This is a genomic window from Microbacterium sp. CFBP 8801 (assembly GCF_014839455.1).
Lineage (GTDB): Bacteria > Actinomycetota > Actinomycetes > Actinomycetales > Microbacteriaceae > Microbacterium.
Genome location: NZ_JACYNU010000007.1, coordinates 1 through 55,689, shown reverse-complemented (window position 1 = coordinate 55,689; position 55,689 = coordinate 1). Strand labels below are relative to the sequence as shown.

At 70.4% G+C, this 55,689-nt stretch carries 55 protein-coding genes (1 of these 55 only partly in view); 16 read left to right on the top strand and 39 right to left on the bottom strand.

The features are described 5' to 3' along the window. Together IFR11_RS10040 and IFR11_RS10035 are read right to left on the bottom strand one after the other, a co-directional pair. Positions 1-624 carry the start of a cytochrome c oxidase assembly protein gene (locus tag IFR11_RS10040; protein ID WP_191916066.1) on the bottom strand. 1,362 nt of this gene lie to the left of the window's left edge, so 624 of the gene's 1,986 nt are visible here — the first part of the coding sequence; its start codon is at positions 622-624; the stop codon falls past the left edge of the window. A gap of 77 nt (positions 625-701) precedes the next feature. After that, the gene (locus IFR11_RS10035) at positions 702-989 is read right to left on the bottom strand and encodes an HU family DNA-binding protein (RefSeq protein WP_055832516.1); all 288 of its coding nucleotides are present in this window, start codon (positions 987-989) and stop codon (positions 702-704) included. Between the two features lie 203 nt (positions 990-1,192). On the opposite strand from IFR11_RS10035, the gene IFR11_RS10030 reads away from it, so the two are divergent. From IFR11_RS10030 to IFR11_RS16360, 3 genes are all read left to right on the top strand, one after another. Continuing rightward, positions 1,193-1,345 carry a hypothetical protein gene (locus IFR11_RS10030; protein WP_191916065.1) on the top strand — a complete coding sequence of 51 codons (153 nt, stop codon included), beginning with the start codon at positions 1,193-1,195 and terminating at the stop codon, positions 1,343-1,345. Between the two features lie 75 nt (positions 1,346-1,420). Beyond that, a complete protein-coding gene (locus IFR11_RS10025) occupies positions 1,421-2,905 on the top strand; it encodes a helix-turn-helix transcriptional regulator (RefSeq protein ID WP_191916064.1) in 1,485 nt (494 codons plus the stop codon). Further along, positions 2,898-4,373, top strand: coding sequence for a helix-turn-helix transcriptional regulator (locus tag IFR11_RS16360; RefSeq protein ID WP_191916063.1), 1,476 nt, complete (start codon positions 2,898-2,900; stop codon positions 4,371-4,373). The genes IFR11_RS10025 and IFR11_RS16360 overlap by 8 nt, the downstream gene beginning before the upstream one ends. A 105-nt stretch (positions 4,374-4,478) precedes the next feature. Here the strand turns inward: IFR11_RS16360 and rpsN are convergent, their stop codons facing one another. The 11 genes from rpsN to IFR11_RS09965 form a co-directional block, all read right to left on the bottom strand. Continuing rightward, positions 4,479-4,784 carry a 30S ribosomal protein S14 gene (rpsN, locus tag IFR11_RS10015; RefSeq protein ID WP_191916062.1) on the bottom strand — a complete coding sequence of 102 codons (306 nt, stop codon included), beginning with the start codon at positions 4,782-4,784 and terminating at the stop codon, positions 4,479-4,481. A gap of 4 nt (positions 4,785-4,788) precedes the next feature. Then, complete coding sequence (gene rpmG, locus IFR11_RS10010) at positions 4,789-4,959, bottom strand: 50S ribosomal protein L33 (protein WP_013584775.1); 171 nt, start codon at positions 4,957-4,959, stop codon at positions 4,789-4,791. Further along, entirely contained in the window at positions 4,959-5,195 is a 237-nt protein-coding gene (gene rpmB, locus IFR11_RS10005; RefSeq protein ID WP_055832508.1) for a 50S ribosomal protein L28, read from the bottom strand. The genes rpmG and rpmB overlap by 1 nt, the downstream gene beginning before the upstream one ends. Before the next feature lie 191 nt (positions 5,196-5,386). Then, positions 5,387-6,061 carry a DNA-3-methyladenine glycosylase gene (locus IFR11_RS10000; protein ID WP_191916061.1) on the bottom strand — a complete coding sequence of 225 codons (675 nt, stop codon included), beginning with the start codon at positions 6,059-6,061 and terminating at the stop codon, positions 5,387-5,389. Next, positions 6,058-7,482, bottom strand: coding sequence for a hypothetical protein (locus tag IFR11_RS09995; RefSeq protein WP_191916060.1), 1,425 nt, complete (start codon positions 7,480-7,482; stop codon positions 6,058-6,060). Before IFR11_RS09995 ends, IFR11_RS10000 begins: the two co-directional genes overlap by 4 nt. Continuing rightward, complete coding sequence (locus tag IFR11_RS09990; RefSeq protein ID WP_055832500.1) at positions 7,472-8,329, bottom strand: TIGR03943 family putative permease subunit; 858 nt, start codon at positions 8,327-8,329, stop codon at positions 7,472-7,474. The genes IFR11_RS09995 and IFR11_RS09990 overlap by 11 nt, the downstream gene beginning before the upstream one ends. After that, positions 8,322-9,350 (bottom strand): permease, encoded by a 1,029-nt coding sequence (locus tag IFR11_RS09985; protein ID WP_055832498.1) that lies wholly within the window; start codon positions 9,348-9,350, stop codon positions 8,322-8,324. Before IFR11_RS09985 ends, IFR11_RS09990 begins: the two co-directional genes overlap by 8 nt. After that, positions 9,337-9,750, bottom strand: a complete 414-nt coding sequence (locus IFR11_RS09980; protein WP_055832496.1) for a Fur family transcriptional regulator — start codon at positions 9,748-9,750, stop codon at positions 9,337-9,339. Before IFR11_RS09980 ends, IFR11_RS09985 begins: the two co-directional genes overlap by 14 nt. A 43-nt stretch (positions 9,751-9,793) precedes the next feature. Then, positions 9,794-10,654 (bottom strand): metal ABC transporter permease, encoded by an 861-nt coding sequence (locus IFR11_RS09975; protein WP_055832494.1) that lies wholly within the window; start codon positions 10,652-10,654, stop codon positions 9,794-9,796. After that, on the bottom strand, positions 10,651-11,463 hold the full coding sequence (locus tag IFR11_RS09970) for an ATP-binding cassette domain-containing protein (RefSeq protein WP_191916059.1): 813 nt from the start codon (positions 11,461-11,463) through the stop codon (positions 10,651-10,653). Before IFR11_RS09970 ends, IFR11_RS09975 begins: the two co-directional genes overlap by 4 nt. Continuing rightward, positions 11,460-12,470 (bottom strand): metal ABC transporter solute-binding protein, Zn/Mn family, encoded by a 1,011-nt coding sequence (locus tag IFR11_RS09965; protein ID WP_191916058.1) that lies wholly within the window; start codon positions 12,468-12,470, stop codon positions 11,460-11,462. The genes IFR11_RS09970 and IFR11_RS09965 overlap by 4 nt, the downstream gene beginning before the upstream one ends. A 168-nt stretch (positions 12,471-12,638) precedes the next feature. Between IFR11_RS09965 and IFR11_RS09960 the strand changes: the two genes are divergently transcribed. Further along, positions 12,639-14,153, top strand: coding sequence for a CoA-acylating methylmalonate-semialdehyde dehydrogenase (locus IFR11_RS09960; protein WP_191916057.1), 1,515 nt, complete (start codon positions 12,639-12,641; stop codon positions 14,151-14,153). A gap of 84 nt (positions 14,154-14,237) precedes the next feature. Here the strand turns inward: IFR11_RS09960 and IFR11_RS09955 are convergent, their stop codons facing one another. Continuing rightward, complete coding sequence (locus IFR11_RS09955; protein WP_191916056.1) at positions 14,238-15,749, bottom strand: PucR family transcriptional regulator; 1,512 nt, start codon at positions 15,747-15,749, stop codon at positions 14,238-14,240. Positions 15,750-15,834: 85 nt separating this feature from the next. On the opposite strand from IFR11_RS09955, the gene IFR11_RS09950 reads away from it, so the two are divergent. Then, a complete protein-coding gene (locus IFR11_RS09950; RefSeq protein WP_191916055.1) occupies positions 15,835-17,160 on the top strand; it encodes an aspartate aminotransferase family protein in 1,326 nt (441 codons plus the stop codon). Between the two features lie 346 nt (positions 17,161-17,506). On the opposite strand, the gene IFR11_RS09945 is transcribed toward IFR11_RS09950, so the two are convergent. The 9 genes from IFR11_RS09945 to IFR11_RS09905 all read right to left on the bottom strand — a co-directional run bounded on the left by IFR11_RS09945 (position 17,507) and on the right by IFR11_RS09905 (position 27,636). Then, positions 17,507-17,923: a DoxX family protein gene (locus IFR11_RS09945; protein ID WP_055935001.1), complete on the bottom strand. Its 417-nt coding sequence runs from the start codon at positions 17,921-17,923 to the stop codon at positions 17,507-17,509. A 229-nt stretch (positions 17,924-18,152) separates the two neighbouring features. Further along, on the bottom strand, positions 18,153-18,752 hold the full coding sequence (locus IFR11_RS09940; RefSeq protein ID WP_206755303.1) for a methionine ABC transporter permease: 600 nt from the start codon (positions 18,750-18,752) through the stop codon (positions 18,153-18,155). Between the two features lie 53 nt (positions 18,753-18,805). Next, positions 18,806-19,831, bottom strand: a complete 1,026-nt coding sequence (locus tag IFR11_RS09935; protein WP_191916053.1) for a methionine ABC transporter ATP-binding protein — start codon at positions 19,829-19,831, stop codon at positions 18,806-18,808. Beyond that, complete coding sequence (locus tag IFR11_RS09930; protein ID WP_191916052.1) at positions 19,828-20,730, bottom strand: MetQ/NlpA family ABC transporter substrate-binding protein; 903 nt, start codon at positions 20,728-20,730, stop codon at positions 19,828-19,830. The genes IFR11_RS09935 and IFR11_RS09930 overlap by 4 nt, the downstream gene beginning before the upstream one ends. Before the next feature lie 323 nt (positions 20,731-21,053). Further along, entirely contained in the window at positions 21,054-22,487 is a 1,434-nt protein-coding gene (locus IFR11_RS09925; RefSeq protein ID WP_244630707.1) for an SIR2 family protein, read from the bottom strand. A 339-nt stretch (positions 22,488-22,826) separates the two neighbouring features. Continuing rightward, the gene (locus tag IFR11_RS09920) at positions 22,827-23,162 is read right to left on the bottom strand and encodes a helix-turn-helix domain-containing protein (protein ID WP_191916051.1); all 336 of its coding nucleotides are present in this window, start codon (positions 23,160-23,162) and stop codon (positions 22,827-22,829) included. Between the two features lie 716 nt (positions 23,163-23,878). After that, a complete protein-coding gene (locus tag IFR11_RS09915) occupies positions 23,879-25,537 on the bottom strand; it encodes an ADP-ribosylglycohydrolase family protein (protein WP_191916050.1) in 1,659 nt (552 codons plus the stop codon). Between the two features lie 54 nt (positions 25,538-25,591). Continuing rightward, complete coding sequence (locus IFR11_RS09910; RefSeq protein WP_191916049.1) at positions 25,592-26,242, bottom strand: DarT ssDNA thymidine ADP-ribosyltransferase family protein; 651 nt, start codon at positions 26,240-26,242, stop codon at positions 25,592-25,594. Beyond that, a complete protein-coding gene (locus IFR11_RS09905) occupies positions 26,239-27,636 on the bottom strand; it encodes a 3'-5' exonuclease (protein WP_191916048.1) in 1,398 nt (465 codons plus the stop codon). Before IFR11_RS09905 ends, IFR11_RS09910 begins: the two co-directional genes overlap by 4 nt. 578 nt (positions 27,637-28,214) lie before the next feature. On the opposite strand from IFR11_RS09905, the gene IFR11_RS09900 reads away from it, so the two are divergent. Next, entirely contained in the window at positions 28,215-28,430 is a 216-nt protein-coding gene (locus tag IFR11_RS09900; RefSeq protein ID WP_191916047.1) for a hypothetical protein, read from the top strand. A gap of 723 nt (positions 28,431-29,153) precedes the next feature. Here the strand turns inward: IFR11_RS09900 and IFR11_RS09895 are convergent. The 4 genes from IFR11_RS09895 to IFR11_RS09880 all read right to left on the bottom strand — a co-directional run bounded on the left by IFR11_RS09895 (position 29,154) and on the right by IFR11_RS09880 (position 33,824). Beyond that, positions 29,154-30,467, bottom strand: a complete 1,314-nt coding sequence (locus IFR11_RS09895) for a 2-oxo acid dehydrogenase subunit E2 (RefSeq protein WP_191916046.1) — start codon at positions 30,465-30,467, stop codon at positions 29,154-29,156. Between the two features lie 79 nt (positions 30,468-30,546). Next, on the bottom strand, positions 30,547-31,524 hold the full coding sequence (locus IFR11_RS09890; protein ID WP_055935016.1) for an alpha-ketoacid dehydrogenase subunit beta: 978 nt from the start codon (positions 31,522-31,524) through the stop codon (positions 30,547-30,549). After that, the gene (locus IFR11_RS09885; protein ID WP_055832470.1) at positions 31,521-32,651 is read right to left on the bottom strand and encodes a thiamine pyrophosphate-dependent enzyme; all 1,131 of its coding nucleotides are present in this window, start codon (positions 32,649-32,651) and stop codon (positions 31,521-31,523) included. The genes IFR11_RS09890 and IFR11_RS09885 overlap by 4 nt, the downstream gene beginning before the upstream one ends. 96 nt (positions 32,652-32,747) lie before the next feature. Beyond that, positions 32,748-33,824 (bottom strand): histidinol-phosphate transaminase, encoded by a 1,077-nt coding sequence (locus IFR11_RS09880; RefSeq protein WP_191916045.1) that lies wholly within the window; start codon positions 33,822-33,824, stop codon positions 32,748-32,750. A 120-nt stretch (positions 33,825-33,944) separates the two neighbouring features. On the opposite strand from IFR11_RS09880, the gene IFR11_RS09875 reads away from it, so the two are divergent. From IFR11_RS09875 to IFR11_RS09860, 4 genes are all read left to right on the top strand, one after another. After that, on the top strand, positions 33,945-34,349 hold the full coding sequence (locus IFR11_RS09875) for a phage holin family protein (RefSeq protein WP_055832467.1): 405 nt from the start codon (positions 33,945-33,947) through the stop codon (positions 34,347-34,349). A 34-nt stretch (positions 34,350-34,383) separates the two neighbouring features. Beyond that, a complete protein-coding gene (locus IFR11_RS09870; RefSeq protein WP_055832465.1) occupies positions 34,384-34,890 on the top strand; it encodes a low molecular weight protein-tyrosine-phosphatase in 507 nt (168 codons plus the stop codon). A 27-nt stretch (positions 34,891-34,917) separates the two neighbouring features. After that, the gene (purB, locus tag IFR11_RS09865) at positions 34,918-36,297 is read left to right on the top strand and encodes an adenylosuccinate lyase (protein WP_191916044.1); all 1,380 of its coding nucleotides are present in this window, start codon (positions 34,918-34,920) and stop codon (positions 36,295-36,297) included. Positions 36,298-36,709: 412 nt separating this feature from the next. Then, positions 36,710-37,750 carry a zinc-dependent alcohol dehydrogenase family protein gene (locus tag IFR11_RS09860; RefSeq protein ID WP_191916133.1) on the top strand — a complete coding sequence of 347 codons (1,041 nt, stop codon included), beginning with the start codon at positions 36,710-36,712 and terminating at the stop codon, positions 37,748-37,750. A gap of 143 nt (positions 37,751-37,893) precedes the next feature. Here IFR11_RS09860 and IFR11_RS16355 read toward each other — a convergent pair whose 3' ends face one another. Both IFR11_RS16355 and IFR11_RS09850 read right to left on the bottom strand, forming a co-directional pair. Then, positions 37,894-38,322, bottom strand: coding sequence for an amino acid transporter (locus IFR11_RS16355; RefSeq protein ID WP_244630705.1), 429 nt, complete (start codon positions 38,320-38,322; stop codon positions 37,894-37,896). Further along, positions 38,319-38,951, bottom strand: a complete 633-nt coding sequence (locus tag IFR11_RS09850) for a hypothetical protein (protein ID WP_055832461.1) — start codon at positions 38,949-38,951, stop codon at positions 38,319-38,321. Before IFR11_RS09850 ends, IFR11_RS16355 begins: the two co-directional genes overlap by 4 nt. A 250-nt stretch (positions 38,952-39,201) precedes the next feature. Here IFR11_RS09850 and IFR11_RS09845 point away from each other — a divergent pair, with 250 nt between their 5' ends. The 3 genes from IFR11_RS09845 (at position 39,202) to IFR11_RS09835 (ending at position 41,958) form a co-directional block, all read left to right on the top strand. Continuing rightward, positions 39,202-39,975 (top strand): ABC transporter ATP-binding protein, encoded by a 774-nt coding sequence (locus IFR11_RS09845; protein WP_191916043.1) that lies wholly within the window; start codon positions 39,202-39,204, stop codon positions 39,973-39,975. Next, positions 39,972-41,300 carry an FtsX-like permease family protein gene (locus tag IFR11_RS09840; RefSeq protein WP_191916042.1) on the top strand — a complete coding sequence of 443 codons (1,329 nt, stop codon included), beginning with the start codon at positions 39,972-39,974 and terminating at the stop codon, positions 41,298-41,300. The genes IFR11_RS09845 and IFR11_RS09840 overlap by 4 nt, the downstream gene beginning before the upstream one ends. Before the next feature lie 250 nt (positions 41,301-41,550). Then, a complete protein-coding gene (locus tag IFR11_RS09835; RefSeq protein ID WP_191916041.1) occupies positions 41,551-41,958 on the top strand; it encodes an NUDIX domain-containing protein in 408 nt (135 codons plus the stop codon). A 501-nt stretch (positions 41,959-42,459) separates the two neighbouring features. Here IFR11_RS09835 and IFR11_RS09830 read toward each other — a convergent pair. The 3 genes from IFR11_RS09830 to IFR11_RS09820 form a co-directional block, all read right to left on the bottom strand. After that, positions 42,460-44,019 carry an SDR family NAD(P)-dependent oxidoreductase gene (locus tag IFR11_RS09830; RefSeq protein ID WP_441005398.1) on the bottom strand — a complete coding sequence of 520 codons (1,560 nt, stop codon included), beginning with the start codon at positions 44,017-44,019 and terminating at the stop codon, positions 42,460-42,462. Between the two features lie 82 nt (positions 44,020-44,101). Next, entirely contained in the window at positions 44,102-44,260 is a 159-nt protein-coding gene (locus IFR11_RS09825; protein ID WP_156459327.1) for a hypothetical protein, read from the bottom strand. Between the two features lie 9 nt (positions 44,261-44,269). Then, a complete protein-coding gene (locus tag IFR11_RS09820) occupies positions 44,270-45,454 on the bottom strand; it encodes an acyltransferase family protein (protein WP_191916040.1) in 1,185 nt (394 codons plus the stop codon). 260 nt (positions 45,455-45,714) lie between these two features. Here IFR11_RS09820 and IFR11_RS09815 point away from each other — a divergent pair, with 260 nt between their 5' ends. Together IFR11_RS09815 and IFR11_RS09810 are read left to right on the top strand one after the other, a co-directional pair. Next, complete coding sequence (locus tag IFR11_RS09815) at positions 45,715-47,556, top strand: AMP-dependent synthetase/ligase (protein WP_191916039.1); 1,842 nt, start codon at positions 45,715-45,717, stop codon at positions 47,554-47,556. Continuing rightward, positions 47,553-48,491 (top strand): DUF1295 domain-containing protein, encoded by a 939-nt coding sequence (locus tag IFR11_RS09810; RefSeq protein ID WP_191916038.1) that lies wholly within the window; start codon positions 47,553-47,555, stop codon positions 48,489-48,491. The genes IFR11_RS09815 and IFR11_RS09810 overlap by 4 nt, the downstream gene beginning before the upstream one ends. Positions 48,492-48,548: 57 nt before the next feature. Here IFR11_RS09810 and IFR11_RS09805 read toward each other — a convergent pair whose 3' ends face one another. The 5 genes from IFR11_RS09805 to IFR11_RS09785 form a co-directional block, all read right to left on the bottom strand. Then, a complete protein-coding gene (locus IFR11_RS09805) occupies positions 48,549-49,208 on the bottom strand; it encodes a HEAT repeat domain-containing protein (protein WP_191916037.1) in 660 nt (219 codons plus the stop codon). A 188-nt stretch (positions 49,209-49,396) separates the two neighbouring features. After that, on the bottom strand, positions 49,397-50,554 hold the full coding sequence (locus tag IFR11_RS09800; RefSeq protein ID WP_191916036.1) for a GTPase family protein: 1,158 nt from the start codon (positions 50,552-50,554) through the stop codon (positions 49,397-49,399). Between the two features lie 123 nt (positions 50,555-50,677). Next, entirely contained in the window at positions 50,678-51,382 is a 705-nt protein-coding gene (locus tag IFR11_RS09795; RefSeq protein ID WP_342030284.1) for an MBL fold metallo-hydrolase, read from the bottom strand. Between the two features lie 59 nt (positions 51,383-51,441). Continuing rightward, the gene (pdxH, locus tag IFR11_RS09790; protein ID WP_191916034.1) at positions 51,442-52,089 is read right to left on the bottom strand and encodes a pyridoxamine 5'-phosphate oxidase; all 648 of its coding nucleotides are present in this window, start codon (positions 52,087-52,089) and stop codon (positions 51,442-51,444) included. A 111-nt stretch (positions 52,090-52,200) separates the two neighbouring features. After that, positions 52,201-52,353, bottom strand: coding sequence for a PLDc N-terminal domain-containing protein (locus tag IFR11_RS09785; protein ID WP_191916033.1), 153 nt, complete (start codon positions 52,351-52,353; stop codon positions 52,201-52,203). A 394-nt stretch (positions 52,354-52,747) separates the two neighbouring features. Here IFR11_RS09785 and IFR11_RS09780 point away from each other — a divergent pair, with 394 nt between their 5' ends. Continuing rightward, on the top strand, positions 52,748-53,824 hold the full coding sequence (locus IFR11_RS09780) for an alkene reductase (protein WP_191916032.1): 1,077 nt from the start codon (positions 52,748-52,750) through the stop codon (positions 53,822-53,824). An 87-nt stretch (positions 53,825-53,911) separates the two neighbouring features. Here the strand turns inward: IFR11_RS09780 and IFR11_RS09775 are convergent, their stop codons facing one another. Both IFR11_RS09775 and IFR11_RS09770 read right to left on the bottom strand, forming a co-directional pair. After that, the gene (locus IFR11_RS09775) at positions 53,912-54,538 is read right to left on the bottom strand and encodes an RraA family protein (RefSeq protein WP_191916031.1); all 627 of its coding nucleotides are present in this window, start codon (positions 54,536-54,538) and stop codon (positions 53,912-53,914) included. Beyond that, positions 54,535-55,551, bottom strand: a complete 1,017-nt coding sequence (locus tag IFR11_RS09770; protein ID WP_191916030.1) for a tripartite tricarboxylate transporter substrate binding protein — start codon at positions 55,549-55,551, stop codon at positions 54,535-54,537. The genes IFR11_RS09775 and IFR11_RS09770 overlap by 4 nt, the downstream gene beginning before the upstream one ends. Positions 55,552-55,689: the final 138 nt, after the last annotated feature.

The following is a 55,689-nucleotide window of genomic DNA, read 5'->3' as shown; positions in this document are numbered from 1 at the left end:
GACGAGACCGCCCAGCCACACGGCCGCGGCGATGATGTGCAGCACGAGCGAGATCACCGCGGCGTTGTGACTGGCCTCGGTGCCCGCGTGCCCCTGCGTCCCCATCGGGATGAGAGATGCCAGAGCCAGGATCGCGACGAGCAGGGTGGGGATCCACGACCGCACGGCGAAGGTCAGCACGGTCAGCACGGCACCGGCGATGGTCGTGATGAGCCACGCCTGACCCAGCGGACTCTCGACCAGGAAACGGCCGAGCTGCTGACCGAAGACGGCGTCGAGGGTGGGCTTGGCGTTCAGGACGTTCAGGAACGTCAGGTACCCGGTGGTGGCGGCGGCGATGGTGAAGACCGCCGCGCCGATCGACGCGGTGTCGAGGGCGATCTCGAAGGGCCGCTCCCCCGCGGGCAGGGCGAACAGCGCCAGCACGAGGGAGCCGACCAGGGTGGCCGCCGAGAGGTTGACCAGCACGGTCGCGATCGGGAGCCCCCACCGCACGACCGGACCGGGGTCGGCGAGCTGCACCTCGGCGGCTCCGCCGCCGTACGCCAGTCCCGCCACGACGGCGATCAGCGAGACCGCGATCAGGATGACGGGTCCCGCGACGCGGAGAAGGCGGGGATTCACCCCTCCAGACTACGTCGCGTACACACAGCACAGGGGGGATGCCGATGGCATCCCCCCTGTGAAGGTTCGAGGTCGTCTTACTTGACGGCGGCCTTCAGCTTCGAGCCCGCGGTGACCTTGACGCGCTTGCCGGCGGGGATGGCGATCTCTTCGCCCGTCTGAGGGTTGCGGCCCGTGCGAGCCGACGTGGCGACCTGCTCGAAGGCGATCCAGCCGGGGATCGAGACCTTGCTGCCCTTGGCGACCGCCTCGGAAACGGTGGAGAAGAGGGAGTCGAGCACGCCCGACACGGCGGACTGGCTCTGGCCGGTCGCGCTGGCGATGCTCGCGACGAGCTCGGTCTTGGTGATGGACTTGTCGGCCATGTGGTGTGTCCTCCAGGCGGCGACGAGCGCCGTCTCTCGTTACTCGGACGAGGAGGAATCCTCCTCGGTGGTCGGGAGACCGCCTCGACAGTATCAACCGAACCGCGGAAATACGCGGATTTTGACGGATTTCGTCCCTTTCGCCGGGGGTGTGTCGCGGGCTCGGGGCTTTCGCGGGCCGATGATGGCGCACGGGTCGACCCGTGGACGACCTCATCCTTCGAGCCCGCGGCAGGGCTCAGGTCTCCGGGCGGGTGAATCGCGAGGCGCAGGCGGGCGAAGTCCGGGGGCTTCACCCCGCGGATGATGCGACGCTCGAATTCACCTGGAAAATACTGAATTTCGTACCCCTATGATGTGCCTACGAGAACGGGCTCCGGTTCGTGTCCGACGAACCGCCCCCGTTCGATCGGCCCGAATGTGGAGGGTCCATGCCCCGTAGCCGCACCTCGATCGATGCGCGAGCCGCCCTGCGCGCGGCCGCCGTCTCCACCGTCGTTCGCCTCGCCCCCGGGCACGGCCCCCCGCACCAGCGGCATCTGTCGCTCCTCGCCGCCAGCGCCGCTCCCCCCGTCCCCCCGACGTGGACCGACCCGGCCGCCCGAGCGGTGATCGCCCTCTTCGCCGCGCGCGCACGCCGCGACAACCTCACCGACGGTGCCGCCTTGGTCCGCCGCTACTTCGAGGGGGTGAGACTCACCCGCCCCGCCGAGTTGGCCGACGGCATACGCTCCCAGCTCCACGCGAGCGTCGGCGAGTACTGCAACGCCGTCGGGTGGCCGCAGATGGGCGCGCGTTTCGGGGCCGAAGCCCTGCTCTTCGCCGATACCGAGGCGCTGCGCTACCGTGCGCTCACCGTCGTCGCACTCGGCCAGGCGCTCAACGGCGAGTACGAATCCGCCCGGGTGTCTCTCGCGAGCGCGCGAGAGGTGTTCGCCGCGCAGGGCTGGGCACGGGCGGACACCGCGTACGTCGAGTTTCTGGCGGAGACGCTCATCGCCTCCGCCCATCTCCAGGTCGACCGCCTGCATGCCGTGTCGGCCGCGATGACGGCCGCTCAGCCCGATGACCCGTACTGGGCTCATTCGGCACGATCCGTCGAAGCGATGGCCCGGATGCTGCGCAGCGACACGGACGGCGGCCTGGCGGCGATCCAGACCCTGCTGACAGAGCAGGGCGCCCGGCACAGCCACACGATGACGCGGCATTTCCTCGTCTGCATGCGCTCCGACATGCTCGTCGCACAGGGTCGTTCCGCCGAGGCCCTGGCGACGCTCGCTCCCTACGACGATCCGGACGGGCACGGCATCTGTTTCTCGATGCAGCGCGCGGCGAGCCTGCTCCGCCTGGGCCGCGAGCGGGAGCTCCTCGCCGAGACCGACGCCTGCGTGGCGACCGGGGCCGACCACTGCCTTCGCACGCTCACCCCGCTTCTGCTGCGCAGGGCGCTGGCGCATCGGCGGCTCGGCGAGGGGGAACGCGCAGCCGCCAGCACGGAGGCGGCGATGGTTCTGCTACTGCGCACGGGCACCTCGGGGACCCCCTTCGTCATGCTTCCCCACGACGAGACCCGCGATCTCATCGCTGCCGTCATGCTCGAGCGTCCGGAGTTCCGCGACGCGATGCCGTGCGTGTTCGACGCTCTGGCGATCGTCGCCACCCCCGACGGCCCGGGGCCCCGCCCACGCCCGCTCCGACAGCTGACCCCCACGGAGCGCGACCTGACGCACCGACTGACCACGTCGCTCAGCATCGCCGGTATCGCCGACGAACGCGGGGTCTCGGTGAACACGGTGAAGAGCCAGGTGCGATCGATCTACGCCAAGTTGGGGGTACGCGGCCGGCACGAAGCCGTCGAGGCGCTGACGCGCTCGGCGAACGCGCGCCCCGCCTGCGGTCGGACCGCCGATGGCTGATCCCGGCGAGGTGATCCGGCGAGCGCACCCACTGAACGTCGAGCCGCACGACACGCTTCGAGCGGCCGCGCTCCTCACCGCGACTCGGCTGCTTCCCGGCTCCGGTGTGCCCGAACCCCGCCACCTCGCCCTGCTCGCCGAGACCGAGGCCTTCGACCCCCCGCGACGATGGACCGACGACGGTGCGCGGATCCTCTCCGCCCTCCTCGTCGCTCGCGCACGCCGCGACGCCCTGGGCGACGGCATCGCGCTGATCGCGCGCTACTTCGACGGCACGCATCTGAACCGCCCCGCCGGGCTGTCACCGGGCGCCCGGTCGGAGCTGCTCTCCAGCGTGGGCGAGTACCTCTGCGCGGTCGGGTCCCCCCAGTCGGGTGTCCGCTTCGGGGAGGAAGCACAGCTCTTCGCCGACACCGACGCCCTGCGCTATCGCGCTCTCGCGGTGAGCAGCTTCGGCCTCGCCCTGAACGGAGAGAACGAGCGCGCGGCGCCCACGATCCGCGCGGCCACCGACCTCTTCGTCGAGGCCGGGTGGAATGCCCGCGAGGTCTCCTTCCTGGTCCTGCTCGCCGACTGTCTGGTCTCGGCGGCGCGCATGGAACACGACAGGCTGTCCGCGATCAGCGGGGAGCTCGCCGCCCTCGCCCCCGACGACCCCTATCTCGACTACGCCTCGCGCGCCGCCGAGGTGATGTGCCGCGTCATCCGGCGGGAGTTCGCCGACGGGATCGCGGCGAGCTGGCAGTTGCTGCACGGCAGCCGGCGGCACAGCAGCCAACGCGCGGTCCGCCATCTGCTGATGTGCATGCGCTCCGACCTGTTCCTGGCGCACGACCAGCCCGCCGACGGACTCGCGGCGGTGGCCTCGGCGCTCAGCCCGGAGGGGCACGGTACGTGCTTCGCGACGCAGCGCGCCGTCGCCCTGCTGCTGCTGGGCCGCGAGCGCGAGGCGCTCCTCGAGACCGACGCGTGCGCCGCCTCGGAGGACGACCATTGCCTGCGTAGCCTGCCGCGGATGCTGCTGCTGCGCGCGATCGCCTTCCGGCGGATCGGTCAGGAGCGACGCGCCCGCCAGAGCATGGCATCCGCGCTGATGCTGATCTCGCGCACCGGGAGCTCGCGGACGCCCTTCATCATGCTCCCCGCCACCGAATGCGCCGATCTCGTCGAGGCGGCGGCCGAGGATCATCCCGAACTCGCGGGCACGGCGGCATCGATCCGTGACGCCCTGCTCCAGCTCGCCGCGCGCCCCCACGCCGCGCCGCCCGCCCGCGACGTACCCGGGCTCACCCCCACGGAGCACGCCCTGGCCGCGCTGCTGGCCACCGGCTCGAGCCTCGCCCAGATCGCCCGCGAGCGAGGCGTCTCGGTGAACACGGTCAAGAGCCAGGTGCGATCCATCTACGTCAAGCTCGGCGTCAGCACCCGGGCCCAGGCGATCGCCCACCTCACCGCGAAGCCCGGATGACGGCGATGGGTGGAGGCGTCTCACGGCCCCTGTCACCCGTGACCACGACGACGAGAGGCGGGGGCTCCTTTCGGAACCCCCGCCTCTCGTGCGGATCTCTGGTGCTTACCAGCTCGACTTGGTCACACCGGGCAGCTCGCCACGGTGGGCCATGTCGCGGAAGCGGACGCGCGAGACGCCGAACTTCGTCAGCACGCCACGGGGGCGGCCGTCGATGACGTCGCGGCTGCGCACGCGGGCGGGCGACGCGTTGCGGGGCAGCTTCTGCAGGCCCACGCGGGCGGCCTCGCGGGCCTCGTCGGTGGCGGTCGGGTCGACCAGGGTCTTCTTCAGCTCGGCGCGCTTGGCAGCCCAGCGCTCGACGACGACCTTGCGCTGCTCGTTGCGCGCGATCTTGCTCTTCTTGGCCATGTGCTTAGCGCTCCTCTCGGAAGTCGACGTGCTTGCGGACCACGGGGTCGTACTTCTTGAGCACGATGCGGTCGGGGTTGTTGCGGCGGTTCTTGCGCGTCACGTAGGTGTACCCCGTGCCGGCCGTCGAACGCAGCTTGATGATGGGACGTACGTCCTGAGCCTTCTTCGCCATTACAGCTTCACGCCCTTCGCCTGCAGGTCACGAACGACGGACTCGATGCCGCGTGCGTCGATGACCTTGATGCCCTTCGCCGAAACGTTGAGCTTGATGTTGCGACCCAGCGACGGAACGAAGTAGGTCTTCTTCTGCACGTTCGGGTCGAAGCGGCGCTTCGTCCGGCGGTGCGAGTGCGAGATGTTGTGACCGAAGCCGGGAACCGCTCCAGTCACCTGGCACACTGCTGCCATGGTGATGTCTCCTTCTGTACCGTGACACCGGACGGTGCCACCCAAGATCCCTTGTCTGCACCCCGTTCGAGCACGACACGAGGCCGCGGTCGAGAATCGGGGAGCGAACTGCGTGCTGGAGTGCGCGCAGACAAGGGGTCAGTATAGCACGGCCCGGACCCGGACCCCCGGACCGGTCGACGGGACCGGCCTCAGCCACCCGCCGCCTCGGCGGCGCCCCGCCCCCACCGGAACGCCGACACCGTGGCATCCCCCTCGATCCAGAACCGCCACGGGAACGCCGCGGTTCCCGCGACCCCCGCCACCCCCACGCGCGGCCCCGTCGCGACGTCGCGCACCGGCGTCTCGGGCAGCAGCAGACGCGCCCGCGCGCCCGCCTGCTCGACCCCGGTGATCGCGTCGATGCCGTCGTGCACCGGATGCCGCAGCCCGACCGCATCGCCGAGTCGCCCGGGTCCGCGCGCGAGGTCGCGGGCGGAGCGCACCGCCCCGCGTCGTTCGAGTCGGCGCCGTTCCGCCACGTCGGCCCCCTCGACGACCTCGCCGCCGCGCAGCAGCACACCGCCGGCCACCCCGTCGGGTGCGCAGACGACGTTGACGCACGAATGGATGCCATGACTCAGGTACACGTAGAGGTGCCCCGGCTCGCCCCACATCGTGGCGTTGCGCGCGGTCGGTCCCATGCGGGCGTGCGAGCCCGGGTCGGGCTGCTCGCCGGTTCCGCGGCCGTGGTACGCCTCGACCTCCGTGACGCGCAGCACGACGCGCTCCCCGCCGACGACGGTCTCGAGCCGCGCGCCGAGCAGACGCGGCGCGACCTCGACCGGCAGGACCGAGAGGTCGTCCCGCGTCGCGGGGCGGCTCACTGCGGGGGCACCTGGCACCACGACAGGTCGAAGCCCTGCAGCGCGACGAGCTCCTGGCCCGTGTCGACCTCGACGAGATGCGTCTGCAGCTTCTCGGGCAGCGGCAGTTGGTAGCGGTCGAACGGGTTGTCGACGGCGCGGGGCGCCACGAGCACGGCCGCGTACCGACCGCTCGGCGACACGCAGGTCTGCAGCACCGTGTCGGAGCCCGGCACCTCGAGCAGCGATCGCACGGCGCCGTCGGTGTCGACGTGCGCCACGGTCGTCGAGCGCGACACCCCGTCGGCGCTGATGTCGGCGAACGAGCGGATGGTCCCCGCTCCGGCGCCCGGCACGGGGGTCGCCCGCCCCGCCAGGCCCGGGGGGTCGACCGGTTGCACGAGCGGCTGCTCGGATCCATCGGTCAGGTTGATCTCGCGGATGCCCTCGACCCGCTCGACGATCGCCACCGACGACCCGCGGGCGATGCCGTCGATCGACACCGCGCTGCCCAGCGGAGCGGCGTTGCCGCCCTGCGCGTCGGTGAGCAGCAGGCGCGAATCGAAGGTCAGCACGAGCATGCTGTCGGTGTCGGGCACGAACCGCCAATCGGCGATGCGCACGTCGCCGCCGTTCAGGCCGACCTCGGTGGGGGCGGCGTCATCGGCCGCCGACGCCGTGAACAGGCGGCTCTCGCGTCCGCCGGCGGCGCCCAGATCGGCATCCGAGAAGGTGAAGCCGATGCGCTCTCCGCGATCGGCCGACTGCAGGTTCGACACGAAGCCGGGTCCGGGCAGGGCGATGTCGCGCGGATTGCCCCCGTCGGAGTCGGTCACGATGACGCGGGCCGTGTCGCCGTCGCGCACCGAGATGACCAAGTGGTTCGCCGTCGCGCGGAAGTCCTCGATGTGCGCGTTGACGAAGACCGGCAGCCCCGCCTCGCCCTGCAGGTCGGTGCGGAAGATCGTGTCGCCCTCGGGGGTGCCGCGCTGCATGAGATAGGCCTGCAGCGGCGGTGTGCGGAACGTCTCGGTGAGGGTCGACGCCGGCCCCGCGCCGAGGCCGCTGACGCCGTTGACGGTGATGCGGTAGTCGGTGTCGTCGCGCAGCGGCAGCGTGAAGCGCACCCCGACGCTCCGTCCGGCGGTGTCGACCGTGAACGGCGTCGCCGGCTCGACCTGCACCTGCGAGGGGTCGACGGTCTCGAGGGACTGCGTCGTGGTGAGGATGACCCGGGATCCGGATGCCGCGACGGCGGCGGTCGGGTCGACCTGCACGTCGGTGACACGCGGGCCCTGCGCCACGGCGACGACGCCGCCCACGCCGCCCACCAGCGCCAGCGCCCCCAGCACGGCGGCGAACGCGACGAGGAAGCCGCGCCCGCGCCGGCGGCGGGCGCGAGTACGACGGGAGTCGCCGCCGCGGCGCGAATCAGTACTCATACGGGTCCGTCGGCTCGTCGATCGAGGCGACCTGCTCGGCGTGCACCTCGAGCTTGCCGTCGCCGCTGGAGCGCACCGTTCCCGTGACCGTGACCCACTGCCCGGTCGAGGGCGCATCGCCGGTCGCAGCGATGGGCAGGCGCGCGGTCTGCGCGTCGATGACGCAGTGCGTGATGACCAGGCGCGTGAGATCGAAGCTCGCGCCGTCGCCGCCCGGGGTGATGAAGCCGGTGAGGGTGACCGGCTTGCCGTCGAAGGTCTCGGGGTTGGTCGCGTGGGCGAAGACCGCCGACCAATCGCCGACGCCGAACGTCGAGGTGTCGCCCGAGGCCGCCAGGGTGATCACGTCGGATCCGGCGAACAGCGGCGGAGCCCCCACGTCGCGCGACACGGCGAGCTCGGTCGAGAGCGAGGCGGCCGGGGTCAGCAGCACCGCGATGACGGCGCCCGAGGCGAGCACGCCCCCGGCGAAGGCCGCGACGCCCCCGGGGGTGAGCCGCGGACGCGCGGCGAGATGGTCGTGCGCGGCCCGGTCGTGGGCGTCGGTCGGATCGGAGTGCTCGTGGTCGGCGTGCGCGAAGGCCTCGCGGCGAGCCGAGGCCGCCGCGGGTGCGTGCCCGTGCTCGTGATCGTGCCCGTGGTCGGCTTCCGCGCCGAGAGGCAAGGCGAACGAGGCGACCGCCCCGATCAGCGCGACGACCGACATCCCGACCGCGAACCACGCCGAATCGGGGTTGATGTACAGCGACATGCGGCCCGTGACCCACAGGGTGATCGTGGTGATCGACAGGCAGGCCGTCAGGCCCACCCCGAGCCAGCGCGTGGCGAGGGCACTCGTTCTAGACAAGGAGGTTCACCACCGTTCCGAGGGCGAAGGCGAACAGCACGACCACCACGGTCATCCCCACCAGCACACGGGTGCTGAACGTGGTGCGCAGCAGCGCCATCATCTTGAGGTCGATGATCGGGCCGACCACGAGGAAGGCCACGAGCGATCCGGGCGTGAACGTCGAGGCGAACGACAGGGCGAAGAACGCGTCGACGTTCGAGCAAAGCGAGACCACGATGGCCAGCAGCATCATCGCGGCGATCGACAGGGCCGGGTCGGACCCGATCGCCAGCAGCGCGCTGCGCGGAATGAGCACCTGCACCGCGCCCGCGATCAGAGACCCGATGATCAGCGCCGGCATGACCGACCGCAGCTCGACGACGAGCTGGGCGAGCGTCCGGCGCCCGCGGCCGCCGCGCTCCTGCACGACGATCTCGCAGGTTTCGAGGAACCGCTCGGTGAGCAGCTTGTCGGGATCGGGATGCCGGCTGTACAGCCAGCCGAGCAGGTTGGCGACGAGGAACCCGCCGATCAGGCGTGCCACCAGGATGCCGTCGCTGAAGCCGAAGGCCGCGTGCGTGCTGATGATGACGATGGGGTTCACGATGGGCGCGGCGACGAGGAAGGTCAGGGTGTCGGACACCCCGAAGCCGCGCATGAGGAGCCCGCGGGCGAACGGCACGTTGCCGCACTCGCAGACCGGGATGAACATGCCCAGCAGCGACAGCACGGCTCGGCGCGCCCACGGCGCGCGCGGCATCCATCGCTCGATCGCCCCCGGCGGCACCCACACCTGCACGATGATCGACAGCACGACGCCGAGGATCACGAACGGCAGCGACTCGATGAGCACGCTGAGGGCGAGGGTCAGCCCGTCCTGCGCGCGGGTGGGGAGCGGCTGCGAGAAGAACGTGGGCGCGAACGCGTCGACGAGGAACAGCGCCGAGACCACGACGACACCGAGTCCGAGCGCGACCAGCGTCCGCGACGCGCCGGTGCGCGCGGGCGTGGACGCGGCGGTGCGACTAGTCGTCGCCACGCTCGCGAGCCCGCGCCTGGGCGCAGGCGGTGCAGATGCCGAAGATGTCGACCACGTGCTCGGCCTCGGTGAAGCCGTGCTGCGCGGCGGTGCGCTGCGCCCACTCCTCGACGTCGGTGGCGGCGATCTCGACCGTGACGCCGCACGAGCGGCAGATCAGGTGGTGGTGGTGACCGCGGGTCTCGCAGGCGCGGAAGAGGTTCTCGCCCTCGGGGCTCTGAAGGGAGTCGGCGTCGCCCTTGGCGGCGAGGCCCGCGAGCGTGCGGTACACCGTGGCCAGGCCGATGCCGGTGTTCTCGTCGCGCAGTGTGGCGTGCAGCGCCTGCGCGCTGACGAAGCCGCCCGCGCCGGACAGGGCTTCGCGCACGCGTTCGCGCTGCCACGTATTGCGCTGGACCATGGCGGCGAGTCTATCGAGGGGATCGGTGAATCGGCTGGGCGCGTTACAGGGCGCGGGTGGTGCGATCGCGTCGCGCGCCGATGACGCGGCAGACCAGGTAGATCAGGAACGAGATCGTCGTGATGTACGGGCTGACGGGCAGCGTGCCCGCGACCGCGAGCAGCACGCCGCCCACCGCCGAGACGAAGCCGAACAGCGCGGCCAGCACGGGCACCGACAGCGGACCCGACGCCACCCGCATCGCCGCCGCCGCCGGCGTCACCAGCAGTGCCATCACGAGCAGCGCACCGATGATGTGCACCGCGACCGCGACGATCAGGCCCAGCAGCAGCATGAACGCCAGAGACACCGCCGTGGTGGGCACGCCCCGCGCGGCGGCGGACTGCGGGTCGAGCGAATCGAAGCGCAGGGGGCGCCAGATGAACAGCAGCGCGAGCAGCACGAACAGCCCGATGACCACCAGCCAGCCGAGCTGCGCGCTCTGCACCGACACGATCTGGCCGGTGAGCAGGCTGAACCGCGTGGAACTGCGGCCGTTGTACAGCGACAGGCACAGGATGCCGACACCCAGACCGAACGGCATGAGCACGCCGATGATGGAGTTACGGTCGCGGGCGCGGGCTCCGAGCAGGCCGATCAGCGCCGCCGCGATGAGCGAGCCGACGATCGAGCCGGTCACCACGTCGACGCCGATGAGCAGCGCCACCGCGGCGCCCGCGAACGACAGTTCGCTGATGCCGTGCACGGCGAAGGCCATGTCGCGCTGCATCACGAACACGCCGATGAGCCCGCCCACGAGGCCGAGGACGGCCCCGGCGTAGACGGAGTTCTGCACCAGCTCGAGGATGGCGCCGTACTGGCTCACCCCGCCGAAGAGGGCGGTGCCGACATCGGACCAGTTCATGCGTCGTCCTCGTCGTGATGGTGGTGGGCCTCGTCGGCATCGGGGGCTCCGACGACGATGAGCTGATCGCCGGCGCGCACCACGTACACCGGAGCCCCGTAGAGGGCGGTGAGGGTCTCGGTCGTGAGCACCTCGTCGGGGGTGCCCAGGGTGAAGCGTCCGTGGGCGATGTAGAGGATGCGGTCGACGCGCGAGAGCACGGGGTTGATGTCGTGGGTGACCAGCAGCACGGCGGCGTCGCGCTCGCGGCGATGCCGGTCGATGAGACGCACGACCGCCTGCTGGTTCGCGAGGTCGAGGCTGGTCAGCGGCTCGTCGCACAGCAGCAGTGCGGGATCGTCGGCGAGGGCCTGGCCCACGCGCAGCCGCTGCTGCTCACCGCCCGAGAGCAGTCCCACCGGACGATCGCCGAACTCGGAGGCCCCGACGGCCGCGAGCAGCCCGTCGATGCGCGCGCGGTCCTTCTTTCGCGACAGCGGCAGGCCCAGGCGGTGGCCGTCGACGCCCAGGCCGATGATGTCGCGACCGCGCAGCGGCGTCTCCCGCGGCAGCGGGCGCTGCTGGGGGATGTACCCGATGCGGCGGTTGCCCGCGCGACGCACCGGCGCTCCGAGCGCCTCGACGGTCCCGGCGCTCAGGCGCTCGAGGCCGAGGATGGCGCGCAGCAGCGTGGTCTTGCCCGAACCGCTGGGTCCGAGCACCGCCACGAGCTCGCCGGGCTCGACCTCGAGGTCGAGCCCGGACCACAGCTCGCGGCCGCCCCGCTCGAGGGCGGCGCCGCGGATGCGCAGCGGTGCGGCGGCGCTCACGCCGCCAGCGCGTCGGACAGGGCCGTGATGTTGCTCTGCATCCACGAGAGGTAAGTCTGTCCCTCGGGGAGCGTTTCGGTGAACTCGACCACCGGGATGTTCTTGGCCTTGGCCTCGTCCTCGACCTGCGTGACCTCGGCGCCGCCGGTCTGCGGGTTCACGATCATGACCGAGATCTGCCCCGAATCCAGCAGCTGCAGCGACTCCAGCAGGGTCGCGGGCGGCACGTCCTGGCCCTCTTCGACCGACTCGCTGAACTCGTTCGGGGTGGCGTTGGTCAGGCCCGCGGCCGTCGTCAGGTACAGCGGGACCGGCTCGGTCACGAAGATCTTCGCTCCGGCATCCGTCGCCTCGATCTGGCCGAGGGAATCCTCGAGACCGGCGATCTCCTTCGTGAACGCTTCGGCGTTGGCGGTGAAGGCGGCGGCGTGGTCGGGCGCCAGCTGGCCGAGCTCGGTGGCGATCGCCGCGGTGAGGTCTTCGACCGTGTGCGGGTCGTACCAGACGTGCTCGTTGAAGCCCTCGATGTGATCGTGTCCGTCGTCGTCGGCGTGGTCGTGGTCGTCGGCGCTCTCGCTCGGCGCCGGGCTCGCCTCGTCGGCGTGGGCCTCGTCGTGCGACGCCGCCCCCGGGTAGTCGTGGTTGTACTCGACGGCCGTGATGACCGGGGCGGTCGAGCCGCTGGCCTGCACGAGGCCCTCCATGAAGGCGTCGTAGCCCGCACCGTTCTCGATGACGAGACCGGCGTTCTTCAGCGTCAGCTGGTCTTGCGCGCTCGCCTCGTACTCGTGCGGGTCCTGGGTGGGCGAGGTGATGATCGAGGTCACGTCGACGAAGTCGCCGCCGATCGCCTCGGCGATCGAGCCGTACACGTCGGTGGATGCCACGACGCTGACCTTCCCGGCCGAATCGGCGGAGGAGGCCGCGGGGGAACCGCCGGCGCAACCGGCGAGCGCGAGAACGGAGACGGCCCCGAGGGCGACGGGGGCGAGGATGCGACGGGTCATACCGACACCGTATCGCTCGTGATAATCGTTCTCAAACTCAGTCCGCGTCGCATACGACTCTCTCAGGGATCGACCCGCAGACATCCCGTGCCGATCTGTCCCGCAGTCGGCGACGAGCTCGCCGCTTTGTCAGCGGCGCGAGATGCGCGCGCGGCCTTTACTGGGGGCATGACCGACACCGACCTCCCCGTCATCACGCACTGGATCGACGGCGCCGCCGCCACGTCCGCCGGCGGACGCACCGCCCCCGTCTACAACCCGGCCACCGGCGCGGTGCGGGCCCACGTCGCCCTCGCCGACGAGGCCGACGTCGCCGCCGCCGTCGCCTCGGCCGGACGCGGGTTCGTCGCGTGGAGCGCGTTCTCGATCGCCAAGCGCCAGAGCGTGCTGTTCGCCTTCCGCGAGCTGCTCAACGCCCGCACGGGCGAGCTGGCCGAGATCATCACCGCCGAGCACGGCAAGGTGCACTCCGATGCCATGGGCGAGATCCTCCGCGGTCAGGAGGTCGTGGAACTGGCCACCGGCTTCCCCCACCTGCTCAAGGGGGCGTACTCCGAGAACGCCTCGAACGGCATCGACGTGTACTCGCTGAAGCAGCCGCTCGGGGTGGTGGGCGTCATCAGCCCCTTCAACTTCCCGGCGATGGTGCCGATGTGGTTCTTCCCGATCGCCCTCGCCGCCGGGAACGCCGTGATCGTCAAGCCCAGCGAGAAGGACCCCTCGGCATCCCTCTGGCTCGCACAGCTGTGGAGAGAGGCGGGCCTGCCCGAGGGCGCCTTCACCGTGCTGCAGGGCGACAAGGTCGCCGTCGACGGACTGCTGAACGCCCCCGAGGTGCAGTCCATCTCGTTCGTGGGGTCGACCCCCATCGCGCAGTACATCTACGAGACCGCCTCGCGCAACGGCAAGCGCGTGCAGGCCCTGGGCGGCGCGAAGAACCACATGCTCGTGCTTCCCGACGCCGATCTCGACCTCGTCGCCGACCAGGCCGTGAATGCCGGGTTCGGGGCGGCCGGAGAACGCTGCATGGCCATCTCGGTCGTGTTGGCCGTCGAGCCCGTCGCCGACGCGCTGATCGCCAAGGTCACCGAGCGCATCGCGAAGCTCCGCATCGGAAACGGCGCCGCCGCCGACGAGCCCGACATGGGACCCCTCATCAGTGAGGCCCACCGCGACAAGGTGTCGTCGTACGTCGACATCGCCGAGGCGGACGGGGCGAGGGTCGTCGTCGACGGCCGCGGCTACGTGGTCGACGGCCACGAGGACGGCTTCTTCTTCGGTCCGACGCTGCTCGACGCGGTGCCCACCAGCTCACGCGCCTACACCGAGGAGATCTTCGGCCCCGTGCTGTCGGTCGTGCGCCTGCAGACCTACGACGAGGGGCTCGCGCTCATCAACAGCGGCGAGTTCGGCAACGGCACGGCCATCTTCACCAACGACGGGGGAGCGGCCCGTCGCTTCCAGAGCGAGGTGCAGGTGGGAATGATCGGCATCAACGTGCCCATCCCCGTGCCCGTGGCCTACCACTCGTTCGGCGGCTGGAAGAAGTCGCTCTTCGGCGACGCGAAGGCCTACGGCGTGCACGGATTCGACTTCTTCACGCGCGAGAAGGCCGTCACGAGCCGCTGGCTCGACCCCGCCACCCACGGCGGCATCGACCTGGGCTTCCCGCAGAACACCTGACGCCGCCGCCCTCTCGCGCGAGGTGCCAATTTCTGTCGCTTCCCCCTCGGTGGGGGCGACAAGATCGGGCACCTCACGCGGGTCCTACTCGGGGTCGGCGAACTCCAGGGCGGCCCACAGCTCGGCCCGTGCCGCGAACGACGACAGGTCGAGCTGGAGGAGCTGCTCGAGGTGGGCCATGCGCGCACGCAGCGTATGACGGTGGATGCCGAGCCCCCGCGCCGCGGGATCCCAGGCGCCGTTGGCCTCCAGCCACGCCCGCGCCGATGCCCGCAGCCGATCGCGCTCCTCGGCCGGCAGCGCCTCCAGCGGCTGCAGCACGGTGCGCGCGAGCACGGAGCCCCCTCGCTCGCGGAGCGCCTCGACCAGACCCCGACCGGCGAGCTCCGCATACGCCCGCAGGTGCCCGGGGGCGGCGTCGCGCGCGGCCTGTTCCGCGTGCCGCAGGGTCGACGCGAGCGCGTCGCCCGCGCCGTGCCGCGCGGTGCCGACCGCGAGGCCGCGCCGCTCGGCCAGCGCGGCGAGCGCGTCGCCCGCCCCCTCGGCGAGCAGCACGATCACGTCGTCGCCGCGCTCGGCCGAGAACAGGCGCTGCGGGTCGCTCGAGACCAGATCGAGCTCGTCGAGCAGCCCGGGGACCGCGGCCGCGTCGCGGACCACCCCGACCAGGTGGGGAGGCGCGGGAAGACCCCCGAGCGACGACGCGGCGACGCGGCGCGCCGTGTCTTCCTGCCCCGCGACGAGCATGTCGACCACGCCCGCGCGCACCCCCCTCATCGACGTCTGCAGGTTCCTCTGCTGCTCGAGCGCGATGCTCGCCAGGGCGACGACCGTGGCCACCAGGTCGCGACCGGCCGGATCGAGGGGCTCCGGACCGCCGACGGCGAGCACCCCGCGCAGGCGGGAGCTCTGCCCGATCGTCTGCAGCAGCGCGCCGTTCGCCGACGGGATGACGAGGCTCGCCGCCGTGCGCCGTTCGAGCAATCGCCGCACTTCGCGCCCGACCTCACCCTCGACATCGTCGGGGGCCGATCGCAGCCCGGGCAGCGCCAGACGCCCGCCGACCGCGTCGTACAGGTCGACCCACGCACCGAGCAGGCGCGACAGCGTGTGCAGGATCTCGCGCAGACCGTCGTCGCGCACCGCCGCCCGTGCCACGGCCCGCTGCGCGTCGAGCAGCCACGAGAAGCGGGCCGCGCGCTCGGCGGCGAGGATGTCGGCGACGAAGCGGATGATGCCGATGAAGGGCGCCCGCCCGGCGATCTCCACGATCGGAAGCCCTGCCGCCTCTCCGGCACGCACGACGGCATCGGGCACCCGCGCGTGGATGATGTCGGTCGCGAAACCGACTCCCACGACCCCGTGCTCCCGCAGACGGCGACAGTACGCGGCCACCGTCTCGGCATCCGGATCGTCCGAGAACTGGGCGCCGTTGGTCAGCAGCAGGTTCCCCGACTCGAGCCACGGGGTGGGGTCGAGCAGGTCGGAGCTGTGCACCCACGACAAAGGCAGATCGAGCGCGTCGTCGTCGAGCCCCGTCAGGGAGCGCACGGGGAACGAGCCGTCGTCGAGGAGGACGCGAAGGGTGGCGGGCATGGGGGGCCAAACTGTCGATCGTTCCCCGACATTACCGACAAAACGGCGCTGCCGACGTGTGCCCCCGGCGTCGCACACTGGGGGCATGGCCACTCCCCTCACGACGACCCGAAACGCCGAGATCAGCGAGCGCGACCGCTCGAGCGTCTTCCATTCGTGGTCCGCTCAGCGCACCCTCGCTCCGCTCCCCCTCGCCGGAGGCTCGGGCGTGGAGGTGTGGGATGCCGACGGCCGGAGCTACCTCGACTTCTCGAGCATGCTGGTCAACGTCAACATCGGCCATCAGCACCCCCGCGTCGTCGCGGCCATCCAGGAGCAGGCGGCGCAGCTGACCACCGTCGCCCCCGCGCACGCGAACGAGATGCGCGCGCACGCCGCCGAGCTCGTGCTCGAGCGTGCCCCAGAGGGCTTCTCGAAGGTGTTCTTCACCAACGGCGGTGCCGACGCCAACGAGAACGCCATCCGCATGGCGCGGCTGACCACCGGCCGCGACAAGATCGTGTCGCACTACCGCTCGTACCACGGCAACACCGGGGCGGCCATCGTCGCCACCGGCGACTGGCGACGGATGCCGAACGAGTACTCCCGCGGCCACGTGCACGTCTTCGGTCCCTACCTCTACCGCTCCGAGTTCTGGGCCGAGACGCCCGAGCAGGAGTGCGAGCGGGCACTGCGCCACCTCGAGCGCACGGTCCAGGCCGAGGGGCCCGACACGATCGCTGCGTTCCTGTTCGAGACGATCCCCGGCACCGCCGGCATCCTGGTCCCCCCGCCCGGCTACCTCGCCGGGGTCCGCGAGATCGCCGATCGCTACGGCATCCTGCTCATCCTCGACGAGGTCATGGCCGGCTTCGCACGGGCGGGCGAGTGGTTCGCCTTCGACGCCTTCGACGTGCGACCCGACCTGATCACCTTCGCCAAGGGCGTGAACTCCGGCTATGTACCCGTCGGCGGAGTGGTGATTTCGGATGCCGTGGCCCAGACCTTCGAGGACCGCGTCTTCCCCGGCGGGCTGACGTACTCCGGACACCCGCTGGCGGCAGCGTCCATCGTCGCGGCCCAGCAGGCCATGGCCGACGAGGGCGTGATCGAGAACGCGCGGCGCATCGGCGACGAGGTCATCGGCCCGCGCCTGCGCACCCTGGCCGAGGAGTCGCCGCTGGTCGGCGAGGTCCGCGGTCTCGGAGTGTTCTGGGCCGTCGAGCTCGTCGCCGACCGGGACACCCGCGAGCCGCTCGCCGCCGCGCGCATCGGCGCGATCAAGGCCGCCATGCTCGAGAAGGGCGTGCTCGGCTTCTTCGCCGAGAACCGCGTGCACGTCGTTCCGCCCGCCGTCATCGGCGATGCCGACGCCCACCGCGGCCTCGACGTGCTGGCCGAGGTGCTGAAGGCCGAGGGCGCGCGCGGCTGACGCCGCGCCCCTCGGGGTTGAGCGTCCAGGACACGCCGCGGTCGCCCGGTCCGGCGCGGCGTGTCTTGGACACTCAACGCCTCCGCGCCGCTCGCGCCGCGCCGCGCCCACCTCACGTTGAGTGTCCAGAACACGCCGCACGCGCAAGGCCCGAAGCGGCGTGTCTTGGACGCTCAACGCCTCCGCACCGCCGCGTCACCGCGCCGCGCCCACCTCACATTGAGTGTCCAGAACACGCCGCACGCGCAAGGCCGAAGCGGCCTGTCTTGGACGCTCAACAGGGTGGGGGATGCCGCGACCACGCGGCGCGTCGAGCAACGCGGAGATCAGCGCGCCCGACCGCGACTCAGCGCCCGCGGGCTCGTCGCCGGGTTCGCCAGGCCTTCCACGCTCCGGTCGACCACAGGGCCCAGATCACCAGCAGAGGCTGGAAGAGCAGACGGATGCCGCGGGCCAGGTCGGTGTCGAGGCCGAACGCGTCGGTGCCCCGGACGAACTGCTCGATGTTGCCGGGGAAGATCGCGACGAAGAAGGCCGCGACGATCCAGCCGACTGCCACGCGGCGGCGGCGGAGGACGAGGAGAGCGAGTCCGAGCGCGATCTCGACGACCCCGGATGCCACCACCGTGACGTCGATCGGGAGCGGAAGCCACGACGGAACCTGAGCGACGAACTCGTCGCGCGCGAACGAGAGGTGCGCGGTGCCGGTGAACACGAGCGCGGCACCGAGCAGCCAGCGGGCGAGGGTGCGGGGCAGGCTCATCCTCCGAGGGTAAGCCGGAGCCCCCCGGTCGAGCTCGCCCTGACGACCCGGCGTCACCGCCTCCCCGTCGGAAGCGAGCCACTCAGCCGGACCACGTTGAGTGTCCACAAAACGCCGAAGGCTCACGCCGGGTGACGGCGTGTCGTGGACACTCAACGGGACGGGGATGCCGCGGCCGCACCGTGCGACGGCCGCGGGCGCGCTCACCGGGCGAGAGCGAGCCCCGAGCTCAGCGCCGCAGGATCCGCTGCGCGAGCGCGTTGCCGATCAGCTGCCCCGCCTGCACGATCACGACGATGATCGCGACCGTCACCCAGGTCGCCTGCGCGTTGAACTGCTGGTAGCCGTAGATGATGGCGAAGTTTCCGAGCCCGCCGCCGCCGATGTAGCCCGCCATCGCCGACATGTCGACGACCGCGATGAACATGAACGTGTACCCGAGGATCAGCGGCGCGAGCGCCTCGGGGATCACGACGCCGAACAGCACCCCGATCCGCCGGGCGCCGACCGCGCGGGCAGCCTCCACGGTGCCGGGGTCGACGGCGACGAGGTTCTGCTCCACCACGCGGGCGATCACGACCGTCGCCATGATCGTGATGGGCACGATCGCGGCATCCGTCCCCAGGGTCGTTCCCGTCACCGCACGCGTGACCGGGGCCACCGCGGTGAGGAAGATGATGAACGGAATGGGGCGGATCAGATTGATCACGAGGTTCGCGATCGCGAAGACCACGCGGTTGGCGAACACGTTGCCCGGACGCGTGGCGTACAGCAGTGCGCCGATGACCAGCCCCGCGATGCCCGCGATGAGCAGCGACACGGCGACCATGTAGACCGTCTCGCCGATCGACTGCAGCAGAACCGGGGTAAGGGTCTCCCATTTCACGAGCGCACCTCCCGCGCGGGCAGGACGACGTCGGTGTGCGCGCGCAGCTCCGCCACCACGGCGTCGAGATCGTCGCTGTGCACACGGTAGGTGAGCGTGCCCAGCTGCCGGCCGAGCACGTCGGTCACCCCGCCGTAGACGACCGAGTGACGGGCGTCGTGGCGGTGGAAGACGTTCGAGACGTCTTCGCTCGAGAACTCGTTCACCTCGACGCTGACCAGGTCTCCCCCACCCGCGGCGAGCGCGGCCAGCGCCTCGCCCGAGGGCACGCCCTGCGTCACCGCGGCGACGAACCGTTTGGTCAGGTCGGCGCGCGGGTGCGCGAACACGCGGTACGTGTCGCCGCTGTCGACGACGCGACCGCCGTCCATGACGATCACCTGGTCGCACAGCTCGTGCACGATCGAGATCTGGTGCGTGATGACGACGATCGTGATGCCGAGACGCCGGTTGATCTCGCGCAGCAGGTCGAGCACCTCGGCCGTGGTCTGCGGGTCGAGGGCGCTGGTCGCCTCGTCGGCGAGCAGGATGCGCGGGTCGGTGGCGATCGCCCGGGCGATACCGACGCGCTGCTTCTGCCCGCCCGACAGGCGCCGGGGGTACTGCTTCGCCTTGTCGCCGATGCCGACGAAGTCGAGCAGCTCAGCGACCCGCTTGTCGCGATCGGCTCTGTTCCACCCGGCCACCTTCAGCGGATAGGCGACGTTGGCCGCGACGGTGCGCGAGGTGAACAGGTTGAACTGCTGGAAGATCATGCCCACGCGGCGCCGCAGGTCGCGCAGCTTCGCCTCGGATGCCGCCCCCACATCGACGCCGAGCACCTCCACGGTGCCCGACGTCGGCTGCTCGAGGCCGTTCAGCAGCCGCACGAGGGTCGACTTGCCGGCACCGGAGTACCCGATCACCCCGACGATCGACCCCTCCTCCACACGCAGCGACACGTCGTCGACGGCCGTGGTGGTGGAGCGGCGATCGGTGCGGAAGCTCTTCGAGACGCCCCGCAGCTCGATGACCGCGGTCATCCGTTCTGGGCCTTGAGTGCGTCCTCGAGGCTGGTCAGTTCTTCCTGCAGCTGGGCGGCGGTCCAGTCCGCCTTGAACTGCAGGTTGCCCTGGTTGAGCTCGGTGACCGCCGCCTCGACCTCGGTGCTGTGATACGCCGTGACGAGCTTCTCCCAGCGGGGGTCGTCCTTCTTGTCGTCGCGCGTGACGAAGGCGTTGATGTACGGCGCGAGCTGCGGGTTGTTCAGGTCTTCCTTGAAGATGATGAGCTCGTCGCCGAGCCCGCCCTTCTGCGCCTGCGTGTTGTTCACGATCGCGGCCTGCGCACTGCCGTCCTTGAGCGCCGTGACGGTCTGGTTCGTGTCGACGGGCAGCAGCTCGACCTTGGTCGTGACGATGTCGGCCGGCGTCGAGAGGGCGCTGCCGCCGTCCTTCAGGGTGAGGAGCCCCGCCGTCTGCAGGTTGAGCAGACCGCGGGCGAGGTTGGTGGGGTTGTTGGGGATCGCGACCTTGGCGCCCTCGGGCAGGTCCTTCACGTCGGTGTACTGCTCGGAGTACAACGCGAGCGGGTAGACCGCGGTGGCCCCCACCGGCACGAGGGTGCCGTTGTTCTCGACGTTGAACTGCGACAGGTAGATGAGGTGCTGGAAGAGGTTCACGTCGAGCTCGCCGTCTTGCACGCCCTGGTTGAGCTGCACGCCGTCGTTGATCGTGCGCACCTCGAGGTCGATGCCCTCTTCGGCGAGCTTCTGCTTCAGCACCGTCCAGTGCGCTTCGGTGCCGTCATCGGCGCCGAGGACGATGCGCGAGGAGTCGTCGCCGGATGCCGCTCCCCCGGCGCACCCGGTGAGGGCGAAGAGCAGGGCTGCGGTGGAGGCGCCGAGGATCGTGGCCAGGCGTGCGGTGCGGCGTGAAGTCATGGGACCACGTCATCACGCGCGCCGTGGATGCCGAAGTCGAGGCGTTACGCGTGGTCACGGGGTGTCACGCGGGGTAACCGAGTGGACGAAGCCGATCACCGAGGGTACGGGGCACTGGCGACGGCACCCTTCGGTGTCGGACGGGCGGCGTCAGCGAGAAGGGGGCGTCTGGCGCTTCCCCGAGACGTCGCGCTCCGCGGCACCTGACTTACGAGACACTGCGGCCGACCCGGTGAGGAACCGACCGGTGATGGCGTCCCGCTTCACGCCGCCTACGCGATACACACCGTTTCCGATGCTCTGGAAGGAGCTGCTGTTGTTCGTCACGGACTCTCGCTTTCCCTTCTGTCGATGCTACCGCCCCCGCCGTCGGTCAGGGCATCTCCGATTCGCGCGCCCCACTCGTTGGCAAGGTCGGAGAACGCGTCCTGCCACATCACGGTCGATCGTTCGAAGCGTTCGGCACCGTCGGGGAGGCCGATCGTCAGCGCGGCCACCGTCATGGGTGGATGGTCCGGGAACTCGACGATGACAGGGGTCGCGAGAACCGACTTCCAGCGGCGAATGAGCGCCTCATCGAGATCCTGGATAAGCACGTTATCCGTTCCCAGCGCCTTGCCCGCGATCCACGAGCTGTCGAAGCCGATCTCGACAGAGCGCAGGCCATCATGGTCAAGGTGAACGCGGTCGCCTGATGCCCAACGCACAAGGGTCCCGGCTCCGTCGGCCAGCCACAGCGTGACGTTGAGCTCTTCGACATCGAGAGCCGACTTCATCCGAAGTAGGTCCGATCTCAGAGCCGCGACATATCGCTTCTGCAGCGACTCGAAGCGATCCCGATGAATGCGCCACAAGCGTTCAGCCCGTTCCTGCGGTGCGAGGTACCCGGGCTGGTTGACATATCTGAGTTCACGTATCACCTGGGCGGCGTCCGCGTGGTCCTGGAGGAGAACCGGCGTCAGGCCGACCGCGCGCCACTGACGTTCCAAGGCTCCCTGCAGATCGATGAACTCCGAGCGCGACACCGCGAAGCCCTGACGGGCAAGAAGGACGAGGGCCGCGTGACCCTCCGGAGCTTCCTTGCCCGCGGCATGGAGCCACTGACGAACGTCCGGGTCTCGGTAGGACGTGCCCGCGATGATGAGCGCACCGCGCGCCAACGCGTCTCGAATGTACGTCTTCTGCCAGGCGTCGCTCGCGGCGAGCACCTCGAGAAAGTCCGTCAATGTGAGGATGACATCTGATGAACCGGTGGGGTCTACGACACCGTGGAGATGATGAACGGCGTACCCAGCCGGCCGCTCGTGCGAGTCGCTGACGGATACGACGTCGACGAGCGCGACCTCGCGGAGGGCGTCCTCGAGGAGCGTGTCGAAGTTCAGGGTCGCCAGGCTTGTGTCGTCCGCCTTGCCCTGTAACGCGTGAGCGGCAACGGCGAGATGCAGGGCCGATGAGGAGAGCGATGTCACTCCGGCATAGAGCGCCGCGCGCACCTTGGTGTCCCACTGATGTGGTTCGAACTCCGCTTTCGCAGCTTCGACAACGATCAGCGGGTCTTGGCGGTCGAGAAGAAGGGAAGCAGCACGTTCATCGGCGACCGCCTTACTCCCGACGAGGAGCCTCGTCACCAGTTCATCCCAGCCGGGCAGCCCCGACGTCGTTGACGCGCCAGCCCCGAGCAGCAAAGTGGTGTGCTTCTCGGCGCCGCACTCGCGGAAGGTCGACATCAACTCCGCCGATAGATCCGGTGCGCTCATGGGAACAGCATGCCCCAACGAACACGATGGGGTGTGATCTCTGGCCCGACCTGTGCATAAGATGCGACAGGCGTCGCAAATCCGTCCGTCGTCCCGCAGCCCCCGGCTCATCGCCTGGACTCGGCGTCCAATGCGCGCTAGGCGCGACCTCCTGTGCCGCTCCGCCGGATTCGACCACAGGCGGCGGATGAGGAGGGGCCGCCGATGCCGCGCAGCACGGTACTGCCGCGCACGAGCCTGCACGTCGCCGCCAGCACGACGAGGCCCTCTCCTCCGGCATGGCGTTGGCGGCGATCAGTCTGTAGACGGTGGGTGCCGCACGCCGCGGGCGCGCCACCGCTACGCAGGGACGGCATTTCTAAGAACCCTTCGTGGAGGGCTTAGTCGCGTTTTACCGGCCGTGGCCAGCATGGGGAACGCGGGACACCCCGCGGATGAGGCGCAACGGGCGCCCATCACCCCGTTGACCAGCGGCACGCCCACGATCGTCGCGACGTTGAAGACATTCCCGATGCTGACCGCAGCACTCCCGCTCTCGATCGCGGCCAGGTTCTTTCGAGTGATGCCCGCGGAGCCCGCGAGATGCTCGGCCGTAATCCCTCGAGCCAGGCGGGCCAGTCGGATGTGCTGCCCGAGGACGATGATCGCGTCCTCGGCCGCGCCGGTCGCCGCCACTTCTCGCCTGCCTCTGGTGATACTTTCTGCCCCCTGAATGGCTTTCCTGGATAAATTACTACCCACGTCAGCGGCTAGCGGCAGATGGCCTGGAGGCTGCACCCGTCGGTCCCCGCGCCACCAGCACGCCATCAACCTTCAGCTTCAAACCAGAGGCCATCCGGGCATCGCTTGGTCGAGGCGTGCGCTGCGCCATCGCCATCGTCCCCACGCGGGCCTCTTCCTGCTGAGCGCGTAGCCAGCCGGCCGCCGACTGCTCGTTCGGGTCGTAGCCGACGTTTAGTTCCTCCAATCACGCTGCGTTTCGCTGGCCCCCACGTCTACGTCGCGCCCGCCAAGCCAGATTGCCTTGAGGAAGGCTGCTCGTTCGCGGCTGAGATCCCCGACCGCGGCTTTGAGCTGATTCTCCTCGACGAAGTCCGCCGCTTCCCATGCATTCGTGTCTGGTTCCGTCCAACCTGTTTGAGTGAGCGTTGTCTCCTTCGAGTCGCCTATGCGCGGCGTACGCGCTGCGGCGAGCGTTGCGACGCTCGCCGCAGACGAGAGGCACGGGCGACCACCGAGCGCGCAACCGCCTAACGTCACACCTATCCGGCGAAGAACGAAAAGACCATGCCTGCGTCCCTGTGGTGCTCACTGCACACTTAGAAGCGGCTGCACGAGGAGAGGCGCATGGCGCGGCACGTGGGGCATCGGGGCGGCAACCTGAAGTTGCTCTATTGCTCGCGCAAGAGTGCCCACAGTTGACCGGTCAGGACAGCGAACTGGTCTCGAGTCCCGTGGCGCGCGACCTCGCGGAGTGCGTTTCCCACGCGGGCGTCATCTGCACCGTCGTCGATGAGTCGCTGGAACACTGTGTCTAGGCTCGCTGACACGGGCGCCGGGGGCTGCGGCGCGGGTTCGAGCTCGGCCTCGGGCTCCGGGGTGGCCGGCTCGTCATCGTCGAAGAGGGTCTCGTACGTCCCATCTGGTGCGCGCCGCACCGCCCCCTCCGGGGTTGTCCTGAGCGACGGCAGGTTCCCCGCGGGGAGGGGCCGCGGTTCGAGGCGATGTTTGACCAGGACCGTCATCCCGATGCTTGTGCGCATCCACGACCAGCCCGCATCCTTTGAGGTGAGGGGCACATCAAGGGGTTCCAACCATGCAAGGCCAGCGAGCACGAGTCCCCCAGCTGCGGTGCCGACCGCGTCCAGCTGCGACTGCGGCGGTCGCCACTTTAGGGTGTCTGGGTAGGCGAAAGAGCGCGTCGGCTCGTGCTCGGCGATGGATGCCAATCGCGCCGCCTCCTGGCGCAAATACTGCTCGTCCTGCACCGGGCCCGGCAGCGCAGCGGGCGCGCCCGCCGCGACCATCGCCGCGGTGATGGTCGCGATGGTGTCCGTGTCCGTACCGACTGCGTTGGCCACGAGGACCGTCGCTTCCGCAGGCCGATTGGGGTACGCCGCGGCCACCGCCATAGCGGCGGTGACCGAAGCCGTCCCGCTGCCGAGAGTTCGCTTGTCAGTCAGCCCCATCTTCTCGACCATGCGCCGGTATGCCTCGACGCTGTCCGCCCCGTCACGATGAATCTCAGTGACAAACCGGTCCCCCGCGGTGAGCAGCTCGGCGACTTCGTCGACGGTTTCCCCCCAGGCTTGCTCGAAGGACCGCTGTTCCTCCCGCTCCCAGGCGGGCACCCAGATGTTGGCCAGGTCCCGGTCGTCCGAGAAGAACCGCACAGCTCGATGGGTCGCGTTCACCAGGGACGCCCAGTCGCTCACCGCGGGTGCGTGCCGCTGGCGCAGTGAGAAAGCGAGGGCCACCGCATGCAGCACCGCGCCGACAATTGCGCGAGGGTGGCCATGGGTCACGACGACGTCGCGCAGCACCGGGACGATGTAGGTGTCGTCCAGGCCACCGGCCCACACGTGCGGCTGAATACGCATCGCCGCCCCGTTGCCGCCGGCCTTCGTCCACCCGTCATAGAAATTCGTGTGCCAGGTCGCGGTGGCTTTGGCCATTCCTGCCGCTGCAGCGCGCGATGCCCGCCCGCCACCTAGGGCATAGGCCGGCCACACCGGAAGCTCAATGCGGGCGAACGCTTCAACGTCGAAGCCATGCTCGGAGATCGACCGGGTGACAGCGAGGCGCAGCTGGGTGTCGTCGGAGTACGTGCCGGCCGGAAGCGAGGCCTGGACGCCGTACTGGCCTCCGACTCGACGCTTCCAGTCCATCGACGTGTCCAGCGGCCGCCCGTCGGTGCGGCGGCGAAGACCGGACTCGTCCGTCAATTCGGAGATGAACCCGACGGCGTCGGCCCAGGCCGCCCACAGCATCGACGCCGTCACGCGATCCCGGTAATCAGGGCGAGCGCCCGGCCTTGCGACCTCAGCCATTCGCGTTGTGTCCACGGTTCACCACGGTACAGCCGGTGGAGGTCACTTCGAAGGTCACTGGAAGACCTCCGGCCGCGCGCTGTATGGCACGGCTGCCAAATCGGCCGGGGAGTGCGGGTCGACGATGCCGATGATGCCCGCGACGTCGTCGGTCAGCTCGTCCTCCGGCACATAGATCGCTTGAAGGAATTCAAGGCTAAGCGCCTTCGGATAGAGCACTTCGGCTTGCGGGTCGGTCGGGAGGTGGTCCGACATGCCGGGGGCGCGGTCTTTTGGCGTTCTCCAGTTGCCCCAGTAGACGGTCGGAGCGAACAGCGCTTCGAACCCTCCTACCCCCTGGGCTCGTTCGGTCGCCGGGTACGCGTTGTTTCCCGTGCAGAACCAGACGCCGGGGTGGTCGAGGATGTCGATGGCGAAAGACAGGCAAGCCCACCAGACGTCGTCATCCGCGTGCCAGCGGTGCGAGTGCCCCAAGAAGGTGGAGTTGACCTGACTGACCGATAGGTTGACCCAGTCGGTCCACGCCGCGTCCCGTGACCGGTCGGGCGAGTTTAGGATCATCACGTTCTCGAGGTACTGCTCCTCGCTCAGCTGGTCGCGGCTGTACACCAGTCCTTGCGCAAACATGCCGATTAGACCCCGGCTCGTGGTGAAGTGCAACAACTCCGTGACGCCGCGCTCCCGCGCACGTTCCGAGGGGGTCACACCGACACCGCCTGGAACGTGGCAGGATCCAAGTAGCTGACCAGCTTCGAGGCCTCCCCCGGCTTGTATCCGAGGGTGACGGTCTTCCGTGCGCGACCGATCCCCATCGCCAGCAGGCGACGAAGCCCGTCGAGGTCCGTGTCATCCTCGTCCGCACCGTGGGGCGTGACTTGGCTGTTGAGGCCAAGCACCACCACGTGGTCAAACTCCAGGCCTTTCGCGGAATGCAGTGTGCACACTGCGACCGCTTCCTCCCCGCCTGGCCAGACGGACTTGCGGGTCAACGGAACCCAGTCGACCTTCGCCGCGGTCAGGCCGTCGGTGAGGGTCGTGCTCCACGCCCCACCCCAGAACTGCAGGAACGCGACCGATTCTGTCGCCAGGTCCGCTTTGCCGACCACGTTCTTTAGCGCCCACGCCAGTTGAGCGTTGTACTTGCCGGCGAGCACGACGGGTTCGGGGCCGGTGCGGGTTGTGGAGGTGAGGTCGGGAAGCAGACCATCCGCGCCGACGCTTAGCCCCGTGACGAGGGGGCGCGCGAAAGCTGCAATTTGCTGCGTGTTCCGGTGGTTCGCCTTGAGGGTCCGCACGAGCTGACCTTCGACGCCGACCTCCTTCCAGGTGAATCCCTTCTTGTAGATCTGCTGGGCGGCATCAATTATGAAAGTCACTGAGGCGTCCTCGTCGGCATGTGCGAGCATCGCCCGGAGTTCGTTGGCGGAGAAGTCCTGCGTCTCGTCGATGATGACGACGTCCCACACGTCTTCCGGGGCCGCGACGGCTGCGGCCACCGCGAGGTCATTCCAGTCAGCCACCCCCGCCGCCGCCTTCGCCTGCCGGTAGGGCTCAACGACGTCGCGCAGCAGCCGACGGCGGGTATCATCCTCCATCCGGGGCGACGTGCCGCGCCCGTCGCGCCGAGCCGTCACGTAAGACTCGAGTTCCGACGCAGGGAACCGACCGAGCAGGTATTGCACCTCGTCGAAGAGGAAGTCGGCATCTCCCCCGAAAGCCGCGCACAGTCGCTTAAGGACCGAGTCGGCGTATTCAGGGTTGAGCGAGTAGGTATGAGGCAACAACGACTTCGCCCACCTGCTGAACGTGGTGACGGTCAGTTCGAGGTCAGCGGAGCTGGTCACCTGCTCCTCAGCAAGGGCCCGCACGTACCCCTCGAGGGTGCGGTTAAAGGTGAGGACCAGAACTCGCACAGGACGGTGGATACCCAGGCGGGTGCGTCGCTGAAGTCGCGTGATGCAAAGTTGGCTGAGCCGCATCAGCGCCGTCGTGGTCTTACCACTGCCAGCGGCACCGCGGATCACCATCACCCCTGGCTGGTTGTCCGCCAGCAGAGGGAGCTGTTCCGGCGTCAGTTTCACCTGCGGAAGCAGTCTCATTGTTCGTCTCCCCTTTGAGTAACACGGCCCTGCAAGGACACGCGGATCAGCAACATCTTTACAGAAGGCCCCGGTGTGCATTCGCACCGGCGGTGCGCACGACCGTTCAGGTGTGTTCTCAAAAGGTGCAGCCGCCGCGCATATAGGTCGTAAGGCGCGCACCCCGCGCGCCAGGAATCAGGGAGATGCAACTGCTGAATCGCACCACCGACTGGTATAGCGGGCATGTTCTCAACCTTGCCCACATGGACGAGTACGCCTTCTCACAGGAGGAGGAAACAACGCCCCCGGAGTTGTCAGCCGTGCTGCACCGTCTGCATGCATGCGATTTCCGTCGGCGAGTAAGTCATTTCGGGCAGACGGGCGCACCGGTAGGAACTACTGCGCCCGAGCGAACCTGTGCAGCATCGCGTCCCACGCTCTCATCTCCGCTTCGAAGCTCTCGCCCCAGACTTCCTGCCATGGGCCGGTACCGCCGCGCAGGAAATCGGACGTTAGCGGGTGCGGGTTTCGCTCAGTTGACGCCAGTTCGTAGAGGTGACAAAGACGCCGCCGGCAGCGTCGTTGCAAATGAGTCTGTGAGCGTCGGCGAAGGCGACCCGCTCTTCTTCACCATCAGCCCGTTCACTATCGCCCTGAACTCGGTCTTGGCGCTTGGTACCATCGTGATCACCGTGGTTTCGCTACGCAAGCGTGGCGGGGCGAAGCAGATGATGACGGAAGAGGCCGCAAAACAAACCATCTCCGAATCCGAAGCCCCCGCGGGTGAGCAGGCGAGTACCCGTCAGCCCTGAGAGTCGCCGCTTTCACCAGTTTGCGCGAGGGTTTAATTTCCTGCCCGAGGGAATCAACCCTTAAACCTGGTCCTCTTGTAATCACGCGTTCGCTCGAACCGCCGAAAGCGGGCGTCTGCCGCTCCCGTGTCATTTGCGGGACCCCGGTAGGGGCGTGACGCCGAGGGTACCTCCGACCTCCCCGGATTGGCTGCCGTGTACCGGAGACGCAGCAGTAGCATCTCGCGCTCATCGCCCGGCGCTGAGGCGGAGACTGTGCCCGGCGCCAGTCCTCGAACCCGACCGGTTTCTCCCTAGTCGTGAGGAGATGGATCGGATTCCCTGCTGATATGCCGGTAGAGCTGGGCTTCGTGTGCGCGCTCCAGTCGGGTAATCGTACGAGGCTCGGGCCAGGACTGACCAGACAACACTTTCCGAATGTTCTTCTCGTCGACGCCAGCGGCGGCAGCAAGGTTCTTGGGGCTGCGAGAGCCCATCGCAGCGCAAAGGTTCGAGGCGGATATCCGGGCTACTTCAGCGTCAGGGTTGGCGCACGGAGAGCCGAGCCAGCCGTCGCATAGCTTGGCCGGAACCGGACAGGGCCAATGAGTCTCATCCATCAGAAGTGCAGCCCAAGTGTCTCGCCCGTAAGAACCGTCTGGATCGGAAAGGCGCATCCGAAGAAGTTACCGTGGCGTAGATCAGATTCGAGCGACAGTTGTTCGTCTACCGGGACGTCTCGTATCAGTCCAGCAGCAGCGCCGGCTCCTCGAGCACGGATGCCACATCGGCGATGAACCGCGAGATCCCGTCGCCGTCGACCACGCGGTGATCGAACGACCCCGACACGGTGGTCACCCAGCGGGGGCGCACCTCGCCGTCGACGACCCACGGCTTCTGGCGGATCGCGCCCAGGGCGATGATGCCGGCCTCACCCGGGTTGATGATCGGGGTACCGGCATCCACCCCGAAGACGCCGATGTTCGTGATCGTGAACGTTCCGCCGGTCTGGTCGGCCGGGCTCGTCTTGCCCTCGCGCGCGGTGAGGGTGAGGTTCTCGAGCGCCTTGGCCAGCTCGCGCGTGTTCATCGCCTGCGCGTCTTTGATGTTCGGCACGAGCAGGCCGCGCGGGGTGGCGGCGGCGATGCCGAGGTTGACGTAGTGACGCACGCTGATCTGCGCGCCGTCCTCGGTGTCGACCCAGGCGGCGTTGATCATCGGGGTGCGGCGCAGGGCCCAGATCACGGCACGCGCCATGATCAGCAGCGGCGAGATCTTCACGTCGGCGAAGTCGGCCGAGGCCTTGAGCCGCTTGACGAACTCCATGGTGCGCGAGGCGTCGACGTCGACCCATACCGAGACGTGCGGGGCGGAGTAGGCGCTCGAGGTCATCGCGTTGGCCGTGGCCTTGCGCACTCCGCGCACCGGGATCGACTCCTCGCGGGCGTCGGCGACCGGCGCCGGGGCAGCGGGGGCGGGCACGGGGATCGTCTCTTCGCGCACTTCGCCCCACGCCGGCGTCTCGATGTTGCGGAAGACGCTGGCCTGGTCGGCGTGCTTCACGACGTCGTCGCGGGTCACCTCACCCGCGGGACCGCTGGGCGTGACGGCCGACAGGTCGACGCCGAGGTCGCGCGCGAGCTTGCGGATCGGGGGCTTGGCGACCACACCGACCGATGCCTTGACCGGACGCTCCGCGGGCGCGCGACGCCGCGACGACACCGCTCCGCCCGTGCCGTAACCCACCAGCACGGCACCGCCGGCGTCGTCGGGCTCGGGCACCGTGGTGGGGGCCGCGGGGGCCGGGGGCGCGGCATCCGCGGAGCCGATGGTGATGATCGGAACGCCCACCTCGACGGTGGCGCCCTCGACGGCGAGGAGCTCTCCGACCGTGCCCGAGAAGGGCGAGGGCAGCTCGACGAGCGACTTGGCGGTCTCGATCTCGACGATCACGTCGTTGACCTCGACGGTGTCGCCGGGGGCGACGCGCCACTGCACGATCTCGGCCTCGGTGAGGCCTTCTCCGACGTCGGGGAGAACGAAGGTCTGCTCGGTCACGGTGTGTCCTTTGCTCGGGAGCCAGCTTGTCACCGGCGACGCCGCAACGGAATGCTCCGGCGGGCGGGAGGGCAGCGGGTCAGTAGGCGAGAGACCGGTCGACGGCCTCGAGGATGCGGTCGGCGTCGGGCAGGTACGTGCCCTCGAGCTTCGCGGGAGGGAACGGCACGTCGAAGCCCGACACCCGCAGCACGGGGGCCTCGAGGGCGAAGAACGCCCGCTCCATGACGGTGGCCGCGATCTCGGAACCGAGCGAGGTGAAGCCCGGTGCCTCCTGCGCGTAGACCATGCGTCCGGTGCGGCGCACCGAGTCGAGCAGCGGGCCGTAGTCGACCGGCGAGAGCGACCGCAGGTCGATGACCTCGCAGCTCGTGCCCTCGCTCTCGGCGAGCGCGGCCGCCTGCAGCAGGGTGGTGACCATGGCGCCGTGACCGACGAGGGTGACATCGGTCCCGCGGCGCACGATGCGGCTGGCGTGCAGCGGCAGCGCGGGGGCCTCGGTGTCGACCTGGCCCTTCTGCCAGTACTTCGCCTTGGGCTCGAGGAAGATGACGGGGTCGGGCGAGGCGATGGACTGCTGCATCATCCAGTACGCGTCGTTGGCGTTCGAGGGGCTGACGACCCGCAGGCCCGGGGTGTGCGTGAAGTACGCCTCGGGGCTCTCCTGGTGGTGCTCGACCGCGCCGATGTGTCCGCCGTAGGGAATGCGGATGACGACGGGCATGCGCACGCCGCCCTCGTGGCGGTTCGTGATCTTCGCCAACTGCGAGGTGATCTGGTCGAACGCGGGGAAGACGAAGCCGTCGAACTGGATCTCGAGAACGGGCTTGAACCCGCCCATCGCGAGGCCGATCGCGGTGCCGACGATGCCCGACTCGGCCAGGGGCGAGTCGATGACGCGGCGCGGACCGAAGTCCTTCTGCAGCCCCTCGGTGACGCGGAAGACGCCGCCGAGCGGCCCGATGTCCTCGCCCATGAGCAGTACGCGGTCGTCGGTTTCGAGCGCGCGGCGCAGGCCTGCGTTCAGGGCCCGGCTGATCGGCAGGTTCTCAGTCATTTCGCGCCCCCGTCCATCGACGTCTCGTAGTCGTCGAGCCAGCGCTGCTCCGACTCGATGAGCGCGTGCGCCTCGGAGTAGACGCTCTCGAACATGTGCACCCGGGGCAGGCCGCCGAGCTCGTTCGTGCGGGTGCGCACGTCGTCGGCGAGCGCCCGGCCCTCGGCATCCGCGTCGTCGAAGAACTGCTGCGAGGCGCCGCGGCCCTCGAGGAACGCGCGCATGCGGACGATCGGGTCGCGCCGGCCCCACGACTGCTCCTCGTCGGAGGTGCGGTACTTGGTGGGGTCGTCGCTCGTGGTGTGCGCGCCCATGCGGTAGGTCATCGCCTCGATCGCGCGGGGGCCGCCACCGGCCCGGGCCTCGTCGAGGGCGAGCTTCGACACGGCGTAGCTGGCGAGGACGTCGTTGCCGTCGACCTGCAGGCTCGGGATGCCGTACCCCTCGCCGCGCTTATACAGCGGCGAGCGCGACTGGGTGGCGACGGGCACCGAGATGGCCCACTGGTTGTTCTGCAGGAAGAAGACCTCGGGGGTCTGGAAGCTCGCGGCGAACACCATCGCCTCGTGCACGTCGCCCTGGCTGGAGGCACCGTCGCCGTAGTAGACGATGACGGCCTCGTCGCGCTCGGGGTCGCCGGTGCCGCTCTTGCCGTCGAAGACCAGGCCCATCGCCAGGCCCGTGGCGTGCAGCGTCTGCGCGCCGAGCACGAGCGTGTAGATGTGTGTGTTGCCGTTCTTCGGGTCGGTCGGGTCCCACCCGCCGTGGGTGAGTCCGCGCATGAGGCGGATGATGTCGAGCGGGTCGACGCCGCGGATGCGGGTGACCACGTGCTCGCGGTACGAGGGGAACAGGTGGTCCTGGGCCCGCGCGGCGCGGGCGGAACCGACCTGCGCGGCCTCTTGACCGAACGACGGGGGCCACAGGGCGAGCTGCCCTTGACGCTGCAGGTTGGTCGCCTGCACGTCGAAGGCGCGGATCGAGACCATGTCGCGGTAGAACGTCTCGAGTTCGGCGTCGGTCAGCGCGTCGATGAGCGGCAGATAGCGCTCGGCTGCGGGCGTGGGGGCCAGCGAACCGTCGGCGGCGAGAACGCGCACGAGAGCGGGGTCATCGAGCGGGGTCATGCTCCCACGCTAATGCTCGCCTTATGCCGAGGACCGCATGAGGTGCACAACGGATGCCGCGATTCGGGGTTCGATACCGACAAACGCCGCACCCGGTCAGCGCGGAGCGACGGAGGCCGCAGCCTCGACGATGCGGTCGAGGGACTCCGCTTCACCGATCGAGATGCGCACGCCGTCGCCCGCGAAGGGACGCACGACCAAACCCGCCTCTTCGAACGCCGCCGCGACCTCGACCGCCCGCTCCCCGGCGGGGAGCCACACGAAATTGCCCTGGGCGTCGGGCACCGGCCAGCCCGCCTCGCGCAGACGCGCGACGAGACCGTCGCGGCGCTGGGCGATGACGGTGACGCGCTCGAGCAGTTCCGACTCGGCGCGCAGGCTCGCGAGCGCGGCCTCTTCGGCGGCGGCCGTCACCGACAGGGGAATGGCGGTGCTGCGCGCGGCGTCGAGCACACGTGTGTGGCCGATGGCGTATCCGACGCGCAGGCCCGCCAGACCGTAGGCCTTGCTGAAGGTGCGCAGCACCACGATGTTGGGGCGGGCGATGATCGCGCGCACGCGGTCGCCCTCGACCGACGCCGGGTCGGTGACGAACTCCGCATAGGCCTCGTCGAGCACGATGAGCACGTCGGCGGGTACGGCGTCAACGAAGGCGGCGAACTCGTCGTGGGTGACGGTGGGGCCCGTCGGGTTGTTCGGGCTGCACACGATGATCAGGCGCGTGCGATCGGTGACCGCGGCGGCCATCGCGGGCAGGTCGTGACGGAAGTCCGCGGTGAGCGGCACCGGCACGCTCGTCGCCCCGGCGACCGCGACCAGAGACGGGTAGGCCTCGAACGAGCGCCACGCGTACACGACCTCGTCGCCGGGACCCGAGGTCGCCAGCAGCAGCTGTGCGAGCAGCGACACGCTGCCGGCGCCGACGTGCACGTCGTCGGGCGAGACGCCGTGGCGTGCGGCGAGACGTTCGCGCAGGCGGGCGGCCGTGGCATCCGGATACCGGTTGATGCCGGTCGCCCCCTGGATCGCCTCGAGCACCCCGGGGAGCGGGTCGAACGGGTTCTCGTTGCTCGACAGCTTGAACGCGTCGGGGCTGGCCTGACGCCCCTGGCGGTACGCCGGCAGCGCGGCGATCTCGGGGCGGATACGGGGCAGAACCGGCTCGTCACTCACCCCGCGAGCCTAACCGCGAGGCCCCCGCGCGCGTCAGTCCCCTCTTTCGACGGCTTCTCCACAGCCCGCGGAGCGGGATCGGTCCCGGGCGCAGCGCCCCGTCCGTGCCAAGGTGGAGGCATGCGCTTCGTCGTTCGCGTGGCCGTCAACGCCTTCGCCATCTGGATCGTCACCCTGCTGCCCGCCCTACAGGTGCGGCTCATTCCGTTCGCGCCGGGCGAGGCCCTGCAGGTCGCCCTCACCGTGCTGGTGGTCGGGCTCATCTTCGCGCTCGTGAACACCCTCATCGGCACGGTGGTGAAGTTCGTCGCGATCCCGCTCTACATCCTCACGCTTGGACTCATTTCGCTCGTCATCAACGGATTCCTGCTGTGGCTGACGGCCGTCATCACCGAGAACTGGGACTGGGGCCTGCGCACCGGCGAGTTCTGGCTCACCGCCGTCGCGGCCCTGCTCATCGGCATCATCAACGCCATCCTCGGTGGGCTGCTGCGCCCGCGCAAAGAAGAGCGCTCACGCCGCTGATGCGCAGAAAGCGCTTCCCCGCCATGATGGGGGGATGACCGCGAGTGCCGACGCGCCCTTCCGCGTCGTGTTCGTGTGCAGCGGCAACATCTGCCGCTCCCCCATGGCCGACGTGGTGTTCCGCCATCTCGCGGAAATCTCGGGGCTCTCGTCACGCGTGGCCTCCAGCTCGGCCGGTACCGGCGACTGGCACGTGGGCGAGCGCGCCGACCACCGCACCCTCGCGGTCCTCGACCGCCACGGCTACGACGGCTCCTCGCACCGCGCGCGGCAGTTCCAGTACGCCGACTTCGAGCACAACGACCTGGTCGTGGCGCTCGACCGCAGCCACGAGCGCGTGCTGCGCGGCTGGGCGCACGACGACGACGCGGCCGACAAGATCGCGCTGCTGCAGTCGTTCCTCCCCGATGCCGACACCCTCGACGTGCCCGACCCGTACTACGCCGGGGCCCCGATGTTCGACGAGGTGCTCGGTATGATCGAACGCGCAAGCCGAGCCCTGTTCCGACAGCTCGAGCCCGCCATCCGTACCGCGGGCTGACCCGTTCGCGCGATCCCCGGGAGACCCGTGTCCTCTCTGCCTCCGCAGCCCCTCAGCCCCCTCGACGGCCGGTACTTCGCCACCGTCGCAGAACTCGGCGACTACCTGTCGGAGGCGGGCCTGAACCGCGCCCGCGTCGAGGTCGAGGTCGAATGGCTGCTCGCCCTGACCGACCGTTCGCTGTTCGGCACCTCGCCCGTGTCCGACGCCGACCGCACGCGTCTGCGGGCCCTGTATGAGGAGTTCGGCGCCGACGAGATCGCCTGGCTCAAAGAGAAAGAAGCCGTCACCCGCCACGACGTGAAGGCCGTCGAGTACCTCGTGCGCGACCGGCTCGACACCCTCGGGCTGACCGCGCTCGCCGAGCTGACGCACTTCGCGTGCACCAGCGAAGACATCAACTCCACCGCCTACGCCCTCACCGTGCAGCGCGCGGTCGAGCGCGTGTGGCTGCCGAAGCTCCGCTCCGTCACCGCCGCCCTCGCCGAGCTCGCCGTCGAGCACCGCGACGCGGCCATGCTCTCGCGCACCCACGGCCAGCCCGCCACGCCCACCACCATGGGCAAAGAGATCGGCGTCTTCGCGTGGCGCCTCGAGCGCGTCATCCGCCAGCTCGACGCCGGGGAGTACCTCGCCAAGTTCTCGGGCGCCACCGGCACCTGGTCGGCGCACGTCGCCGCCGAGCCCGACGTCGACTGGCCCGAGCTCACGCGCACGTTCATCGAGTCGCTCGGCCTGGGCTTCAACCCGGTCACGACGCAGATCGAATCGCACGACTGGCAGGTCGAGCTGTACGACCGCGCGCGGCACGCGGGGGGCATCCTGCACAACCTCGCCACCGACATCTGGACCTACATCTCGCTCGGCTACTTCACGCAGATCCCGGTCGCCGGCGCCACGGGGTCGTCGACCATGCCGCACAAGATCAACCCGATCCGCTTCGAGAACGCCGAGGCGAACCTCGAGATCGCCGGCGGACTGTTCGGCACCCTGGCATCCACCCTCGTCACCAGCCGCCTGCAGCGCGACCTCACCGACTCGACAACCCAGCGCAACATCGGGGTCGCCTTCGGACACTCGCTGCTCGCGCTCGACAACCTCCAGCGCGGGCTCACCGAGATCTCGCTCGCCGACAAGGTGCTGCTGGCCGACCTCGACGTGAACTGGGAGGTGCTCGCCGAGGCCATTCAGACAGTGGTGCGCGCCGAGATCGCCGCGGGTCGCTCGCGCATCACCGACCCCTACGCCCTGCTCAAAGACCTCACGCGCGGTCGCCGCGTGGGCGGCGCCGAGCTGGCCGAGTTCGTGCGCGGCCTCGACATCGGAGACGCCGCGAAAGAGCGCCTGCTCGCGCTCACGCCCGCCGCGTACGCGGGGCTGGCGTCGAAGGTGGTCGACGCGCTGTAGGGCGGGGCCGCCGCGGGGCAGCCCACGGCGCGAGCCGACGTCCGCGCTCTCGCTCCGACCTCGGAGCCATGCGCCGAACTCCTGAGAGGGGGGGGCGCCTCTGCCTCCGAGACGGGAGAAATGGCGCGAGCAGGCAATTTCTCAGGAGTTCGGCTCGCCCCGAAGAGCCGCCTCCCCGCCCCCGCCGACCGTCCGACGCCCCCGTCGGTCGGCCCGTCGACAACCGCTGCCCCTCGGCGCGTGCCGGACTCCGGAGAAATCGACGGCGTGGGCGGATCGGCCCCGGTTTCTCGCGGATCTCGGCTCGACGGCCACGATTTCTCAGGAGTTCGGCACACCGTGCATCCCGTGCCACACCGCCACGCGGCGACCCCGGCGACGCGCAGAAGCCGCGGACGGGACAATGGATGCCATGCGCGCGATGATCATGGATGCCCTGGCCGAGCCGCTCGAGGTGCGCGAGGTCGACGCCCCGACCGCCCCGGCGGGCGGCGTCGTGGTCGAGGTGCACGCGACCGGCCTGTGCAAGAGCGACTGGCACGCCTGGGTCGGCCACGACGACGTGTCGCTGCCGCACGTTCCCGGTCATGAGCTGGCCGGTCTGATCGTCGAGGTGGGCGAGGGCGTCCAGCGCTGGAGCGTCGGCGACCGCGTGACCGTGCCGTTCGTGATGGGCTGCGGCGCGTGCGAGTGGTGCCTCGGCGGCAACGCGCAGGTGTGCCCCGACCAGCAGCAGCCCGGGTTCACGCAGTGGGGTTCCTTCGCCGAGCGGGTGGTGCTGCGCGCGGCCGACACGAACGTCGTGCGCATTCCCGACGGCGTCTCATTCGAGGCGGCCGCGGCGCTCGGCTGCCGCTTCGCCACGGCGTACCGCGCACTCACCGGCCGCGCGCGCGTGGCGGCCGGGGAGTGGATCACCGTGGTCGGCGCGGGCGGGGTGGGACTCAGCGCGGTGATGATCGGCGTCGCCCTCGGCGCGCGCGTGATCGCCGTCGATCGCACTCCCGCCGCCCTCGACGCGGCGCGGCGCCTCGGCGCGGAGCACGCCCTCGTCGCCGACGGCTCCGACATCGCCGCGGCGGTGCACGAGCTCACCGGCGGAGGAAGCCACGTCTCGGTCGACGCGGTCGGCAGCGCCCAGACGGCCCGTGACGCGGTGCTGAGCCTGCGGCGCCGCGGACGCCACGTGCAGATCGGCCTGCTGCCCACGGCCGACGGCATGACGTCGATGCCGATGGCCCGCGTGATCGCGTGGGAACTCGACCTGCTCGGCAGCCACGGCATGGCCGCGGTCGATTACCCCGAGATGCTCTCGCTCATCGAGAGCGGCGCTCTGCGCCCGCACGACCTCATCGAGCGCGTCATCGGCCTCGGCGAAGCCGCGACGCTGCTGCCGGGCATGGACTCCGCGTCACCCGCGGGCATGACGATGATCGACCCGCGTCGGGCCTGAGCGCGGAGGCCGGGGGCCGAAAATCGGCCGTGGACGGTGCTCGGCGGAGGAGATGTGGCCGAGGGAGTACCGAATCCCCCGCTGAGTCCTCCGCTCGTCCCAGACCCTCCGCTCGTCACCGCGCGGGCGCGATGCGGTCGGCGTCAGGCCTTCGGGGCGGCGGTGTCGCCGTCGGGTCCGTCTGCGGCGCTCCGGGTCGGTCGCTTCGCGTCCGTGGGGTCGGTGGACGCCGGCTCGCTGACCGCACTGGACGTCGCCGCCGCCGCCGCGCCGGTGGGAGCGGCATCCTGATCATCCGTCGGCAGCAGCAGCGGACGGTCGATGGTCGCGGTGACCTTCGAGGGGTCGACCATGAGCAGCATCAGCGCCACGCTCACGAGCGTGACGATGAACGTCGCTCCCGCGGCCACCGCCGCCACCACGAGGGCGCGCTGGATCTCGTCGGCGGGCCGGGTCTGGAAGAACCCCATCGACATGAGCGTGACGAAGCCGGCGAACAGAGCGGCGACGAAGGCGAGGCCCAGAAGCTGAACGGGCTTCATCAGGTCGCGGCGGGTGGGCTTGTCGGTCATGACGCGGCCTCTTCCGAAGGTAGGGCCGGAGCGGCCTCGGGGCGGCGGGGTGAGAAGCCCGCGATGGCCAGGAACACGGCGACGACCGCCGCGTATCCGCCGAAGAGTCCCACGGCGATGGTGATTCCGGTGAGGGTGAACGAGCCCGCCCCGGCGATGCTGTAGTCGAGCGTGTACTGCTGGAACGGCAGCAGCAGCGCGGCGCCGAGAACCAGGCTCAGGATGCCGATGAGCACCCCGTCGCGCACACCGTCGGTGCGGCCGGCGCGGCGATCGCGCCGTGCCCCCAGCAGTTCGATGAGCCCGGTGAGCAGAGCCCACGCGATGACGACGCCGAAGAAGAAGCCCGTGGTGCGCCACGCGGGAACGCTGCTCGCCAGGCCCGCGAGGATCGAGACGACCGCGAGCAGTACGGGAGTCGCGCGCTCGGCGCGGGGGAAGACGAGCCAGGCCGACAGGGCGAAGACGAGGCCCGTGGCGAGCGCGAATCCGCTGAACACGCCGAGCCCGAGGGGCGCCGAGTGATCCGGGGAGAACGTCACCATGACGGCGGCGAGCGCCGCGAAAAGGGCGCGCGCGAGTTGCACGTGGCGCAGGTCGAACGAGCGCACGGAGGAAGGAGTGGTCACGGAGAGTCCCGGAGAGGCGGAGTCGATGGCATCCAGTCTATTCCTCGGCACCTGTGCGGACCTCGGGGCCGCTCGACGTCGAGACGCCCGGGGCCCTGGGTTGCGTTGACGGTCGACGCCGACGGGAGCCTCGTCTCGGCGCGGTCTTCGAGCGCTATGAGGCGACCGAGCCCGGGAATCGTCCTCGCGGCCGACCCGGATACCTCCCCCGACGGACGACCCACCCGCCCCCTCTCGCTGGAATGGAGGCATGACTTCCTCCCCCGTCCTCACCGCCACCGGCCTCGTCAAGCGCTACGGAGAGCTGCGCGCCCTCGACGACGTGTCGCTGACCATCCGCGGCGGCGAGTCCGTCGCCGTCATGGGCGCTTCGGGCTCGGGCAAGACGACGCTGCTGCACTGCCTCGCGGCCGTGATCGCCCCCGACTCCGGCTCCGTCGTACTCAGCGCCCCCGGCGTCGAAGCCCGCGAACTCGTCGGACTCGGCGAGGGCGAGCGCGCCCGCGTGCGCCGCGAGTCGCTGGGCTTCGTCTTCCAGGAGCACCTGCTGCTGCCCGAGCTCACCGCCGTCGAGAACGCCGCCCTGCCGCTGCTGCTGAAAGGCCTGCGTCGACCGGATGCCGAACGCCATGCCGCCGGCTGGCTCGCCGCCCTGGGACTCGCCGGAATGGAAGACCGCCGCATCGGCCAGCTCTCGGGCGGCCAAGCACAGCGCGTGGCGATCGCCCGCGCGCAGGTCACCGGCGCCCCGGTGGTCTTCGCCGACGAGCCCACCGGCGCCCTCGACTCGACGACCTCGGCCGAGGTGCTGACCGCGCTGCTGCACGCGACGACCGGGCAGGGGCGCACGCTCGTGATGGTCACGCACGACGCCGACGTGGCCCGCCGCTGCTCGCGGATCGTGCAGGTGCGCGACGGGCGCATCGTCGCGGATTCGGCGGCGGATGCCACGGCGTCGGGCGCCGGTTCCGCCACCGGGACGCTTGCGGGTGCCGCATCGCTCTCGACGGGTCTCGACCGATGAGCGCCGTCGTCCCCCTCACCCGCCTGCTGTCGCGTCCCGCCCGGCAGGGTCGCGCGGCGATCGCCCTGCCCGTCGTGGCGTTCGCCGTCACCACCGCGTTGCTGCTGGTGGTCGCCGGGGGCGCGCGCATGTTCCTCGTCGACCCGCGCACGGCGGACGAGGGCGGCTTCTACGGCATCCTGGCCGTGCTCGCCCTGGTGCTGCTGGCCGTCCCCCTCGTCACGCTGGGAGCGGCGGCCGCGCGCCTGACCAGCCGCCGGCGCAACGACCGCCTCGCGACCCTGCGACTGCTCGGCGCGAGCGGACGTGAGCTGTGGTCGCTGACGGTGCTCGAGGCGACGGTCATCGCCGCGGCCGGAGCCGTCGCCGGTGTCGTCCTCTACGGTGCGCTTCTGCCGCTGGTGGGTCTGCTGCCGTTCTTCGGCGGGCCCGTGGGCATCGCCGCCGTCGCCGTCGACCCGCTGCTCGGCGCCGCCGTGCTCGCCGCGGTCGTGCTGATCGGCGCGGTGAGCGCGGCGGCGAGCCTTCGCCGCGTGACCGTGACACCGCTGGGGGTGCGTACCCGCAGCGAAGCCCCGCCGAAGAGGACCACGGCGTTCGTCACCGGCGGCATCCTGATCGTGGGCGTCGTGGCGCTGGTGTCGAACTTCAGCGTCGTGGGCGAATTGGTCGGCCCCGCCGTGAGCGTCGCCGTGCTGCTGGCCCTGTTCGCGGGAGCGCTGGGTCTGCTCAACCTCATCGGCGCCCCGATCATCGCCGCCCGCGGGCGCGCGATGGCCCGCCGCGCCCGCACCGCCGCCCAGCTCGTCGCGGGCCGCGAGCTCGCCGCGCACGCCGGCCCGGCGTGGCGCCGGGTGTCGGGCATGGCCCTCGTGTCGTTCATCGCCGTCGTCGCGGGCTCCGGTCTGGCGATCGCCGACGTCGCATCCGAGGCCGGGCCCCTCATGGCCGACATCCGCACCGGGGTGCTCGTCACCCTCGGCATCGCGTTCGTGCTGCTCGCCTGCGCGGTCGGCGTCACCCAGGCGGCGTCGGTGCTCGAGGAGCGCGAGCTGATCGTGGGGCTCGACCGCCTCGGCATCCCCGAGGCCGAACTCCGCCGCGCCCGTCGCCTGACGGTGATGGTGCCGCTGCGCTGGGCCGCCGTCGGAGGCGCGGCCCTCGGCCTGATGCTCGCCGCGCCCGTCGTCGGGATCAGCCTGCTCGTCGCCCCGCTCGCGGTGCTGACGATCGTGCTCACGTTCGCCGCCGGGTTCGCCCTGGTCGCCGCCGCCCTGGCGTCGACGCGGCCGATCGTGAACGGGATCCGCCGCAGCGCGGCGTGACGGGGACGGGGGCAGGAGCGGGGCCGCGGCCGTGGCGGCGCAGTGGCGGGGCTGCGGAGGCGCGGCTGCGGGGGCGCGCGGGTGGGGCTGCGGCGGCGTGGGTCGTGAGCGAATCGGCGCGAGCGGCTCCCTCGCACCTCGCCCACACGCCGTCGAGTGTCCAAGACACTCCGCACCCACCCCACGCGCAGCGGCATGTCCTGGACACTCGACGATCCTTCCGCGCCCGGGTGAGTGCTACCGTGCCGAAGTGATCCCGGATGCCACTCCCCCGCGCCGTATCCACGTCTCGGCCGCGGTCATCACCGACGCCGAAGGCCGCTTGCTGGTCGTGCGCAAGGCCGGCACGACGGCGTTCATGCAGCCCGGCGGCAAGCCCGACCCCGGTGAGACGCCGGCCGAGACGCTCGCCCGCGAGCTGGCTGAAGAGATCAGCGTGCGCGTCTCGCCCGACACGCTCGAGCCGCTCGGATCCTTCACCGCGAGCGCCGCGAACGAGCCGGGCTTCGAGGTCGTGGCCGAGGTGTTCCGCGTCGACATCGGCGACCAGCAGCCGGTCCCGGATGCCGAGATCGCCGAACTCCGCTGGGTCACCGCCGCAACGGCATCCGGGATCGAGATCGCCCCCCTCGCCCGCGAGTTCTTCCTGCCCGCCTGAGCGCCCGCGCGCGGTCCGACCGCCGTTGAGTGTCCAAGACACGCCGCAAAGCCCGCCACCCGCACGGCGTGTTCCGGACACTCAACACTGGGCGGGACGCGGCAGCGACCGAGCGACGCCCAGCGCGGCGCCGCGGCGAACCGCACCGACGTGACGGCTCACCAACGCACCGCCGCCGACCGCCACACCCCGCGCGCGGTCCAACCGCCGTTGAGTGTCCAAGGCGCGCCGCAAAGCACCCCGCTCGCACGGCGTGTCCTGGACACTCAACACCGGGGCACGGCGCGACAGGGCAGCGCGGCGCACCAACAACGCGCGCGACGCGACAGCGTCACACCCCCGCGGGCGGTCCAACCACCGTTCAGTGTCCAAGAAACGCCGCAAAGCCCCCCGACCGCACGGCGTGTTCCGGACACTCCACACCGGGGCGCGCGGCGCGCGACCCGCCAACGCGGCGTGTCCTGGACACTCAACCGCGCGGAACGCGACCCGCGGCCGAGCTCACCACGAGCTCTTGCGGTAATCCTTCAAGAAGATGCCGAACAGGTCTTCGCCGGCCTCGCCGCGCACGATCGGGTCGTACACGCGGGCGGCGCCGTCGACGAGGTCGAGCGGGGCGTGGAAGCCCTCCTCGGCGAGTCGCACCTTGGTGAAGTGCGGGCGCTCGTCGGTGATCCAGCCGGTGTCGACGGCCGTCATGAGGATGCGGTCGCTCTCGAACATCTCGCGCGCGCTCGTGCGGGTGAGCATGTTCAGCGCGGCCTTGGCCATGTTGGTGTGCGGGTGGCCGGGGCCCTTGTATCCGCGGCCGAACACGCCCTCCATCGCCGAGACGTTGACGATGTACTTGCGCTCCGCGGTCGAGGCGGCCATGGCCGGGCGCAGGCGGCTGACGAGCAGGAACGGCGCGGTCATGTTGGCCAGCTGCACCTCGAGCATCTCGAGCGGCTCGACCTGGTCGACGTGCTGCGTCCAACTGTTGATGCGGTCCTCGTCGGGCACGAGGCCGCCGGCGTCGATCGCGGTGCCCGCGGCCAGACGGTCGAGCGACGAGGAGCCCGCGGCCATCGCCTCGGCGGTGAGTTCGTCGGCGGTGCGGGCGGCGGCCGCGAGGATCGGATGCGACGACACCGACTGCGCCAGCGCGAGCGGGTGGGCGTCGTTGGTGTGGCCGAAGGTGAGCAACTCGGGCAGCGGGCCGTCGGGAAGCGGTGCCAGTTCGGCATCCACCAGGGGTTTGTATGCCCCCGGCGAGCGCCGCACGGTTTGCGCGGCGTTGTTGATGAGGATGTCGAGCGGGCCCGCGGATGCCACGGACTCGGCGAGTCCGATCACCTGGGCGGGGTCGCGCAGGTCGATGCCGACGACCTTGAGCCGGTGGATCCAGTCGGCGCTGTCGGGCAGCGACGAGAAGCGCCGCACCGCATCGCGCGGGAAGCGCGTGGTGATGGTGGTGTGCGCGCCGTCGCGCAGCAGGCGCAGCGCGATGTACATGCCGATCTTGGCGCGACCGCCGGTGAGCAGCGCGCGCTTTCCGGTGAGGTCGGTGCGGGCGTCGCGCTTGGCATGGCTCATGGCCGCGCAGTCGGGGCAGAGCTGGTGGTAGAACGCGTCGACGAGGGTGTAGTCCTCTTTGCAGATGTAACAGGCGCGCGCCTTGATCAGCTCGCCCGCGAACGGTGTGGTCGCGCGGGTCGCCAGCGGAATGCCGCGGGTCTCGTCGTCGATGCGGTCGGCGGCCCCCGTCGCGGTGGCGGCCACGACCGCGCGGTCGGCGTCGGCGATGCGCTGGCGCTTCTCACGACGCGACTGGCGCTTGACGTCTTTGTAGAGCTTTCCGGTCTGGCGGCGCAGGGCGATGTACGCGGGGTCTTCGGGGTCGAGCGATGCGGCGGCGTCGATGACGCGCAGCGCGATCTCGAGCTCGGTCGGATCGATGGATGCCGGGGCCCCGGCGTCGAGGGTCGACTCGGTCGCCACGTCGCGCGGCACGTCGCGCGGCACGTCGCGCGGCACGTCGTGAGGGGCGTCGAGGTCGGGGTTCGAGGGCGTTTCGGGCACAGGGAAGTGTACCGAGGCGTTGCTGAACGGCGAATGGGCCGGATGCGGCGGCGGAACGGATCAGCCTGTTCCGGTGGCGCGGCTAGGGCTTCCCGCCGTCGATCCACCGCGTGTGCGCCTTCAGCGCGTGCAGCACGGCCACGCGCACGACGACGTACAGCGCCGCCCCGACCACCACGAGACCGAGGCCCCAGGTGAGCAACAGGATGAGCAGGTGGGCACCGCCGACGGCCGAGAACATCCGGCGATGCTACCGGCGGGCGTCGGTCGTCGCCAGCGTCGCGGTCGAGCGAGCCGTCGCGCGTGCCCGATCGCGGCGCAGCAGCCACCGCTGCGCGGGGACCTCGACCGCTTTGTGCAGCACCCAGGCGATCGCCAGGGCGATGCCGAACGCGGCGAGCGCCAGCAGCACCGCGCGCCGCCACGGCAGCTGCGGATGCCCGTCAGGCCAGGCCGACGACACCGACGCGATCACGAGCAGGTGCACCAGGTAGAACGCGAACGAGACACGGCCGAGCTCCTGCCAGAGCGGCCGGGCCAGGAACGTCGAGTTCGACCGGGCGTCGGCGTCCGCGAGCGAGGCGACGAGCAGGGCGAAGAAGCCGACGGTGGCGGCGAGGCCGGGGTGCACGTCGGTGCCGGGAAGGGTCGGGGCCTCTGACAGCGCGTATCCGGCGAGGGCGAGCGGCACCGCGAGCGCGAGGCGCACGGGACGCCAGTCACTGTTCTTCATCAGCAACGCCAGACTCACGCCGATGACGAACTCGGGCATACGCAGCAGCGGTGTCGATGCGGCCGACAGGGGCACGGGCGACACCGCGGCGATCTGGGGCATGAGGGCCACGAGGACCAGGGATGCCACGACCACCACCACGAGCGTGCGGTTCGACGCGCGCACGAGGGGGCGGATGAGGAACGGGAAGCTCAGGTAGAAGAACGCCTCGCACACCAGCGACCAGCTCGCGGGGTTGCCCGCCTGCCACCAGTCGGGCACCCAGCCGTTGACGAGGAGCACGTTGGCGACGACGGGCGCCGCGCCGTCGGCACGGATCTCGGGCACCAGTGTCGCCGCGGCGACCAGCGCGAGCCCGACGCCGACGAGGTGCAGGGGATAGACGCGGGCGAAACGGTGCCACCAGAACGACCGCGCCGACTGCTGCGGCTTGTAGCCCCACGCCAGCACGAAGCCCGAGAGGATGAAGAACAGCGTCACCCCGGTCTTGCCGGCCTCGAACAGCACGCCCCACACGACCCCGGCGTTCCCGCCGAAGTACTCGACCGCCATGATGTGGTGGCCGAAGATCAGCATCGCGGTCGCCCAGCGCAGCCCCGTGAGCGACGGCAGGTTGCGCACGTGCGAGAGGGGGCCGGGGGCGGCCTCGGCCGCGGAGCGCTGCACGGTCGGCGCGGAGGCGGTCATCGTGCTGATGGTCATCGCCTCCGTCTCGTGTTCGGGCGCGACCCCGTGCTCGTCGACGACGCCAGAGGAGTCGACCTGAGCACGTGCAGTCGCGCAGACCGGATGAGACGGTACTCCTCCGCGTTGAGGAGATGCCTGAAAAGGTCGGGGCTTGACGGGGGGCCCCTCCCTTCCTCCCCTCCCTCGCACGCAGTACCCATCCGATTCGCGCACTCCTCCGAACACTGATCGGCGGCCTGTCGCTCCTATGGCCGCGCACTCGCACCGGAGGACACATGCTCGAGACGACCACGCCTGCGCTGGCGAGCCTGGACGCGTTCGCCAACGTGACCGACCTGCTCGCGCTTCGAGCGGCCGAAGCCCCGGAGCACGTCGCGTTCGAGGTGCCCACCGACGACGCCTCGTCGTGGCGCCCGGTGACGACCGCCGCGTTCCTCGACGACGTGCGCACTCTCGCCAAGGGAATGATGGGCGCCGGCCTCGCCGCGGGCGACACGGTCGCCATCATGGCTCCGACACGCTACGAGTGGGCCGTCGCCGATCTCGCGACCTGGTTCGCCGGCGGCGTCGTCGTTCCGGTCTACGACTCCTCGTCGGCCTCGCAAGTCGATGCGATCGTGCGCGATGCCGGCGTGCGCCTGGCCGTCGCCGGGTCGCGCGCGCACGCCGACCTGCTGCACGCGGCGCTCGCGCAGGCGGAGACCGACGCGCTCGGCACCTGGGCGATGCGGGGAGTCGATGGCATCCCCTCCCTCGACGACCTCGTCGTGCTCGGTGCGCACGTCTCCGACGCCGAGCTCGAGAGCCGGCGCACGCTCGCGGGGCACGACGACCCCGCGACGATCGTCTACACCTCGGGCACGACGGGCGAGCCGAAAGGCGCCGTGCTCACGCACGCGAACTTCCTCGGGCAGGTGCTCAACATCGCCGCGGCCTACCGCGAGGTGGTCACCCCGACGGGCAACACGATCATCTTCCTTCCGCTCGCGCACGTACTCGCCCGCGGCCTGCAGTTGATCTGCATCGCCAGCGGCATGCGCATCGCGCACCTCTCCGACCCGGCGAAGGTCGTGCCCGCCCTGGCGGTGCTGCGCCCGACGTTCCTCGTCGTCGTGCCGCGCGTGCTGCAGAAGATCCAGGCCGCCGCCGCCGACAAGGCGGCCGCGAAGGGTCTGGGCCGGGTCTGGGCGCGCGCCGTGTCGACGGCCGTCGCCCGCGGACGCTTCGCCGAGAAGCAGGATGCCGGCCATCGTCGCCGCGCTCCCCTCGGCCTCCGCGTGCGCGCCGCCGTCTTCGACGCGCTCTTCTACTCGCGGCTGCGCGCGGTGATGGGCGGACGCGTCGGCTACATCCTGTCGGGCGGGGCGACCCTCGACGGCATCCTGTCGCTGTTCTTCCGCGGGATCGGGGTTCCGGTCATCGAGGGCTACGGGCTCACCGAGACCACCGCGCCGCTGACGGGCAACCTGCCCGGCCGCATCGTCTCGGGCACGGTCGGGCTCCCGCTGCCCGGCTCGACGGTGCGCATCAGCGCCGAGGGCGAGGTGCTGGCTCGCGGGGTGGGCGTGTTCGCCGGGTACCGCGACCCCCGCCACGACGCCGAGGCCTTCGTCGACGGCTTCTTCCGCACGGGAGACCTGGGCCGCATCGACGACGGGGGGCGCCTGATCCTCGAAGGCCGTCTGAAAGACGTCATCGTCACCTCGAACGGCAAGACCGTGGTCCCCGCCCGCTGGGAGGGCGCCGTCGAGGCGAGTCCGCTCGTGCAGCACGCCGTGATGGTCGGTGAGGGCAAGCCCTACCTCTCGGCCCTGCTCATCCTCGACCCCGAGCAGTCCGCCGCCTGGGCCGCCGCGAACGGCGCGGTGCTCGAGCCCGGCTCACCGGGAGAGCTGCGCGCGATCGACGAGCCGCTCCTGTGCGCTCACCTGCAGTCCACCGTCGACGCCGCCAACGCCCTCGTCGCGCGCAGCGAGCAGGTGCGCCGGTTCACCCTCGTGCTCGCCGACCTCGACGACCGCGAGCTCGTCACCCCCACGCTCAAGATCAAGCGCCGCGAGGTGCTGCATCGCGCCGCCGACACGATCGACACCCTGTACCGAGGAGCCGCATCATGACCGCACCCGTTCCCCCCACCACCAGCGGGTCCGCCGACACGCAGAACCGCACGGCCATCGTCGCCGTCGTCGTGGCCCTCGGCATCGGCGCCGGGGTCGCCGTGGCCGGCAGCCATCGTGGCGCGCAGGTCGGTGGCATCCCGGTGTTCGCCCTCGCGGTGGCCGCGGCCTTCGTCATCCAGTTCCTCGTCTTCGTGCCCTCGGCGCTTCGCCGCACCGAACGGTTCTTCGACCTCACCGGCAGCCTGACGTTCATCTCGGTGTCCGTCGCGCTGGCGTTCCTCGCGCCCGCGCAGGATGCCCGCGGATGGATCCTCGCCGCCATGGTGGTGCTGTGGGCCGCGCGCCTGGGGTCGTTCCTGTTCGCGCGCGTGCACCGCTCGGGCTCCGACGGACGGTTCGACGAGATCAAGACGAAGCCGCTGCGTTTCTTCCAGGTGTGGTGCATCCAGGGTCTGTGGGTCGCTCTCACCGCCTCGGCCGCGTGGATCGCGATGAGCGCGGATGCCACCGACCGGGCGCCCCTCGACGGTTTCGCCGCGGCGGGCATCGTGGTCTGGCTGCTCGGAATGGTGCTCGAGGTGGTCGCCGACCTGCAGAAGCAGGCGTTCCGCGCCGACCCGGCGAACAAGGGCGAGTTCATCCGCACGGGTCTATGGTCGCGTTCGCGCCACCCCAACTACTTCGGCGAGATCCTCGTGTGGGTCGGCGTCTTCCTCGTCGCGGTGCCGGTGCTGCAGGGGTGGCAGTGGATCGCGGTCCTCTCGCCGCTCTTCGTCATCCTTCTGCTCACCCGGGTCAGCGGCATCCCGTTGCTCGAGAAGCGCGCCGACGAGCGCTGGGGCGACCGCGCCGACTACCGCGCGTACCGTGACGGCACGCCCGTGCTGATTCCTTCGCTCACCGCGCCGTCGGCGAAGGCGGCGCGGCGGTAGGTGACCGCCCGTCGGGATCTGTGCGTGAAGGTGGCGCAGCGGTAGGCACCCGCGGCGTCACCCCTCCGGTGGCAGCACCCGCTGCGCGACCACCCGCCGCGCTTCGACGACGGCCTCGGCGAACTCGGTGTCGGGGTCGTCCATGACGATCGCCGTGGCCCGCGCATGGGCGCTCACGACGTCGTAGGGCGACGCGGCCGCGCGCTCGACGGCCGCCTCGGCCCGGAATCCGATGGCGGCGAACGCGCGGCTGAGGCTGCGCTGCGTGTCGTGGTCGCCGCGGCCGAACTGGGTCGACAGTTCGTCGGCGAGGCTCTCGTGCTCGCCGTCGGGAACGAGCCCGGATGCCGTTCGCCACGCCGCCCGCGCCACCTCGGGGTGCCGATCGCGCAGCACCGCCGGGGTGATCGCCGTGAACGCCGCGGGGTCGCCGATCTTCGACAGGGTGTGCAGCGCCTGGCTGCGCGCCTGGGGGATCTCGGATGCCACTTCGGGAAGCAGCGCCGGCACGGTGCGGGCCGGGTCGTGCCGCGTGAGCGCCCAGGTCAGCATGTCGCGCACGAAGAAGTCGGGCTCGACCGCGCACCGGGCCACCAGCTCGGCGACGTAGCGGTCGTCGGGACGCGTCCCCGCGGCGAGCGCGGACTGCAGGCGCACGGACGCATCGGGGTGCTCGAGCGCGGCGCGGAGGCGGTCGGCGGGGGTTTCGTCGGTCATGGTGCCTCCCAGCGTTTCACGCGGCGGGGCCGCGGGGGTCGTGAGGCTTGGTCGGTTGCGGTGCGGGGAGCCGTGACCAGCGGAGGGCACGGGACCACGGGAGGACGCCTCAGCGGCATCCGTCCTCCGCTCGTCCCTCCCCCTCCGCCCTCCCCGGACTCGATCGTGCGACCCCGACGCCGGCTGCTCTACTTCTTCAGCACCCGCCGCTCGATCAGCTTCCGAGCGACGTCCATGAAGTTCGGCGCGTACTTGGACCACTCCTGGTCGAGCTTGCGGACGTCGATCTTGCCCGTGTGCAGGAGTTCGCAGATCCTCAACCAGCTCTCTCCGGTCGCCGCCGTGAGGGCGCCCGCCACCGCCGCATTCACCACGACGCCGGCGCCGGGGATCAGCTTCAGGAAGCTCGTCGCCAGAGCCCGACCCGCCACCTGCACGCCGAACTGGGCGAGGGCTCCGGCCGAGAGCATCGTCTTGACCTCGAGGTCGTAGACCGCGGCGATGCGCCCCATCATCGTGAGCTGGATCGGCGCAAGAGTGAAAGCATCCGAGACAGGAAGCGGAACGGTCGCCGCTCCCGCGGCTGCCGCGGCCGCTGCCGCGATGATCGGGCGAGCCATCTCGCGCTTCCACGGGAGGTTGAGGCGCTGTGCGATGCGAAAGGCGTCCTTGTCACGCTCGGGAGCGAGGGCGAGCGTCTCGGTGACAAGGTCACCGAGGCCGTGCCCCTTCCCCTTCCCGTGCCGGTCGCGCGTAGAGGTGAGGATGACGCGCCGATACGGCACACGTAGGCGTTCGCCGGTCGCGGCATCGGTCGGGTCGTTCAGCCAGTCGACGAAGGCCTCCACGTCTTTGGCCACGCTCTGATGCCCGGTGATCGGGTTCTTGATCCAATCGACCTTGGTGAGCACCAGGATGACGGGAAGTCCACGGGCGTCGAGTTCACGGATCATGGCGATGTCGGCGGGCGTGAGGCGATCGTCGTTGGCCTTCACGCAGTACCAGACGACCGAGATCTGGTGGTCGCCGGAGTGCGCCGCGATCGCGTCGAGGTGGTTTCGGAGTTGCTGATCGGGCGGAATGGGCGATCCGATCTCGAAGCCCTCGACGTCCCAGATGCCGAGGGAGTCGTCGCTGTAGAACTGCACCCCGCGCGTGACCGGGAGCCCTCGTCCGACCTTCGCCCAATCGCGCCCGAACACGGCGTTGACGAGCGACGACTTGCCCACTCCGGAGGTCCCGACGATCGCGAGATTGAACCGGCCGTAGCGCGACCGCGCCTCCGACGACGCGTCGACGAACGCCTTCTCGTCGATCGCGGGCTTCTTCGCGTCTTTCTTCGCCATTGCGCCCCCTCGCTCGTGCATGTCTGGTCAGTGTCGCATTCGACGCGACCCCGGGACCGCCCATGGACATCGGCGCCGCGCGGTGTCCCGAGCACGAACGACAGCGAACCGACGGCATCCGGCTCAGGGCTGACGGCCGAGAAGCTCCTGCAGGTGTGCGTACTCGGCATCCATCCCCTCGTTCGCACGCCTCGGGTCGTTCGACCGGCCGGTGCGCCGGACGTCGGTGAGGTAGCGGCGGTCGGCGTCGAGGCGAGCGCGGGCGTCGGTGCCCACGTTCCCGTGGCCCGGGATGACGAGGCGCGCGGCGTCGGCGTAGGGCTCGAGCGCATCGAGCGCCCGCTCGTAGGCCGGCACGTCATCGGGCCAGAACGGAAGCGGAAGCTCGACGTCGCTCAGCATGTCTCCTGCCACGAGCACGCGCGGCTCCGGCAGCCAGAGCGCCGTGTGCCCGGGGGCGTGCCCGTCGTGCACGATGAGCTCCACGTCGAAGGCCGGGATGCCGGCACCCACCCGTCCCATCAGGTCGACGAGGTCGTCGGAGAACGCCGGCCCGAGAGCGGCGACCAGGTCGGCACGCTCGGTGCGGGCGAGCTCGGCGGTGCGCGCCGACGCCCAGCGGGGCACGTCGCCGAATTCCGGATGCCAGAGCACATGGTCGTGGTGGGCGTGGGTCGCGAAGCCCTCGACCACGGTGATGCCGCGCTCCCGCAACTCGCGGGCGAGCGCGGCGAGTTCGTCGGGCATCCACGCGGGGTCGACGAGCAACGCGCGGCCTGAGTCGACGATGACCGTCGTGTTCGTCTGCATCGTGCGACTCGTGCTCACGAGCACACCGGGCGCGATCTCGCGCAGTGCCGACCCGCACTCAGCCGACGAAGGCATCGTCACGGCTGCCGCCGGTACGCCGCCCACTCCCCCGCCGGGTCGTCGCGTGAGAACACGATGCGGTCGTGCAGTCGCGACGGCCGCCCCTGCCAGAACTCGATCTCGCGCGGCTCGACCCGGTACCCACCCCAGTGCGGGGGGCGCGGCACGGATTCGTCGTCGGCAAATCGGGTGCCGATCCGGGCCATCTGCTCCTCGAGGGCGGTTCGGGATGCCACCTGCTCCGACTGGTGGCTCGCCCAGGCCGACAGTTGCGAAGCGCGGGGCCGCGAGGCGAAGTACGCGTCGTCACGCTCGGGCGGCAGCGGCGTCGCCGTACCGAGCACGATGACCTGGCGCTGCAACGCGTACCAGGGGAACAGGATCGACACCGAAGGATTCTCGGCGAGCGCGCGGCCCTTACGCGACAGGCGGTTGGTGAAGAACCACAGCGCGCCGTCGTCGTCGATGCCACGCAGCAGCACGGTACGCGAGGTCGGTCGGGCCTCGGCATCCACCGTCGAGACCACCATCGCGTTCGGCTCGGGCAGATCGGCCGCGTCGGCGAGCCAGCGCTCGAAGAGCTCTACGGGCGAGGCGCTCAACGCGCCGTCGTCGAGCGCGTCGAGGGCGTAGTCGAGGCGGTGGGCGAGGGGGTTCTCGGTCATCGCGCAGTCCTCCGGAGCGTGTGCAGGAGGCCCATCGTACGCAGCCACAACGGTGAGGCGGGCCCGACGGCACAGAACGGCCGCGGGCCTCGCCTCACCGAAGCGCCGAGCTCACAGGCCGGCGATGCGGGCCGATCCCGCGACGAAGTACACGAGGATTCCGACGAACGCCACGACGAGCACGACCGCACTCCAGAACAGCGCGATGCGCAGACGACGCGTCTGCGGGGATTCGCCCGGCCTGTTCCAGGGGGCGCGAGCCATCACTGGAGCACCGCCGGCCACGCGGGGATGGTCGCTTCGAGAGTCACGATCACGTCGCCCTTCGTCTTCTGCGTGGTGCCGACTGTCGTCGACGAGTCTGATGCCGAGAACGGGAGACGACGCTAGTCCGTCGAATCCCCGGATACCAGGGGTGAACCCGCGTTCTCATGCGCGTCTCATGAATGTTCCGCGGGTTCGTGTCGGTAGCCCGCGATGCCGTCGCGCGGAGCAGCCCGCCCCGGCTCGATGCCCGCGGAGGAGTGCCCGCCGCGAAGCGAACGTCCGTGCGCGTCCGGGTCAACCCACCCCGCTCCTCCGTGCGCCCCCGGTGGAATAGGTCTCCGCCTCCTCCCGTTGAGCAAGCGTGACCTCCTCCCCTCACGAAAGGACTCCCGTGAGCCTGTTCCACCCCACCACCGTCGGCGATGTCGATGTTCGAAACCGCGTGTCGCTCGCCCCGATGACCCGCCTGCGCGCGTCGGCCGACGGCGTTCCCGGCCCGATCGTGGCGAAGTACTACGCACAGCGCGCGGGCATCGGCCTCCTCGTCACCGAGGGCGTCTTCCCGAGTGACGAGTCGCGCGCCTACCCCGGACAGCCCGGTATCGTCACCGACGCCCAGGCCGCCGGCTGGGCCAAGGTGGCAGAGGCCGTACACGCCGAGGGCGGCACCGTCTTCATGCAGCTGATGAACGGCGGACGCGTCACGCACCCCGCCATCACGGGCACCGAGCGCATCGTCGCCCCCTCGGCGATCGCGATCCAGGGCGACACGCGCCTGGCCGACGGCACCAAGGTCGCCTACGCCGAGCCCCACGCGCTCGAGACCTCCGAACTCGCCACGGTGCGTGACGAGTTCGTCGCCGCCGCCCGTAAGGCGGTGGATGCCGGCTTCGACGGTGTTGAGTTGCACGGCGCCAACGGATACCTGCTGCACGAGTTCCTCTCGCCCGCCTCCAACCAGCGCACCGACGAGTACGGCGGGTCGCCCGAGGCCCGCGCCCGCTTCGTCATCGAGGTCGCCGAGGCTGTCGTGGCCGAGATCGGCGCCGGTCGCGTCGGCATCCGCATCTCGCCCGCCCACAACATCCAGGACGTGTGGGAAAAAGACGAGGATGAGACCCGCGCCACCTACGAAGCGCTCATCGCCGGCCTCGCGCCTCTGGGACTCGCGTACCTGAGCGTGCTGCACGCCGACCCCGCGGGCGAGCTGATCCAGGACCTCCGCCGTGCGTTCGGCGGCACGGTCATCGTCAACACCGGCTTCTCGAGCATCACCACGCGCGACGAGGCCGTCTCGGCCGTCGACGACGGCATTGCCGACCTGGTTGCCGTCGGTCGCCCCGCGATCGCCAACCCCGACCTCGTCACGCGCTGGGAGCAGGGCGCCGACGAGAACGAGGTCGACCAGGCGTCGGTCTACGGCGGCGACGAGCGCGGCTACACGGATTACCCGTTCTTGCGGGACTGAATCACGTCGAAGGGCCTCGCACGGACGGTGGATGCTGTTCGCGCGAGGCCCTTCGTCATAACCGGGGATGCGGATGCCGGTGCGGACTCAGCCCACCGACGCCCGGATGCTCGCCCGCTTCCGGGCCTCGCTCTCGAGCTTCTGCTCCGCCAGGTCGACGATGGAGTCCAGCTGCGCGCGGGGGATGAACACGACGCCGTCGGCGTCGGCGACCACGACGTCGCCCGTCAGCACTGCGACGCCCCCGATCGCGACCGCGCCGCCGATCACACCCGGACCGTTCTTATAGGGGCCGGCCGGCGTCACCCCGCGAGCGAAGACGGGGAGCCCCAGCTCGCGGATCGCGTCGACGTCGCGCACGCAGCCGTCGACGACGAAGCCCGCCACCCCGAGGCTCCGCGCCCGCTCGGCGATGAGGTCGCCGATCAGCGCCCTCGTGGTGTCGCCGAAGCCGTTGAGCACGATGACCTCGCCCGGCTGGACGACGTCGAGCGCCGCGTGGACGATCTGGTTGTCGCCCGCCGCCGTGAGCACGGTGAGCGCCGGTCCCACCAGGCGCGCACCCACCCACGTCGGTGAGATCCCGGCATCCGGAGACCCGAGGCGCTGCATGGAGTCCACGACCGCCGAGGCCGCCAGGGGCGCGAGACGTTCGCGCTCCGAGGCGCTGAGGGGCGCGCGCTCGGCGACGGCTGTCGCGACGGCCGAGGTCATTTCGAGACCTGCAGCAGCTCGTCGATGATGGGAGAGATCGTGGCTTCGCGCTCTTCCCACAGCGTCTCGACCTCGGCACCCGGCATCCACGAGGCGACGGTGGCGGCGTTGGTGAGCTTCTCGATGACCGCGGGATCCTCCGCGGCGACCTTGAGGGCGGCCTCCAGCGAGGAGCGGATGTTCTCGGGCGTCTCGGCCGGCACCGACAGGGTGAAGCGGCTGTTCATCGGCGCCACCTCGTAGCCCGCGCCGGTCAGGGTGGGCACGTCGGGCATGAGCTCACTCTGCTCGTCTTCGATGATCGCGAGAAGGCGGATGTCGCCGGACTTGTACGGGCCGTAGAAGCTCGAGACCCCGCCGAGGGCGAAGTTCACCTCGCCCGACATGACGGCGGCCACCTTGTCGGCACCACTGTTGTAGTGGACGATGTTGAACCCCAGGTCGAGTTCGTTCTCGAGGATGCGCAGGTTGACGTGGTCGTCGCCGGCGCGCGAGTCCGTTCCCGCCGTGATCGTGCCGGGGTCGTCTTCGACGGCGGCGAACAGGTCGTCGATGGTCTTGTAGGGGCTGTTCGCGGCCACGCCGATCACGACCGAGTTGGTGGCGAAGGAACCGACCGGCAGGAAGCTCTCGCGATCGAAGGTGGCGTTCTTCGAGGGGTCGAGGTAGCGACCGAGGATCGACGGGATGTTCGTGTAGCCGAACGTCGTTCCGTCGGGTGCCGAGGTGGCGAGCTTGCTGAGGCCGACGACCTGGCTGCCGCCCTCGAGGTTCACGACCTGGATGTTGGCGTCGAGGGATTCCTGCATGGCCGGCGCGACGATGCGGGCCAGGATGTCGTTGCCGGCACCGGCTGCCGAGGGGACGATCCATTCGATGTCGGTGCCGGCCGCGGGCCAGGCCTCGTCGGCGCCGTTGCCGTTCGAGGTGGTGCCGGCGGCGGACGAGCATCCGACGAGGGCCACGGCAGCGAAGGCTGCGACGGCGGTGAGGGTCAGGGAGCGGGTTCGCATGCTGATTTCTCCTTCTGGTGGGGATGACGGGTGAGCAGGGACAGGACTAGGCGTCGACCCGCGCGCGGGACCGCGACCGCACGAAGGCGGCGAGGGCGGGGCGGCTCGCTCCGAGCGCGACGGCGAGGGCGCAGATGA

What these genes read in the sequence shown, in the direction of transcription:
- IFR11_RS09905 (WP_191916048.1), bottom strand. Translation starts at nt 27,636, where the DNA reads ATGAGACTGCTTCCGCAGGTGAAACTGACGCCGGAACAGCTCCCTCTG.
- IFR11_RS09870 (WP_055832465.1), top strand. Translation starts at nt 34,384, where the DNA reads ATGACCGCGAGTGCCGACGCGCCCTTCCGCGTCGTGTTCGTGTGCAGC.
- IFR11_RS09840 (WP_191916042.1), top strand. Translation starts at nt 39,972, where the DNA reads ATGAGCGCCGTCGTCCCCCTCACCCGCCTGCTGTCGCGTCCCGCCCGG.
- pdxH (WP_191916034.1), bottom strand. Translation starts at nt 52,089, where the DNA reads ATGACCGAGAACCCCCTCGCCCACCGCCTCGACTACGCCCTCGACGCG.
- IFR11_RS09915 (WP_191916050.1), bottom strand. Translation starts at nt 25,537, where the DNA reads ATGGCTGAGGTCGCAAGGCCGGGCGCTCGCCCTGATTACCGGGATCGC.
- IFR11_RS09950 (WP_191916055.1), top strand. Translation starts at nt 15,835, where the DNA reads ATGGCCACTCCCCTCACGACGACCCGAAACGCCGAGATCAGCGAGCGC.
- IFR11_RS09940 (WP_206755303.1), bottom strand. Translation starts at nt 18,752, where the DNA reads ATGGTCGCCGTGTCGCTGCTCATCGCGGGCATCGCGGGGCTGGTCATC.
- IFR11_RS10025 (WP_191916064.1), top strand. Translation starts at nt 1,421, where the DNA reads ATGCCCCGTAGCCGCACCTCGATCGATGCGCGAGCCGCCCTGCGCGCG.
- IFR11_RS09775 (WP_191916031.1), bottom strand. Translation starts at nt 54,538, where the DNA reads ATGACCTCGGCCGTCGCGACAGCCGTCGCCGAGCGCGCGCCCCTCAGC.
- IFR11_RS09945 (WP_055935001.1), bottom strand. Translation starts at nt 17,923, where the DNA reads ATGAGCCTGCCCCGCACCCTCGCCCGCTGGCTGCTCGGTGCCGCGCTC.
- IFR11_RS09925 (WP_244630707.1), bottom strand. Translation starts at nt 22,487, where the DNA reads ATGAGCGCACCGGATCTATCGGCGGAGTTGATGTCGACCTTCCGCGAG.
- IFR11_RS10035 (WP_055832516.1), bottom strand. Translation starts at nt 989, where the DNA reads ATGGCCGACAAGTCCATCACCAAGACCGAGCTCGTCGCGAGCATCGCC.
- rpmB (WP_055832508.1), bottom strand. Translation starts at nt 5,195, where the DNA reads ATGGCAGCAGTGTGCCAGGTGACTGGAGCGGTTCCCGGCTTCGGTCAC.
- rpsN (WP_191916062.1), bottom strand. Translation starts at nt 4,784, where the DNA reads ATGGCCAAGAAGAGCAAGATCGCGCGCAACGAGCAGCGCAAGGTCGTC.
- IFR11_RS09975 (WP_055832494.1), bottom strand. Translation starts at nt 10,654, where the DNA reads ATGAACTGGTCCGATGTCGGCACCGCCCTCTTCGGCGGGGTGAGCCAG.
- IFR11_RS09960 (WP_191916057.1), top strand. Translation starts at nt 12,639, where the DNA reads ATGACCGACACCGACCTCCCCGTCATCACGCACTGGATCGACGGCGCC.
- IFR11_RS09820 (WP_191916040.1), bottom strand. Translation starts at nt 45,454, where the DNA reads ATGACCATCAGCACGATGACCGCCTCCGCGCCGACCGTGCAGCGCTCC.
- rpmG (WP_013584775.1), bottom strand. Translation starts at nt 4,959, where the DNA reads ATGGCGAAGAAGGCTCAGGACGTACGTCCCATCATCAAGCTGCGTTCG.
- IFR11_RS09860 (WP_191916133.1), top strand. Translation starts at nt 36,710, where the DNA reads ATGCGCGCGATGATCATGGATGCCCTGGCCGAGCCGCTCGAGGTGCGC.
- IFR11_RS09785 (WP_191916033.1), bottom strand. Translation starts at nt 52,353, where the DNA reads ATGGCTCGCGCCCCCTGGAACAGGCCGGGCGAATCCCCGCAGACGCGT.
- IFR11_RS09825 (WP_156459327.1), bottom strand. Translation starts at nt 44,260, where the DNA reads ATGTTCTCGGCCGTCGGCGGTGCCCACCTGCTCATCCTGTTGCTCACC.
- IFR11_RS16360 (WP_191916063.1), top strand. Translation starts at nt 2,898, where the DNA reads ATGGCTGATCCCGGCGAGGTGATCCGGCGAGCGCACCCACTGAACGTC.
- IFR11_RS09875 (WP_055832467.1), top strand. Translation starts at nt 33,945, where the DNA reads ATGCGCTTCGTCGTTCGCGTGGCCGTCAACGCCTTCGCCATCTGGATC.
- IFR11_RS09890 (WP_055935016.1), bottom strand. Translation starts at nt 31,524, where the DNA reads ATGACTGAGAACCTGCCGATCAGCCGGGCCCTGAACGCAGGCCTGCGC.
- IFR11_RS09930 (WP_191916052.1), bottom strand. Translation starts at nt 20,730, where the DNA reads ATGACTTCACGCCGCACCGCACGCCTGGCCACGATCCTCGGCGCCTCC.
- IFR11_RS09810 (WP_191916038.1), top strand. Translation starts at nt 47,553, where the DNA reads ATGACCGCACCCGTTCCCCCCACCACCAGCGGGTCCGCCGACACGCAG.
- IFR11_RS09965 (WP_191916058.1), bottom strand. Translation starts at nt 12,470, where the DNA reads ATGACCCGTCGCATCCTCGCCCCCGTCGCCCTCGGGGCCGTCTCCGTT.
- IFR11_RS09955 (WP_191916056.1), bottom strand. Translation starts at nt 15,749, where the DNA reads ATGCCCGCCACCCTTCGCGTCCTCCTCGACGACGGCTCGTTCCCCGTG.
- IFR11_RS09815 (WP_191916039.1), top strand. Translation starts at nt 45,715, where the DNA reads ATGCTCGAGACGACCACGCCTGCGCTGGCGAGCCTGGACGCGTTCGCC.
- IFR11_RS09885 (WP_055832470.1), bottom strand. Translation starts at nt 32,651, where the DNA reads ATGACCCCGCTCGATGACCCCGCTCTCGTGCGCGTTCTCGCCGCCGAC.
- IFR11_RS09995 (WP_191916060.1), bottom strand. Translation starts at nt 7,482, where the DNA reads ATGAGTACTGATTCGCGCCGCGGCGGCGACTCCCGTCGTACTCGCGCC.
- IFR11_RS09980 (WP_055832496.1), bottom strand. Translation starts at nt 9,750, where the DNA reads ATGGTCCAGCGCAATACGTGGCAGCGCGAACGCGTGCGCGAAGCCCTG.
- IFR11_RS09935 (WP_191916053.1), bottom strand. Translation starts at nt 19,831, where the DNA reads ATGACCGCGGTCATCGAGCTGCGGGGCGTCTCGAAGAGCTTCCGCACC.
- IFR11_RS09770 (WP_191916030.1), bottom strand. Translation starts at nt 55,551, where the DNA reads ATGCGAACCCGCTCCCTGACCCTCACCGCCGTCGCAGCCTTCGCTGCC.
- IFR11_RS09805 (WP_191916037.1), bottom strand. Translation starts at nt 49,208, where the DNA reads ATGACCGACGAAACCCCCGCCGACCGCCTCCGCGCCGCGCTCGAGCAC.
- IFR11_RS16355 (WP_244630705.1), bottom strand. Translation starts at nt 38,322, where the DNA reads ATGACCGACAAGCCCACCCGCCGCGACCTGATGAAGCCCGTTCAGCTT.
- IFR11_RS09845 (WP_191916043.1), top strand. Translation starts at nt 39,202, where the DNA reads ATGACTTCCTCCCCCGTCCTCACCGCCACCGGCCTCGTCAAGCGCTAC.
- IFR11_RS09800 (WP_191916036.1), bottom strand. Translation starts at nt 50,554, where the DNA reads ATGGCGAAGAAAGACGCGAAGAAGCCCGCGATCGACGAGAAGGCGTTC.